A 57,671-nucleotide genomic window follows, 5' to 3' on the forward strand; every position below is an offset into this window, starting at 1 on the left:
AACGTATTCTGAGCGGGTGGAGAAATTGAAAAAGCTTGAAAAATGGATTAAAGAGAATCGAGAAAAGATTAAGGATGCTATTTTCAAAGATTTTAGCAAGCCGCCTGAAGAAGTTGATATGACTGAAATTTTTGCTGTGTTGTCAGATATCAACTATAATGTCAAGCACCTCAAAAAGTGGATGAAGCCACAAAAGGTACATACGCCATTGACGCTTTTGGGCACAAGTTCATACTTGCAACATGAAGCAAAAGGAGTTTGTTTAATTATAGCTCCTTGGAATTACCCTTTCCAATTGGTAGTAAGCCCGCTTATTTCTGCAATTGCGGCAGGTAATACGGCTATATTGAAACCTTCAGAAATAACACCCAACACTTCTAAACTGATTGTGGAGATGTGCAGCGATGTGTTTGATCCTTCGGAAGTAGTTGCATTCGAAGGAGCTGTTGAAGTCTCCAAAGCCTTGCTTGAATTGCCTTTTGATCATATTTTCTTTACAGGAAGTCCGGCAGTCGGAAAAATTGTAATGGCTGCTGCTGCTAAAAATCTAACGTCTGTTACATTAGAGTTGGGAGGTAAATCACCAACGATTATTGATGAAACAGCCAATTTGGAAGATGCTGCGGAGAAGATTGTTTATGGCAAATTTGTGAATAATGGACAAACTTGCATCGCTCCAGATTACTTACTCGTGCATCAAAAAGTTGAGTTTGGACTAATTGATGAGATTCGAAAGGTTATAAACAAGATGTTCGACCATGATGGAAAAGGTATTGATAACTCACCAAATTATGCGCGGATTGTAAACGAGAAGCACTATTTCCGATTGGTAGAATTGATAGATAATGCAGCATCCAGTGGAGCAGAAATCCCAATTGGAGGAAAGTATAAATCAAATGAGCGATTTATTTCGCCTACCATTATTCGAAATATTCCTAAAGACTCAGCGCTATTGGATGAGGAAATCTTCGGTCCAATATTGCCAATTGTCACTTTCACAGATTCTCAGGAATGTGTTGATTTTATTAATGATAGACCCAAACCACTTGCTCAGTACATTTTCTCCAAATCATCAGAAAATCAGAAATTTATCCTGAATAATACAAGTGCGGGAGGAGTGTGCATCAATGATTGTTTGATCCACTTTATGAATCATGAACTGCCATTTGGTGGTGTAAATAATAGTGGGATTGGGAAATCTCATGGCTTGTTTGGTTTTAAAGAGTTTTCCAACGAGAAGGGAATTTTAAAGCAGAGAATTGGCCGTACAGCTGTTAAGCCACTCTATCCACCATACAGCTCAACCTCCCGCAAAATGATTGATTTCCTAATGAAATATTTTTAGTCAATGATTGTTTGGAAACCTTGGCAGGAAGCTTTACTTAAAGAGATTGCAAACACTTTTGTGCCTGCTATAAAAGATAAAGAAGGAGCATTTTGGCAATTCGAAGGTGGAACTATAGCCACTGCTGATTGGGTAGCCATACTTATAAGTAAGCAGTTAAAGGCCGATCAAAATGAATTTTTTCAGTTACTTAAATTGATGAAAAGTCCACTTCTTGGACTGACTTGGAAAGGAGGTTTCAAGAATTTTATTTCATTATCCTCTGATGAAAGAGAGCAATTATTTATAAGCTGGGCCAATAGTAAGCAGGGTAAATTGCGTAAAGGATTTACTTCACTTAAAAAGATTTTCACATTTCTATCCTATGGTCTAAGTAATGAAAATGGTCATCCAGCTTGGGAAATAATTGGTTTTCCAGGTCCAATCTCAAACCCTAATCCTGTACCTAAACCAATATCACTGTACCTCCCGCCAAACGATGACACCATCATAACTCAAGTACTTGTAATAGGAAGTGGAGCAGGTGGAGGAGTGATAGCAGGCGAGTTAAGTAAAGCGGGTTTGGAAGTATTGGTGGTTGAAAAAGGAAGCTATTTCAACGAAGCAGATTTTAGCCAACGAGAAGTCGAAATGGTAAGTAAGCTGTATGAGCAATCTGGCGCATTGAATTCTCGAGATGGAGCAGTCACAGCACTTGCTGGCAGCTGCTTGGGTGGTGGAACAACTGTAAACTGGGCAGGCTCATTTCAAACACCGGATTATATCCGACAGGAATGGACTGAGATTCATGGAAATTCTTTTTTTACAGAACATTCATTTCAAAATAGCCTTGATGAAGTTTCTCAAAGAATTGGTGTGCGCTCCGATTATATTTTTCACAATCCACAAAATGAAGCATTGTATGAAGCTTCAAAATCCTTAGGTCATAAAATTAGGACGATACCCATCAACCAGAAATTTCCAAAGAAGGAGGAAATGTTCAGGCTAGGTTTTGGAAGTTTGGGAGATCAATACGGTGATAAGCAGAGTACATTGAAGACATATTTGAATGATGCTTATGATAATGGAGCTAGGATAATGGCGGATACCGAAATTCAGAAGTTGACAATTGAATTAGGTAAAATAAAGGGAGCAGAAGGAGTTTATACAGATAAGGACGGCTGCAAAAAGAGTATAAAAATTATAGCGGATAGAGTATTTGTATGTGCTGGGGCTATTCATACACCCGCTTTGCTTATTCGAAGTGGGCTCACTCATTTACAAATTGGTCGAAATCTCCATCTTCATCCAACTGTTGCTGTTGCGGCTTATTACAGGCAGGAAATGAATTCGTGGTACGGCCCAATGATGAGTGCCGTAAACGATGAGTTTACAAGAATTTCTGGTAATTATGGTTTCAAACTGGAAACTCCACCCACCCAATTGGGACAATTTGCAATGTCTATTCCATGGACGTCTGGCTATGAGCACAAACGGATGATGTTGAAGGCCAAAAATATTGGAACTTTCATTGTACTGTCACGGGATAAATTTGCTGGCAAAATTGCTGTGGATGTACATGGGAAACCTAGCATTGTTTACAATCTAAAAGAATTTGACCTAAATCATTTGCAAAAAGGAATGATTGAAGCAACAAGGCTTCATTTAACTGCCGGTGCGGAGGAAGTGTATTTTCCACATAATAGTATGAGGACTTTCCTTAAAGAACAAGGCATAAAGCAACTTGATAATTTTGGTAGAGAAATGAATAGTTGGGGATGGCGACCAAACCAATATATGCTATTTACGGCACATCAGATGGGAACTTGCCGAATGGGAGCAGATGATAAAAAGCATCCACTCAAACCCAACGGAGAACTGCGGGAGGTTAAAAATTTGTATGTTGCAGATGCGAGTGCATTCCCTTCAGCAAGTGGAGCAAATCCGATGCTCACTATTATGGGCATTGCGCACCATATAGCCAAAGAGCTAGTCGGATAGATTATAAAGAATCGAGATTTTCTAAATATTTTTCTGCTTGAGTAAACAGAGCTGTTTTGTTGGAATACTTCATCTTGTCCAGTGTATTATATACAAAGCCAATGCGAGGGTTTTTCTCTAGTTTATTTCTATTTACATGGTAAAAATTCCAATAAAGACTGTTGAATGGGCAAGCCTTTTCACCCTCCCGCTTGGTTTTACTGTAATGGCAAGCTTTGCAGTAATTACTCATTTTGTCTAGATAATTACTCGTGGAGACATAGGGCTTGGTTCCAACCAGACCACCATCAGCAAACTGACTCATACCTCGAGTATTGGTGATCTCAACCCATTCAATTGCATCGATATATATTCCCAAATACCATAAATCAAGTTCTGAAGGGTCAATTCCTGCAAGTAAAGCAAAATTCCCGGTTACCATTAATCTTTGGATGTGATGGGCGTAAGCATTTTCCAACGAGCCGTTTATGGTTTTGGATAAGCAATTCATTTTGGTGTTTCCGTCCCAAAACCACGATGGAAGTTTTCGCGAATGCTGGAAATAATTCATTTTAGCATAATCAGGCATTTTGGCCCAATACATACCACGCATATATTCTCGCCAACCTACAATCTGCCTGATGAAACCCTCCACCTGAGAAATAGAAATAGTATCTTGATTTTCTCTCCAATACGCTATCGTTTCTCTTACCACCTCCAGTGGACTGAGCATTTTTACATTGATTGAAAAGGAAAGTCGAGAGTGATTGAGATAGGTGGATCGGGTGTCCATCATATCCTGATAGGTGCCAAATTCCTGAAGGTGATTCTTAAGAAAATAATCAAGTAGTTGAAGCGATTCTTTACGACTTGTAGGCCAAGGAAAATGCTTCTCATCAATATTACCAATACTTGCAATTTTCTCCTTTTTGAGCATTGCAACGATATCACTCACATCTTTGTCAAACAATAGCGGTTCTGGTGCTTGGAAATCCTCCGTCCAGCCGTGTCTGTTATCATGGTCGAAATTCCATTTTCCTCCTTCAGGCCCTTCGTTGACCATTAGTAGATCATATTTTTTGCGCATACTGCGATAAAAACTCTCCATCAAGTAGGTCTTCTTGCCTTTGAAGAAATTGGACAATTCATCACGTGAAGTCAAAAAGTGCTCAGAATCTGCTGCCGTAATAGGAATTGAAAGTTGATCCGCTAGTTTGCTTAGTTCTTGATCTAATCGATACTCATCAGGCAATTGATATTCGAATTTGTTGAAATCCTTTTGCTCCGCAATCCATTTCGCATTAGATGAAATACTTTTCTTATTATTTGGGTCATCCAATTTCACATAAATGACTTGATGACCATTTTCATTAAGTTGCGTTGCAAAAGCCCTCATAGACGAGAAAAATGCTACAACTTTCTGAATATGGTGGCTTACATACTCACTTTCGGAATGTGCTTCGATCATCAAATAAGTAACATCTTCTGATTGCTCAGCAAACCATGAATGTTGGCTATTGAGTTGGTCGCCGAGGATGAGTCGTAGAGTTTTATTTGCCATTTGAATGTTTTAGCAATTAACTCTGCGATAGCTGCAAAGTTTGGAATTAGCTTAATAAATCAACTTCTGATACTACCTTCAACTACATCGAAAAATCCTTGAATCATTTGTTTCGGAGAAGTGCCGGTTTCTTTGGCAAGGATATTTCCTTTTACCGAAATCAATTGAACCACGCCTGAAGCCATAGCCCAGAGCGATTTGGAAATTAAGCTTGGGTCAATATTGGGTTTAATACTTCCATCTTCTATGCCTTCCCTCAGGCATTTTTCAAGCAAATGCACAATATCCAGAACCATCAATGTGGCAATTTTTTGAAACTTCTCAGGGCTTTTGGGCTCAAAAAATGACATGAATTTGTAATAATCAGGCTGTTCTTGTGCAAATGCAAAAAATGTAAGACCCATTGCTCGCACCTTCTGAAAGCCATTTTTGGCGCTCTCAATATCTTTCACAAAACGATTGAGCAAATGATTGTGGCCACGCTTTGCAATTTCTTTGAATAACTCATCTTTGCTGCGATAGTACACATAAAGCGTAGCCTTACTCATGCCTACTTCATGTGCAATCTCGTCCATGGTAGTTTCTAACACGCCTCTTTCCATAAAAATAGATTCAGCCACGTCCAATATTTTCTTTGAGCGCTGGAGTTTATTTTTGGTTCTTTTAGAAATTTCCATGGTATTCGGTCATTAATCAAATTCTACCTTGAGCCTATAAAAAGCCATAAATTGAGTAAATTTAATTTTTAAAAATAGTGAAATTTATTTGCATAGATATTGCATGATAAGTTTAGTTTTTATTTCAAAGATAAAACCTTCCCATATGAACTAATATCGTTCATTTTCAATAGAGAGTATAAGAACAATTATTAAATAGGAAATTTCTTGAACCATTTTTTCGTATTATATATATCATGAAAAAACTTGCCATTATCATTACCTCGGTCATAGCCGTTATTTTTTTATTGCTCATTCTTATTCCAGTTTTATTCAAGGAGCAAATTTTTAATGAAGCAAAGGCACGAATGGAGCAAAACCTAGATGCTCAAGTAAATCTGAATCTAGATCAAATTTCGATCAGTGGGTTACGTGCTTTCCCAAGTCTAAGTGTCGCTATTCGGGATTTAACTATTGTGGGTAAAGGTGAATTTGAAAAGGACACTTTGTATACAGCTAGTAATACGCTTATGCATTTGAATTTATGGAAAATTGTAGTTGACAAAGTTCCGGAGGTTAACCTAATCCGACTTGAGAATCCTAGTATTTCGGTGAAAGTATTGGCGGGAGGAAAAGCCAATTATGATATATATCTGAGTGATGAAAGCGCCGAGACAGATGTTGCCCCAGATGAGACTTCCAATCCACTTGCACTCAAGAAATTTGAAGTGGTGAATGCTAAATTCCGATACGACGATCAAGATTTGAAATTTTCGACCTTCATCGACGGGCTTGATGCTACTGGGGATGGAGATTTTACTGCAGATATTTTCGATGTTCGTACAGAAGCATTAGCCAAAAAAGTGGATATGATGTACGATGGTGTTAGTTATTTATCCCAAAAGGAAATTGCCCTTGATGCCACTTTAGGGATCGATTTGCTTAAGAATTTATATCAATTCAAAGAAAATACGATTCGCATAAATCAATTTGTGTTTAGCACTGATGGTCAATTAGTGCTATTAGAAGAGGGTGTTGATTTCGATATGAGCTTTGCTACAGATCAGAATGAATTTAAAAATCTGCTTTCCTTAGTTCAGGGCATTTATAATGAAGGCTTCGAAGGACTTTCGGCTAATGGTACTTTCGATTTTGATGCGGCAGTCAAAGGTATATATGCCTATGATGATTCAAGAATTCCAAGTTTCAATTTCGATTTAGCGATGGCGGATGGTAATTTCAAATATCCGGATTTACCATCTGCGGTTGAAAAAGTTAATTTGAAAGTTAGTGTTGTCAATACAGATGGAATCTTGGAGAATACTTCTGTTAATATTCCAAATTTCAGTGCGATGCTGGGAAATAACCCTGTAACCGGACGACTGAAAATTGCCAATCTCCGCGATTATGAAATGGATGGTCAGCTCAAGGCGGCACTTCCATTAGAGGAGTTGATGGATTTGTTTCCAATGGAGGGGTATGCTCTCGCAGGCGATTTAGATTTGGATGTGAAAGCCCAAGGAATTTATGACAGCACTCGCAATATAATTCCAACTATCGATGGCTTGTTCAAGCTCGCAAATGGAAGTATCAACACTCCAGACTTGCCAGCACCAATCGAACAGTTGAATTTCACAAGTACTATCCTCAATACCTCCCGCCGTTTGGCCGATACACGTGTGTCAATTGAGCCTTTTTCCTTCACTTTTCAAGGTGAGCCACTTGAAGGCAAACTTTTACTGACAAATCTGGAAGATTATACTTGGGATGCATTTATTAAGGGAAATATAGATTTAGAGCAAATGAGTGCATTTGCCGGCCTGAAAGAAGGGACTGTTCTCAAAGGAAAATTAAAAGGCGAGTTGAGTACCAAAGGCAAATACTCTGACCTAGAAAATGAACGGTATAGTCAATTGCCTACATCTGGCAAAATGGATCTGAAAGCTTTTTCATATGTAGGAGAAGATTTCCCTGAAGGTATAACCATACCTACAGCTGAGCTTGTGTTCAATCCGACCCAACTAAGTTTGAATGACCTTGTAATGACAGCGGGAGGAAGCGACTTTCAAGGCTCAGGTTATCTCACCAATTACCTTTCCTATTTTCTAGGCGACGACAGTATTCTAAAAGGAAGGTTCACCACGCAATCCAATTATGTGAATTTGAATGAGTGGATGACAGCGGAAGATCCCAATGCTCCTGTTCAACCTGAAACCAATTTACAAGCGTTTATCATTCCTGAGAATATAGATATAGAGCTAGTAAGTGGAATCACTAAATTGGATTATGAGAAATTTAATCTTAGGAATATCAAAGGTGTAATCAAGGTGAAAGATGGTGTAGCTCAAATGAATAATGTCGCATTCGAAATGCTTGATGGCAAATTTGCGCTTAATGGTTCTTATGATACTAAGGATAAAGTGCAGCCAGCTTTCGATTTCGATTTTGCTATTAATGATATGCCAATTAAGTCAGCATTTTTGAATTTGGAGACAGTACAAGCTTTTGCACCAATTGCTAGGCACGCAGAGGGATTATTCAATACTTCATTTAAAATTAGTGGTCTTCTTGGCCAAGATTTGATGCCCGTTTTGACAAGTTTGGATGGAGAGGGATTGGTAAAATTGCTAAATGCTAATCTACAAGATGCGCCAATTGTAGATGCCATTTCTAAATTTGCAAAGACGAATCTTAAGAATATGTCTTTCAAAGATTTGATTCTGAAAACGGAGTTCAAAGATGGTAAATTGAGTGTGCAACCTTTTAATGTAGCGTGGGGAGAATATAGCGGGGTGATTTCAGGGAGTACGGGTTTCGATGGTTCACTTGACTATGATATTTCATTGACGATTCCCGCCAATAAGTTTGGCACAACTGCTTCGGGGTTCTTGAGCAATATGATTAATAGACCTGTTAATACAGCTAATGAAATTAAGCTTGAATTGGGCATGACAGGAACTTATTCACAGCCCAAAATCAGCATTGAAAATAGGCTAGATCAAAGTGTTGCTAGTTTCTTAGGGATTGATACTGGAGGAAGAACTGCTGGTCAAATGATGACAGATACGCTTCAATCTGTAAAAGATTCGCTTACCATGGAATTGAAACAGAGGTCGGATAGTTTGAAGAAAGTTGTCCAAGATTCTTTGAAAAAGGAAGCTGATGCAGCAAAATCCAGAGCTTTAAGAGGATTAGGCAATATGTTGCGCAAAGAGTTGGAGCCTCCTAAAAAAGATACGACAACTGTAAAAGCAGATACTACTAAAGTAGTGAAGCCGGACACCACCAAAACGGGTAATTAACCTCTCGCTTTTTACCATCTTTTAGGGCTTTGATGCTTACCTTTGGTTAACTAAATTTTATTGTTTCGATGAGTAAAAGTTGGGTGATAGGCGATGTACATGGTTGTGATAAATCTCTGAAAGCACTTGTAGAAGAACGGATTGTGCCGTCAAGAGGTGATGAGCTTATTTTCTTAGGAGATTATATCGATCGCGGCCCAGGTTCAAGGCAAGTGCTAGATTACATCATTGAGCTTGAGGATACATTTGAAGTGAAGGCTATTATGGGCAATCACGAGATTAGCATGATTGAAGCTTATCATGGTGAATTTAATATGAAATCGAGCTTTTGGAAAAAACCAAAGAATCATAAAAAACTAGCATGGTTTAGCTACGGTGGAGATAAGGCAATGAAAAGTTTTGGCGTAGAAGATATCAAGGACATTCCAAAACATTATATCGATTGGCTAGAAAAGCTTCATTATTATATACTCACACCTTCTTTTGCCATGGTGCATGCAGGATTCAACTTCGAAATTGAGAATCCTCTAGAAGATAAACATTCGATGCTCTGGATAAGAGATTTTAAAGTTGATAAGGACAAGATTAGAAACCGCAAAGTAGTACATGGGCATGTGCCAGTTCATTTAGATTTTATAAAAGAGTGTATTGATAGTTCTGCTTATTCTTTTGTGGATTTGGATAATGGTTGCGTGTATAATGATCGTCCAGGTCAGGGCAATTTGGTAGCGATGGAACTGGGAAGTTTGGAGCTTAAAGTCCAGCGAAATATTGATATGGATTAGTTAATCCCAAATCCCGTTTGGCACAATCTCTAATACATTGCCGAAAGGATCATCAAAATAAAATGACTTCAAGCCATCTTTCCATTCTTGCACATGCGTAATGGCGATATTCAAGTCTTTGATTTTTCGATTCCAGCTTTCATATTCGTCCAGGCTTACTTCAAAAGCCAAGTGTTGAGGTCCGTAAGCAAAGTGAGGTGGTAAATTTTCCTCTGTTTTGGTTACTTCTGGAATAAAGCATAGTAAAACAGAAGTCCCTGCTCTAAAGAATATATGTCTTCCTTCCACCTCGCTTATAAGTGGTAAACCAAGCTGCCCATTATAAAAATGCTTGGCTTTGGCTAAGTCATCTATATAAAGGCAAGTTTCCTTAATTTGAGTAATTTTCATGCTTAAAATCAGCGATTTTAGGCGAAAAAAATGATTTAGGCAATAACTGCGGTAGCAGCTAAAGTTTGTTCTTCGCTTACAAGTTCGAAGTATTTCGCAAACTCAGGTTTTGAAATCAGCTTGGAAGCTTTATTCCGCCCCCATTGTGAGCATACCTCGTACATGCCATTAAAATTTCGGCCTTCGTAAAGACCACCTTTTCTGAAACCATCTAAGCCACTTTGAGAGGCTGGCTCCTCAACACACAAATACTTTATCTTAAATTTCGTCATGACAATTAAATCCTTCTCCCTTATCAAACAGCAATTGGCCTGCAAAGGTTGAAAAATTATGTCAATATATATTAAGCATTAAAGTTTATTTCCGTATTGTCTCCGATGTTTAAACTATTTGCATGTCCTTTTATGAGAGAGTCATTACCTATAATTGACTTTTCAAGTACTGTTGAGTTGAGCTCGCTGAAGGAGCCTATGATGCTGTTTCTCACAATCGAATAATTCACAATACTATTATCACCAATGGCGACATTTGGTCCAATCACAGAGTTTCTGATAATACAATTTGCTCCAATACTTACTGGTGGAATAATGATTGTTTTGGGAAATTTGAGTTTGTTTTTGTCTTTAAATTCTGGTTTGTTCAGCAAGATGGCATTCGCTTTCAATAGAGAAGCCATTTTCCCACAATCGTACCAATTCTCTACATCATAAGAAATAAGTGAGGCACGATTCTCAACCATATACATCAATGCATCAGTCAGATGGTATTCTCCTAATGTACGAAGGTTATTCTTAATGGCATGTTCGATCCCATTCAATAAAAGCGGGAGGTCAGCAATTTTATAAATGCCAACAAGTGCTTGATTAGATTTGGGTATACTTGGTTTTTCAATCAATTTTGAAATAGCACCGTTTTTTTGCAATTCTGCCACTCCAAACAAGCCAGGTTCAGCCACTTTTTTTACACCAATTACATTCCCTTTTTTATTGATAAAATTTTCATAATCCATATTGAGGATTGAGTCTCCAAGAATGATCAGTAACTCTTCATCGTTAATAATTTCGTTCTTTGCCATCCATACTGCATGGCCAATTCCTTCTCTTGGAGATTGATTTACAAATCGGACTTTAATATCGCCATCGCTATAATGTTGCTCTACAAAAGCGATGATTTTCTCACTCAGATAACCAACTACCAAAATAAACTCCCGAATTCCTCCACCTATTAGCCGATCCATTATATGTGCTAATACTGCCTTACCAGCCACAGGCACTAATGATTTCGGCTGAGTATGTGTATGTGGCCTTAGCCTACTACCGATGCCGGCTAGAGGAATTAATGCTTTCATGGTTTTTGTATTTGTTGAATTGGGCTTGGTTTCCAAATCATTAGACCAAATATAGTAAAAGCATACAATCAATTTTGCAATTATACTTTTTCCAAATTGGACACAAAAAAAGCCACCTCTTTCAAGGCAGCTTTTTGATAGATTATTTCGTCATACTATTTATTGTACCAATGATCTCTCATGATTTCTGCTGTAGTTTCGTGAGTTTGTCCTCCCGCAGTCAGAATAACTCTGTATGTGCCTTCAGCAGCAGGTTCGGTCACATAATTGATATCGCCAAATCGAGCATTTATATCTTCTTCAGACATACCAAACTCTTTCATTCTTTCCATTTGAGCCTTCACTTGTGTGATTTCACGTTCAGTTCTCTCACGGCTGATCTGTTGCATTGGCCACATAATCTCGTTAAGACCCTTAGTTTTGGTGCCTGTCATAGAGTATACTTCTCTCGCTCCACGCATAATTTTCACAGTTACATCACCGCTCGGTACTTGGTTGAGGTGGTATCTAATCATAATGCCATTTGGCTCACTTTCACCTTCAAAATTAGTGTGTGGTGAGTGATTTTCACCAGTGCTTACCCAACGTACTTTTGGTTTCGTAGGGAATAGATGCGATGCTTTATTTATGTTTTCAGCAGTTAACTCATGCATCCAAGAAATATCAGCGATAAATGCACCTCTTCCGTGTGTACCAACTACCAAATCGTATTCACGCGGGTGGATTACAAAATCATGAATTGGATTTGTTGGCATATTGCCCTTCATCTTATTCCAAATCTTGCCACCATCAATGGAAACATAAATGGCCATTTCAGTACCGACAAATAATAGATTTGGGTTTCTTGGATCTTCTCTTATTACGTTGATTGGTTCATTTGGAAGATTGGCGCTTATCGAAGTCCAAGTTTTTCCAAAATCAGTCGTTTTGTAAACAAATGGTCTGAAATCATCATTTCTGAAACCTGTGTAAGTTACATAAGCAGTTCCATTGTAATGGTTAGAAGCAATAACTCTGCTCACCCAATAGCCAGGATTACCTGTGATATTACCATTTAGGTTTTCCCAGTTTTCGCCATTATCTAAACTTACCCATACATTACCATCATCAGTACCAGCCCATAATTGGCCTCTACGAATGGGAGATTCATCTATGGAAGTAATTGTACCGTATTGGATATTACCTGTACCTCCGATTTGCTCGGGAGTAGCAGTGCTCAAGTCTGGGCTAGCGTATTCCCAATTTTCTCCTTTTGTAGTTGATCTTAGAAGTCTGTTACCAGCATGATACAATACATTAGGGTCGTGGGGAGATAGCATAATAGGTGAATTCCAATTGTATCTCATCTCACGATCGTTGTGACGGATTGATTGTCTTTCGCCAGTTACTTGATCTACTCTCGAAATTGCGCCAAATTGAGATTCATTGTACAACCAACGGCTGTCTGTAGGATCTACCACATTGTAGAACCCATCGCCACCACCTACAGTTTTCCAATCTTCAAGTCTAATATTTCCACCGCTTCTTTTGGTGCTTGGGCCTTTTACAGAGCCATTATCTTGTAATCCACCATACACATTGTATGGGTATTCCATATCTACATTAATAGCATAGAACTGAGCTAGTGGTTTTTCGTCAGGATGATACCAAGTTTTGCCACCATCGTAAGTTATTCCCATGCCATGATCATAGCCAAGCATCATGTGAAGTGAGTTATTTGGATCGATCCAAAGTGCATGGTTGTCACCACCAAAGTTGAATGGTCGGTACCAGTTCTTTCCACCGTCATCAGTAGCCCACATACGTACACCAAGCACAATTACGTGATCTTCGTCATTAGGATCAACACGTAATTGTTGATAGTAGTAACCTGGACCACCACCAATATCTTCTCCGTCTGGACTTACTTTCGCCCAATTGGAGCCATTATCATTCGATCTCCAAACTTCTACACCTTTTACTCTTCCTTCTGGAGCAATACCTATTGTCAATTGGCGAAGCCTTTCAGAGTCGCTTACACCATCGATATTTACGTTTTCGATATTGGCGTATACCACATTAGGATTGCTTGCAGAATAAGCTAACCCTATTCTACCTAAAAAGCCTGTAGGTAGTCCTCCTTCAAGTTTTGTCCAAGTATCACCACCATTTGTGGTTTTGTAAATGCCGCTACCTGGACCTCCTTCGTTGAACGTCCAAGGAGTACGGATTTTGTCATAAGCTGCGGCTATGATTGTATTTGGGTCGGTAGGATGCATTACGAAATCCACCACACCGATATGCTTGTTATTTTCAAATACCGCAAGAGATTTTTTCCATGTTTTGCCGCCATCAGTAGTTTTGTAAAGGCCTCTTTCCTCATTATCAGAATATAAATGACCTAAAGCTGCAACATACACTACATCTGGGTTGATTGGGTGAACAATAACTCTACCAATATGGCCAGAGTTTGGTAAGCCTACATTAGCCCAAGTTTTACCGGCGTCTGTAGATTTATAAACACCATCCCCCCAATATGTGCTTCTTGAGTTGTTTGCTTCACCACTACCTATCCAAACTTGGTCTGGATGGCTTTGAGAAACTGCAACAGCACCAATAGATACTATATCTTCATTATCGAAAATTGGGTAGAAGGAAATGCCATTATTCTCAGTTTTCCACAATCCACCAGAACCTGTGGCGGTATAAAAAGTAGTTGGATTGCTTTCCACTACGGCAAAGTCTACATATCGACCACCCTGACGAGTAGGGCCGATTTCACGATAATGAGTTTTTCCTAGAATTTCAGAGCCTAATTGCTGTGCCGAAGAAATATGCGGCATAGCAAGCCAGCCTGAAGCAAGTACCATCACGACAGCCATAGTCGAGGTAGTAGCTTGTTTGAGCTTGATAAATATTTTGTTCATAGTTTTTGAGTGAATTAATTCAAAATCAATTTATGCTTATAATTTATGAGTTCCGAATGTATTTCATAGTATTGAATATATCAGGGATAAACGGTCGTTGAGAAATCCGTTTGGGAAACCATTCTTTAAATATTCACTTGTTGGTCATTAGGTTTATGTGTATTTTTCTAATTCCTTAACCCTAATTCAAGCATTATGAAGTTCTCAATTTTATTCAGTTTAATCTTCTGTGTTTTTAGTTGTCAGACTGCGGTCGTTAATGATGACAAGGAAGAAAAGAAGGCTTTGAAAAGGTATGATAGACCCGATGCTTCTATCTTGAGAGGTGTCGAAATTCCGGAAGGAGCTTCATTCTTCTTTTCAAGTGGACTGGTTGCTCCTGTATTAGATGAGTCAGCTGAAGTTAATACAGGAGAAAGGTACGGCGACACCTATATGCAGTCGGTTGGCATTCTTAATAGAATAAAAGAGCTGCTTACTGATGCGGATCTTTCCATGTCAGATGTGGTTTACTTACGAGTATACCTTGTGCCTGATAAAGCTAATAACAATGAGGTAGATTGGAGCGGTTGGTTTAAGGCCTATAGCGAATTTTTTGATAATCCTAAAAATCCAACCAAAGTGGCTCGAACAACAATAGCAATTCACTCCTTGGCAAATCCCGATTTGCTAATTGAGGTAGAAGCAGTGGCAGTTTATCCAGAATGATTTTCCAACTATTATAAACTTAACCTATACCAACACTATGAAAACCCTATTTTCTCTATTGATTGTAATGATCGTATTGGTTTCTTGTCAGTCGAATGATACAGCTGAAATCCCTGAGGTGATTCCTCAAGCTAGTGAGCCCGATTATGAGGTGATGTCACTTTTGGGCGAACCACTCAACCCTCCCGCTGCTCCAGCCGAGGTGGTGAAATCGCGGGAGGATGCACTTGAAGATGCCATCATTTGGCATGGTCGTCGCCTTGGCTATATGAGTCGTTTCAATGAAGCTATTGAAGTATTCACTACGGGTCTTGAAGATTTTCCAAATTCATACAAACTACTTCGCCATAGAGGACATCGCTTTGTTTCCGTTCGTAAATTCGATGAAGCAATCGCTGATTTTGAAAAAGCTAAATCATTAATGCCAGCTGAAATTGAAGTGGAGCCTGATGGAAATCCCAATGCACTTAATATTCCTTTGTCAAACACCCAATTCAATATTCTTTACCACTTAGGTTTGGCATATTACCTCAAAGGAGACTACCAAAATGCAGTGTCTGCCTATATTGACTGCTTGGAATATTGCGAAAATGACGACTCTGTAATTGCAACCAAGGACTGGTTGTATATGACATACCGTAGAATGGGTGCTGATGACAAGGCGGCAGAATTGCTTGAAACAATTACAGAAGATATGAACATCATTGAGAACGATTCATATTATAATAGAATGCTGATGTACAAAGGCTTAATGCAGCCTGAGGAATTGCTTGATATTGAAGCCTCGAACGATCCAGATATGGGAATTTCTCTTGCCACTCAAGGTTATGGTGTTGCCAATTGGTATTTGTACAATGGAGATGAAGCCAAAGCAAAGGAAATATTGAATTTGGTAGTCAATAGCCCAATATGGGCAGCATTTGGTTATATAGCAGCAGAAGTTGACTTAAGTAAAATGCAATAACAAGCGAAGCATTAAGAATAGGGACTGGGCAGTATTTGTTCAGTCCTTTTTTTTCCTGACTTGTCCACTTCTGAGTCTTTCAAAAAAATAGGGATTGATTTACAGCAAGATATCTCATTTTTTAGTTGGTTTGACCGCATTAATAGGGTCACTGCACACAAGAGTTGTAAAAACAAAGGGGACATCTCAGGCTGTCCAGATTTAGCGCTATCAAGACAGTCAACGTATAATTCTTAAGCATATCGGCTCTGGCTCAACTGATGAAGAAATTGCCTCCTTACAAGAGATGACCAGGGTATTTATTACTGATTATACCAAGCAAATGAACCTTTTCAAGGAGTTTCAACCCAATCAAGAGGCCGTATTGGTCAGTCAATGCAGTCCATTTGGGTGTATTATAGCTTTTTTTACGATGTATTCAGAGCCCTTCAACATCAACTTGGCTATGCACTGGAAGTGGATGCCTTGTTGAATGATTGGGTCGTGATGAGAATCTTTGAACCTACCTCTAAACTTCGGTCTATTTCGTTCCGTTGAAAAAAAATCCGTGAAATCGATTAATCCCTGCTTGCAGTATTTTCGCTCGTTATCGAAAGTCGGATTGCAAATCCTTTTTATCAGGGGAGTACGACATTTCAAATGTCGAACAGTTGCGGTGGGAGACCCGCAAGGTTTCGAAACCTTGCGGGTCTTTTTAAAAAATTGGACATATTTTGGGCATTGATCTTTGGGCAAAATTTTGCGATTTTGAGTCAAATTCCGCTCAATGATCATCGTATTTTTTTGGCCTGGCCGCACCCTCCATTTTGGGTGGTTTGCTTCGGCTTTGAACTAATTTGGTGAATCCTTTAGGGATAAAAAAATGAGTGTGCGTTTTATTCGCAATATGCGTTTATTGCACATTTTTCGTGATATTCGTTTTCTTCGTTTTATGTTCCTTTTTACGCAATATTCGCTTTATGCGTTTTCTGCGAGGTTCCGTACAATTAAAGCACAATGGGAAGACAAGGAAAGCACAAGGAAACCCTAAGGTAAACACCCACTAAAATGGGCTAAAATCGAGTGGAAAAAAATTCATATTTTAAATTTACTTATTCAAAATAATAGTATTTGAATATTTCCGAAAAAGTGACTTTCTGCAAAGAGGTTGGTTGATTTGGGCATAATTTGGTCTGAAACTGGGCAAAATGTGCATGGATAATGAGCTGCTTAGGCTTTGGGAATTGAAGGAAATTCAGGACTGTTTTGGGTGGTGATTTTGGTGATTTTTTGGTGGATCCTTTTAACTAACGGAAAATAATAAACGTTGATGAAGGAAAAAGGGTTGACGGTTGAAAAGAAGTTGACGGTTGACGGAGGACGGTTGAGGAATGTCCCTTGTCCATCCCTAAATACCGTTGACCGTTTGGTTCAACAATCATTTATAATTTCCATCGGGCAATTATGAGCCTGAGGTCGATTAGAGCCTTCTTAACCGAGTCCAAAAAGGTGACAGATGCTAGGCTATGGAATAAAATAACCAAAAGGAAATGAAAATCAGATCAGCCGTACCAAAAAACCTAAGCCAAATGATAACAAAAATTATTAGACCGCACTAAAACGGACAAGTCAGGAGAATAGGGACTGGGCAGTATTTGTTCAGTCCTTTTTTGTTTAAAGTAAAGAAATTTGGCCTTTATTAAATCGCTTAAATCGATTAAGAAATGCCTCCCGCTTTTTTCTCAAACTCAAAAAAAATGCTGTACCCAATGTGAGGAGGATACAGCATTTTAAAGTTTAATTTGGCTAAGCCTAGCCTTATTTTTTTACAATTGGCAAACTTATTTGGCTTGGGTATTCTCTAGAATGATGGATTTTGTTTGTGGCCACTTTACCTTTGGTTTCATCATAATTATTGCCCCCAGTATTCATATTACGATCGAAGCGAGGGAAGTTAGAGCTAGATACTTCAATTCGAATGCTATGACCTTTTTCAAAGTAATTGGAAGTAGCCATAGGTGTCATTTTTACTTCATAAACTTTGCCATCTTCCATCCATACTTCTTTATCGTAGCCTTCTCGATATCGAACGCGTTGTATAGTCTCATCCAGATTGAATGCTCTTCCATCTGGGTACACATCGATGATCTTGATAGTTAGATCAGTATCTTTTACATCAGATGATAGGTAAAGACTTGCTTCAATAAAGCCACTGATTTCAATTCCTTCTTCTAATGGGTCAGTAGTATAAACTAGAATATCGTCTCTCAACTCCATTTCTTGCTGATCCCAAGACCCACCTTGAATGGCGTTTCCAGTACAACAAACATTTCCTCCAAAGGAAGGCACAGGGCTCATTGGGTCATAAATAAAGCTATCTGGATTATCTTGGCGGGGGGTAGAGTTTATAAGCTTTCCATCACCTAAACGGCTGTTGGCATTTCCTTCACTACTTAAGAAAAAGGTGGTCATTTCTGCTCCTGCAGGTGGCCAAGTATCAGAGCTTTGCCATTCATTAGAGCCCATTGTAAAATATTGCACTTTGGGCATTTCTTGTCTTTGATTGCTGTCATCGCCTTTGAGCCAATAATCAAACCAAGCGAAAGTCATTTCATTGTATGGCAATCTTGCATCTCCCACGCTTCGCTCACCCACAATGGTATTTTCAGTAGCACGTGTGTAGCCACAATGCAAGGTGGGAGCAATTACCAAATATTGATTGTCTTTGGCTACTTGTGTTTTCGCATTTTCACGGATGTGATTATACATCGCTAAATTGGGTGCTGCTGCCACATCGTACCATGATACGAACCAATAAGAAGGCTTCTCGAATGGCATGTCATCATGATACAAACCTCCTTGATACCATTTGGGATCATTAGGTTTACGGGTTATCATTTCCTCATAAATGCCTTTAGGACCATTTACATTTTGGATAATATCTTGTACGGGTAAATGCTTGAGCCCTTCTGCCCAATCTATACGAGGATAGCGTGGTGCCATATCATAAAACCTTTGTAATCTTTGCAAGTCTTCTTGCATAATGCCTTCAGGCAATCGCGGTGCCATTGGATCGTGCTGTGTGCTATATAACCAAGTGGTAAAAAGCATCTGTCCAGCACCTCCTCGATACCAATTGCCTTGCTCATGGAATTCGCCTATACGTCCTACTCCAGCACCGAAACCTTGAGGTACAAGAGCAGCATGATTGGGGTGATCCATTGAGGCTACAGCCATTTGCCACTCTGCTGTAGAAGAGCAGCCGATGGTGCCTATTTTGCCATTGCTCCAAGTTTGATTTCCCATCCAAGTAAAGGCGTCGTATCCATCAGTCAATGGAGTTCCAAGGATATCCCAATTTCCTTCGGAGAAGAATCTGCCACGTTCATTTTGAACGACATAAGCATAACCTCTTTTCACATATTCCAAGGCTGTTTGCATGGTACGTGTTACCAATTCACCATCTCGGTAGGAGTTAAAGTTGTAAGGTGTTCGAGAAAATACAATTGGAACGGGTTGATCAGTCTTAGGTCTATAAATGTCGGTTGCCAATCGCTCTCCGTCCCGCATTGGCATCATTACTTTTTGGTCGATAATGGCTACTTCTTCTAGTTGCCTTAAGATGTCTTCCGATTGTTGGGCTTGTGATAGCACAGGTAAGAAACTGGCTATACATAGAAATAATAAAGAAATTCTTTTCATGAGCTTGGGGATAAATTGAAAAAAGCTAGAGTAGTTAAGCTGTAAGTTTGCTGTATGGGAAAAATAGCAAAATTTATCCAAATTAAATATAATTATATGTAAAATTCTGATTTTTAATGTATTGTGAAGTTAGGCTTTTAAAAATCTTATTTGAAGGTAATTTACATTGCTAATGCTATTCCCAGAATAATGGCGGACAAGTCAATAAAAAAGGTGCTCGATCGAGCACCTTTTTTATTGGTAAGAATTTTTAAGTCAATTTTATCTCTGACCAGTACGCTGTACTTGTGGCCCAACATTTTGCAAGCCGGAAGCAGAAAGTCTGTCGTTGTAATTTTTCAAATCAGTTTCAATAAAGGTTCTGATTTGAGATTTTACTTGATTCCATTCTTGCTCTAAGTCACCTAGTCTTACTTTTTGGCCAGTTGTTACTGGAGCCGCAGCATTGTTGATAAGGTTTGTCAGATGGATAAAGTGGTTGTCTAACTTGTTTTCATAGTTGATAACATCTTGGAAGGTTTCCTGCTTTGGTTGTATCATTAGCCATTCCATTTCATCAATATCCGAAACCATTGTATTGCTTGCTTCTAATATTGCTTCATATTCTGGGTCATCACCAATTCTTTTAATAATTGATTGAACCTGAGTACGAATGTCGCGAAGGTCATTTACTCTAGCGTAAATCTGAACCAAATTTTCATTAAGTGCTTCGAGGATTCTCTGTTCCTCTAAGTATTGCTCTTGTGTAGCTGTTTCTCTTGGATCAGGTTTTACTTCTACAGTTTGTGTAAGCACTTTGTCGCCATGAGTAAGTTTTACAGTATAAGTGCCAGGAGCAATTCTATAGCCACCACGACCAAAACCGGCAACAAGACCTTCAGGGCCTTCTACAGGTGGAGTTGTTAAGTCCCAATAAACCATGTTAAGGCCTTCTTTACCTTTGATTTTATCGCTAGGTAATTTCGAGTCATGTGCAAAAGTGCGGAGGGTTTTTCCTGATGCATCCAGGAACTCAACCTTCAAAGGAGTTTCTCCATCATGTCCATCCTTCAAAGTATAATATGCCATAACACCATGATATGGATTTTCGCCTAGTCCATTTTTAGTAGCCTCTTTGTTTTTATTGAATGGCGTGCGGAGAGCATCATTTGGTTTGAACAAATGCATATCGGCATTGGCTACTTCACTGCTAAGTTGGTGTAATGGAGTAAGATTATCCAAAACCCAAAATGCTCTACCAGCAGTTGCTATCACAAGATCATCATCATAAACTAACATATCAGTGATTGGTGTCACCGGCAAGTTGTTTTGGAATGGCTGCCAAAGGTCACCACCATTGAATGAAACATACATCCCTGACTCTGTACCCAAATAAAGCAAATCTTTACGCTTCGGATCTTCTCTTACCACTCTTGTGAAATGCTCATCTTTTATGCCATTTACAATTCTCTTCCAAGTCTGACCATTGTTTGTGGTTTTGAAAACATGAGGAGTAAAATCATTCACTTTATAATCATTTACAGCGATGTATGCTGTATTTGGATCGTGTGGTGAAACCTCTACAGCATTTATGAGCATTGTTTTGGTCAAGTTTGGAGGACTTACATTTTTCCAATTTTGGCCGCCATCTGTAGTTACATGAACTTGTCCATCATCTGTGCCAGCCCAAAGTACATCAGCACTATGTGGAGATTCAATAAGGTGAATAATGGTTTGGTAAATTTCACCTCCCGCTCCTTCACGGGTGATTGGTCCGCCACCATAATCTAAATATTGAGGATCATTTCGAGTAAGGTCGGGACTTACTTCTGCCCAAGTCAAGCCTCTATCTGTAGATTTAAGAACCACATTGCCTGCATGGTAAATAACATCAGGGTTAAACTGAGAAACGATAATTGGTGCATTCCAATTGAATCTATATTTCTGATCCAAAGGCTTAGAACCTAAACCGAGAAATGGATAAGCCATTATGTCTTTGGCGGTAGCAGTAGTTCTGTTCCACTCATTAATAATGCCTTGGTAACAACCTGCATAGACAAATTGAGGATTTTTAGGGTTGAATGCAACAAATGCAGACTCACAACCTCCAACTGAGTAAAATGCTCCCCAAGGAATGCCTGGGCCATTATGTGCACTTGGAATTGCAATAGTAGAATTGTCCTGCTGCCCACCGTAAACAGTGTATGGGAAAAGATGATCCACATTTACTCTATATATTTGTGCAGTCGGCTGATTTTGTTGCGTAGACCAAGTTTTGCCTCCATCGAGGGAGATGTTGCCACCACCATCATTAGCGTTTGCCCAAATTTCTGGATGCTCTGGATTGATCCATAGGTCGTGATTATCTCCGTGCGGTGTTTGAATTCTTTCGAAGGATTTACCTCCATCGATGGATTTCATAAATGGCGCATTTAGAACATACACTTTATTTTCATCAACTGGATCGGCAAACACGTGCATGTAATACCAAGATCGGGTTCTTAGGATTCTCTCCTTATTAATATTGGTCCAAGTTTTACCTGCATCATCAGATCTAAATAAACCACCATCTTCTGCTTCCACGATTGCCCAAACTCTTTTATTATTTGCTGGAGAAACAGCTACACCAATTTTGCCCATAAATTTTGGTAGTCCGTTTGTGAGTTTTTCCCATGTATCTCCACCATCTACAGACTTGTAAATAGAGCTATTTTCTCCACCACTGTCTACAATCCAAGGATATCTGCGGTGTTCCCAAAATGCGGCATACAGTACTCTAGGGTTAGTTACATCGAGGCTTAAATCACTTACGCCAGTGTTTTCATCTAAATGAAGTACTAGTTCCCAAGTTTCGCCACCATCCATGGAACGGTAAACACCTCTTTCGTCATTGGCTCCATAAGGACTTCCCTGCGCACCTACATATACTATATTGTGATCTGATGGGTGAACTTGCACGCTTGATATTTGTCTAGTACGATCTAAGCCCATGTGCTTCCAGGTATCACCACCGTCTGTAGATTTGTAAACCCCGTCGCCGTGGACGGTCATTACACCACGAACGGGCGCTTCACCCATGCCAACATATACCACATTAGGATCCGAAGGCGCTACTGCAATAGCACCTACTGAGCTAGAAGTGAATTGGCCATCAGATACATTTTGATAAGAGATGCCAGCGTCTTCTGTTCTCCAAAGTCCACCACCCGTGTACCCAACAAAAAATGTGAGTGGTTTGGATGGGATACCCGTAATAGCTACCGACCTCCCGCCTCTAAAGGGGCCGATATTTCGATAACTCATTTCCTCATATAATGAGGTGTCGTAAATGAGTTGGTTTTGTGATAGGATGTCTTGAGGGAGGCACAAAAGTAAGCCTACCATTAAAACAAGATTTTGCAAAATTTTCATCATAGGTTGTTTAGGTTATCATTTTCATTATTTAAAGATAAGAGGGCAGAATTTAGAAACACATTATTATTTTTCAAAAGCTATTATTTCGATTGGTATATATTTCACAAAATATAATTTTCAATTTGTTGATATTATTGAGCAAAACAAAATTTCGTAAAATTAAAAACGGATGAATTTTAATTATTCGAATATTTGAAAAAAAGGATATAAATTCGTTTTGCTTTGGTGAATACAAAGCCTATTTTTCGATAAGTTTTCAGAAAATTTTGAACAATTAACCTAAACACTAACCCTATGAAGAAAACCTTACTATCCGCCTTGGCGGTGCTGTTAGCTGTAGGAATGGGCTTTGCCCAGCAGCGTACAGTCTCAGGTACAGTGATAGCAGCCGATGGAGAATTTCCATTGCCTGGTGTCAACATTCAAATTAAAGGTACCGTCCAAGGTACTTTTACTGGAGGAGATGGAAAATTTACTTTGGAAGTTCCATCCAATGATGCCGTATTAGTTTTTTCACTAATCGGATATGCCACTCAAGAAGTGGTTGTCGGTACTCGCACAACGATTGATGTTTTGTTGGGAGAAGATATTAGAGAACTTGGCGAAGTAGTCGTAGTTGGGTACGGTGAGCAAGACCGTAAGACTGTTACTTCATCTATATCTTCTGTATCAGCCAAGGACATTGAAAATATACCTACAGCTAGCCCTGATCAATTGATGCAAGGTCGTGCCTCTGGTGTATTAGTACAGTCGCAATCAGGTACTCCTGGTGGTGGTATGTTCGTGAGAGTTCGTGGTTCTACTTCAATTACAGCTGGAAATGATCCATTGTATGTAGTCGATGGTGTGCCAATTCTTTCAGGCAACTTGTCTGGTGTAGGAGTTGGTGGACAAGTTACAAATGCAATGTCTGATATAAATCCAGCAGATATTGCCTCCATTGAAATTTTAAAGGATGCCTCTGCAACTGCAATTTATGGTGCACGTGCAGCAAACGGTGTTGTTCTAATTACTACGAAGCGTGGTGATAATAGTAAGGCTAAAATAAGTATTGGCTCTTATTACGGAACACAAAGTGCATGGAGAACTCCTGACCTAGTAGATGGGCCTACTTTTGAGGAACTTAGAAACGAAGCAGCGGTTAATAATGGGGGAAATCCTATTTATACTAATATAGGCAGTAGACCTTCCACTAATTGGGGCGATTTGGTATTTAGAGACGCTCCAATTAGTAATATGGATGTTTCTGTTAGTGGTGGAGATCCTAAAGTACAATATCTAGTTTCTGCTTCTAGTTTTCAGCAAGAAGGTATTGTTGCACCATCTGCTTTTGATAGAAAGACTGGGCGTTTGAACTTGGATATTCTTGCAACAGACAAATTGAAGTTAGGAACAAGTATGTTGTACTCAAGAAGTACACGTAATAGAGTTCAAAATGATGATAACATTAATGGTGCCCTAGGAGGTACCCACTTCTTTCCACCTAACTTGGCTCCTTATAATGCTGATGGGGACTACACAAAATTCTCAATTTTTGAGAATCCTTTAGCTGTTATCAATGAAAATGATATTACCATGAATACAAACAGGGTATTAGCAACTGTTTATGGTGAATATGAATTCTTCCCTGGATTATCATTGAGAAGTTCATTTAGTGTAGATTACAATAATGTAAAAGAGGATGTATATGTTAATACGTTTTTGAATGCTGGAGCTTCTACAAATGGTTCAGCAACTTCTGTAGTTACTGTAGATGATAACTGGATTCAAGAGAATGTACTTAACTATCAAACTAGAATAAATGGAAGACATGATTTAGGAGTACTACTTGGTACCACCCTTCAGCAGTCAACATTTGAAAGAACAACAGCAGGAGGACAGCAATTCCCATCAAATGATTTCAAAAGAATTGCTTCTGCAGCGGTACAAACTTCATCTTCTGATGGTTCAATGTGGGGTATTGCTTCTTTATTTACAAGAATCAACTACTCTTTGGATAACAAATATTTATTGACAGTAAACGTCCGTCGTGATGGTAGTTCTAGATTTGGTGAAGCTAACCAATGGGGTACATTCCCATCTGTAGCTGCTGGCTGGAGATTGTCCGAAGAGGATTTTTTGCAAAATACTCCAGCGATAAGTGAATTGAAACTTAGAGCAAGTTATGGTATAACAGGTAACCAGAATGGAATTGGTAATTTTCAATCAAGAGGACTATGGGGTGGTGGAGCAAACTATACAGCAGCACCAGGTACACAACCAGCTCAATTAGCAAACCCTGATTTGCGTTGGGAAAAAACTGCTCAGTTTAACATTGGTGTTGATTTAGGCCTATGGAATGATAAGTTAACTATTACAGCAGATTATTATGATAAGCAAACGTCAGATCTGTTATTAGCAGTGCCAATTCCAATTTCAAGTGGATTTAGTAGCATTGTGCAAAACTTTGGTGAAGTGGAGAATAAAGGATTTGAATTGGGAATCAATGCAAACCTAGCTTCTACCGAAGATTTTAACTGGAATCTTCAGTTTAACGTTGCTCAAAATAGAAATATGGTGAAGAAGCTAGCACAGCCAATAGCCGTATATAATAGAGATATTGTTCGTATTGAAGAAGGAGCTCCTTTGTATTCTTTCTGGTTCCATGATCAATTAGGTGTAGACCCTGAAACAGGTGACCCTATTTGGAGAACAATTGATCCTAATGCAGATTTTGATCCTAACGTAGATAGATTTCTAGTAGGAAACGCTTGGCCTGATTTCTTTGGAGGGATCACTAATACATTGAATTATAAAGCATTTGATGTTATGATATTCTTCCAATACTCATTAGGGAATGACCAATTATTTTGGACTAGATTTTTCCAAGAACATGGTGGAACTCGTGATACTAACTTCCTTGCTACTCAGTTAGATCGCTGGCAGCAACCAGGTGATGTGACAATGATACCTCGCATGACTAATGCAAACTATGCAGCTAACTTGAGACCTTCACGCTTTGTTGAAGATGGTTCTTATGTGAGACTGAAAAACCTTTCAATTGGTTATACATTACCAACTGATTTGATTAGCAGAATTGGGATGGGATCTGCAAGAGTTTATTTGAGTGGTCAGAACCTTTTGACTTTCACAAATTATTCAGGTATGGATCCAGAAGTGACTTCAACTGCTTCTACAACACTTACACAAGGTGTTGATTTCTATGCGACTCCGCAGCCAAGAGTTATTATGGGTGGCTTTAATATTACATTTTAATTTTAATCCTAGAACAACATGAAACTAAAAAATATATTTTCTTGGATTGCCCTCTCAAGTGTAATTGCTTTCAGTTGCGATGTACTTGAACAAGAACCAGAGACACAAATTTCTGATCAGGGTGCTTTTACAAATGAGAAAAGTGCAGATGCCGCATTAGCAGGTATGTACCATCAATTGCAAGCAGCTGGATATTATGGACGTAATTTCCAAATTATATCAGATGTAAGCGCAGACATTGGGCAAAGTATTGGGACATGGGATTTTTACCGTGAATTAGATACCTATGCATTAGATGCTTCAAATTTGGAAGTTACAAACTTCTATACTGCTGCTTACCAAGCGGTAAACCAGGCTAATAATCTAATCGCATCAGTTCCAGCAATTGAAATGGCTGAAGCAAAAAAGAGCAATATTACTGGTCAAGCTTATTTTGTTAGGGCTTTAGCGTTTTTTGATCTTAATAGAACTTTCGGTGGTGTGCCTGGAAAGGTGGGAACCAAAAGCGTTGTGTTGCCAACGGAACCTTCAAGAGGAGTAAATGATGGACTGTACCCTACGCGTCCTGATTTAGCAGCAGGTTATACACAAGTAAAAAATGACTTAACTCAGGCATTAAGCTTATTGCCTGAAGCACAAGCCTCTGATGCATTCTCAAGATCAAGAGCTGTAAAATCTACTGCAAGAGCTCTATTATCTAGACTGCACCTGTATCTAGGAGAATGGGATGATGTGATTACTCAGTCAACAGCAGTAATTAATGATTCTAGATATACGCTTATGGCAAATTACGCTGACATTTTTGCAGGTAAACTTACTTCAGAAGCAATTTTTGAAATTGAGTTTAATAATGCCGATCAGAGTGGTATTCGTAACTGGTATTTGCCATCAACTGGTGGACTAGGGGGGCGAGGCGATTTAGCTATGCATACTGATTTTGTAAATGAGATTAGGTCTAATCCGAATGATTCAAGAGGAGCTATGTTTGGTTTTAATTCTGCACAGGGCGTTTATTATCCACTTAAATATCAAAAACCAGGAAATATTGATAATACTCATGTGCTTAGGATCGCTGAAATGTATTTGAATAGAGCTGAAGCTTATGCAAATAAGAATTCTATTGCACTTGCTGTGGCTGATTTAGATATGATTAGAAATAGAGCAGGTTTGGCAGACTATTCTGGCGCCATGACCCAAGAGGCCGTTCTATTAGCTATTGAAAAAGAAAGAGCTTATGAGTTTCATATAGAAGGACACAGGTTCTTTGATTTAGTAAGAACAGGGCGTGCTTTGGTAGTGCTTTCAGCAGTAAATAGAACTAACTCATCTGTCCCAATTGCAATCGGTCAAGCCTTTAAGCAAATTTTACCTATCCCAAGAGTAGATATTATATCTAATACTAACTTGGAGCAAAACGAAGGCTACGGTGACTAACACAAATGAATTGATTATTATTATTTTAAAATTAAAAAGGGAATCCAGTACTGGGTTCCCTTTTTAATTTTTACGTCATAGATACAATTCCTCCTTTTATACTTAGAAAAGTGCCATTGAAATAAAAAATATCCTGTTTGTTTTTCATTCAGGTGAAACAATTATAAATTGATATTCCCTAAAAACTATTATGGGTAACCTCTAACTAAAAACAATTTATTATGAAGAAAACCTTACAACTTTTTTTCTTCGCTTTAATCCTACCGGGATTCCTGTTTGCACAGGAGAGGGTAGTGCGAGGAAAGGTAGTCACAGATGCAGAGGAATTTCCACTGCCAGGAGTAAACATTCAGGTAAAAGGAACTACCACAGGGACTTTTACTGGTGGTGATGGCTCCTTTGAAATAAGAGTTCCAAGCAATGAGGCCGTTTTGGTCTTTTCTATGATTGGGTATTTGCAGCAAGAAGTCACTGTGGGAGCCAGGACTCAAATCGATATTCGATTGGCTGAGGATATTCAAACCTTAGGCGAAGTAGTAGTAGTTGGGTATGGACAACAGGAACGAAAAACCCTTACAAGTTCCATTTCCTCTGTAAGTGCTAAGGATGTGGAAAACATTCCGATTACCAGCCCAGATCAATTAATGCAAGGCCGTGCGGCGGGTGTTACCGTCGGTTCTCAATCTGGTGAGCCAGGAGGAGGGATGTTCGTACGTGTAAGAGGTACTACCTCAATCAATGGTAGTTCCGATCCATTGTACGTAATTGATGGTGTGCCACTACAAGCAAATAACTTAGCTGGTAGTACATTTGGTCAGCCCGTAAACCCTTTAGCGGATATCAACCCTGCTGATATTGCATCTATCGAAATTTTGAAGGATGCATCAGCCACGGCGATATATGGAGCTCGCGCTGCCAATGGTGTGGTTCTAATTACAACGAAAAGAGGTACTGAAGGAAGAGCTACCGTGACAGTTAACTCATTTATTGGTACTTCTAAAGCATGGAGAGATCCAAATTCCATTCGTGTAGATGGGCCTACATTTGAAATGTTGCAAAACGAAGCTGCTAGAAACAATGGCAGACCTGAGCCTTATCCAAATCCTAGCCAAGCTATCGATACCAATTGGTTCGATTACTTGTTCCAAGAAGCCAGCTCATATAACCTTGATGTATCAGTAAGTGGTGGTGACGAAAGAGTTAAATACTTCGTTTCGGGTAACCAAAACTACCAAGAAGGAATTTTGAAGCCTGCCAATTTCGAAAGAACAACAGGCCGTATGAATTTGGAGTTTTTGGCAAGCGACAAACTGAAAGTAGGTATTAATGCTACTTATGGTGTAAACACTAGAAACAGAGCATTGAATGGTAATGCGATTAATGGAGCACTAAGTACAGGTTATTTTTACCCATCTAATTATCCAGTTTACAATGCAGATGGTTCTTATTATCGCCCATTCTGGGAAAATCCAGTAGCTGTAGCTGTTGAAACTGATTATTTGATGCGCACCACGCGTTTTATAGGTAGTACATATGCAGAGTATGAAATTGCGAATGGTTTGATTTTCAGAACTACCTGGTCTATGGATAATAGCTTTGTAGAAGAAGATCAATATTCAAACACTCGTTTAGCGACTGGTGAGGCAAACAATGGTTCTGCTTCTTCCACAATTACTACAGATAATAACTGGATCAACGAAAATGTTTTGACCTACCAAACAAGATTCGGTACTGACCATGATTTGAATGTGCTTTTTGGTAATACTTTACAAGAAAATAGGTTTACTAGAACAAGTGCTTCAGGTACTCAGTTTGCAAATGATTTATTCAAAAACATTGCGTCTGCAGCTGTGAAGAACTCTTCCTCTGTAGGTTCTTCTTGGGGCATTGCTTCTTACTTTACCAGAATTAATTACGGATTCCAAGGAAAGTATTTGCTTACATTGAATATGAGAGCTGATGCATCTTCCCGCTTTGGTGTAGACAATAGATGGGGTTACTTCCCTTCTGTAGCTGCAGCATGGAGAATTTCAGATGAAGCATTTATGCAAGATCTTTCAGCTATTAGCGACATGAAGTTCAGAGTTTCTTATGGTGTTACTGGTAACCAAGCAGGTATTGGTGACTTCCAGTCAAGAGGACTTTGGGGTGGCCAAAGAGGTGGGTTGAACCTTGGTGGTCAAGGTCAGCCAGGGGGGCCTGCAGCTTATGTTGATGATGCAGGTATTACAGCCAATCAATTGGCAAACCCTAATTTGAAATGGGAAACTACTAATCAAATTAACTTAGGTTTAGATTTAGGCTTATTTGAAGATAAGTTGACTGTTAGTTTGGATGTTTATAACAAGCAAACCAAAGACTTACTTTTGGCAGTACCAGTACCAAGAACAACGGGTTACAGCTCATTAGTCCAAAATTTTGGGGAGATTGAAAACAAAGGATTTGAGTTGGGTATTAATGGTACTATTATCCAGAAATCTGATTTCAATTGGAATGCCAGCTTCAATATTTCTCAAAACAAAAACCTTGTTAAGAAAATTGCTTCTCCTTTCACAACTTTTACTCGTGACTATATAAGAGTAGAAGAAGGCGCACCACTTTATTCTTTCTGGGTGCACGTTCAGAATGGCGTTGATCCTGAAACGGGTGATGCAATTTGGGAAACTGGAGGAGATGCAACCTTCAACCCGAATGTCCACAGATATCTGTATGGTGATGCCAACCCGCGTTTTGTTGGTGGTTTAACAAATACCTTGAACTACAAGAATTTCGATATGATGTTATTCTTCCAATTTAGTGAAGGAAACGAAGTGCTGAATTATGGTAGATTCTTCTTTGAGCATGGCGGTACTAGAACTACAGGTTACACATCGCAGCAATTGGATCGCTGGCAGCAACCAGGTGATGTTACTGATGTTCCAAGAATGACTACTGCAAACTATGCTGCTGATTTACGCCCAAGCAGACATGTAGAGGATGGTTCTTATTTAAGATTGAAGAACTTAATGGTAGGGTATGCTATACCAACTGACGTTACCTCCCGCCTTGGCATCGGTATGTCAAGAGCGAGAGTTTACTTCCAAGCTCAGAACTTACTTACTTGGACAAACTATACAGGTTTAGATCCTGAAGTAAGTACAAGTCCAGGAAACTTGGTAGCTGGTGTGGATATCGCAGTTATGCCACAGCCTAGAACATTTACAGGTGGTATTACACTTACATTCTAACCATTAAACTAAAAAGCAATGAAAAATTTAAAATTATATAGCTTGATAGCTTTGGTTACAGTGGTCTTCGGGTGCGAAGTACTAGAACATGAACCACAGCAACAGATTTCAACAGAACTTGCATTTTCGAATGAAAAATCTGCTGAAGCCGTACTTAATGGCCTTTATAATGAGGCTCAATTGGTATACTCTTGGAGGCCATTTATATTTGGCGATCTTGCCTCAGATGCAGTCCAATCTATTGATACTTGGGATGCATTCAACCAAGTAGATACATACACTAACTCTGCTGATAATACAGAAGTAGATGACTTCTACACCCAGATTTATCGTGGTATTGATATGGCAAACCAAATAATTGCCAACGCACCAAATGTGGATATGCCTGCAGCTAAGATTGATGATTTTCTTGGCCAAGCATATACATTCAGAGGTATGTTTTACTTTGAACTTGCAAGATACTGGAGTGGTATTCCAAATGCTTATAATGAAGAAGGTGTGGTAATTCGTACAACTCCTTCAAACGGCATCAATGATGAGAGTTATGCTCCTAGAGCTTCTTTTGAAGCTACTTGGGCGCAAGTACTTTCCGATTTGCAAGAAGGCTACTCAAGACTTCCTGAAACTAGAGGCAATAATACTGATAATCGTCGTAGACTTACAAAGCCTGCTGCTGCAGCAATGCTTTCGAGAACTTACTTCTATCAAGGAAATTGGACTCAAGCGGCAAGTTTTGCTACTGAAGTAATTTCAAATTCTAGATTTACACTAGTTGAACCTTTTTCTATCATTTATAGAACTGAGTTTTCTGATGAATCTATTTTTGAAATGGATTACAACAATATCGATTTCAGTGGAATCCGTGGTTGGTATTATCCACCTAATTTAGGTGGTCGTGGTGGTGTATGTTTCCATCCTGAATACCACACTTATCTTACAAATGAGGCTGGTGACGAGCGTGCAAACCTTATTGCTTCAAGAGTATTTAGTGGACAAACTGTTTATTACAGCACCAAATACGATTTATTGCAAAATGCGAGTAATATTCCTCTTTTGAGAATTGCTGAAATGCACTTGATCCGTGCTGAAGCTCGTGTAAATGGAGCGCCTGGGGGTGCTGCTGGAGCACTTAGTGATTTGAATGCGGTAAGGAACAGAGCTGGATTAGATGACGTAAATCCATCTGGCACTAATGAGATTCTGAGCGCAATTTGGCAAGAAAGAGATAAGGAGTTTGCAATCGAAGGTCAGCGTTGGTTCGACTTGATCAGAACTGGGCGTGCTATGAGCACACTTCAGGATTTGACAAGAACAGCAGGCTCTAGTTTAGTGTCAATTCCTACAGAAGGAAGATTCCTAATGCCTATTCCAAATGCTGATATTTTGGCAAATCCACAGATGACTCAAAACTCTGCTTACAGGTAGTCTGATTAATTAAATTGGGAGAATATAAAGAGGGGTATTTTTACTCCTCTTTATTATTTCCTACCAATCCTAAATGTATGTATTTATGAAAAAAGTATTATATCTAATAATGGGGATGGCACTTGTGGTTTTTAGTGCCAATCCTATTAATGCTCAAGGCATATCAGCTGCTGCTCAGGCAGTGCAATATATTTCCATAGGTGAGGAGGTTTCAGTTACAGAACATCAAGTGAATGCTGGCGGGAGGATGATAAACTATACAGCCACATCTGGCTATATGATCTTAGGTGATGAAGCTGAAAATCCAAAGGGAAAAATCTTCTTTACCTACTATGCTGACAAAGCCAACAAGGATCCGAAAGACAGACCAATTACCTTCATTTACAATGGAGGACCAGGTTCTTCATCGGTTTGGTTGCACATGGGTGGGTTAGGACCACGCAGAATATTGATGACTGATAATGGCGAAGCTATGGAACCACCTTATGAGGTTGTCCCAAGCGAATACACTTGGCTTACTCATTCTGATTTGGTATTTATCGACCCTATGGAAACAGGCTATAGTCGGCCAGTGACAGGCGAGAGCAAAGCGCAATTCACGGGCTTCCAAAACGATATTACTTCTATGGGTGATTTTATCCGTGCTTTCACTTCTAAGTATGAAAGATGGAACTCACCAAAATACTTATCTGGCGAGAGCTATGGTACCACCCGCTCTGCCGGACTTTCTGGTTATCTGCAAGATCGCTACGGGATGTACCTTAATGGAATCATTCTTATTTCTTCAGTATTAGATTTCAGCACTATACTCTTTGATAGAGGGAATGAACTTCCATTTGTAGTTAATTTACCAACTTATGCTGCCACCGCTTGGTATCATAAAAAGCTTGATCCTAGCATCAATGATTTACCTAAATTTTTGGAAGAAGTAAGAGAATTTGCTAAAGGTGAATATACTGTAGCCCTCATGCAAGGTGACCAGATTTCTGATGCTGATAGAAGGAACATCAACAGCAAATTACAAAAATACACAGGGCTAAGTGAAGGCTATATAGACAGAACTAATCTGCGAATCAATATTGGGAAATTTACTAAGGAGCTGAGACGCGAAGAAAAAATGACTGTTGGTCGTTTGGATGGCCGTATCACTGGTTTGGATTACGATTATGTGGGTGAATCCTATGAATATGATCCTAGCTATAACGGAGCTATATATGGGCCATTTTCAATGGCGATTAATGATTACTTGAAGAGAGATTTGAAAGTAGAAATCAATCAAGCCTACGAAATATTGACTGGCCGCCCACGACCTTGGAGCTACGCAAATGTGGAGAACAAATACTTAAATGTAGCCGAAACGTTAAGATCTGCAATGACCAGAAATCAATCTCTTAAGGTGTTGGTTATTAATGGTTATTACGATTTGGCAACTCCATTTGGTGGTACAGAATATACAATTGATCATATGTTTTTAGATAAATCGCTTCGTGGTAATATAGAAATGAAATATTACGAATCTGGCCATATGGTTTACATTCACAAGCCAAGTCTAGAGCAAATGACAATTGATGTAAGAGATTTTTTTGAAAGATCTTCTGGTAATTAAAAATTGTTATTATCTTCGATTTAGAATCACAACAACCAATTAACCTTAAACAAAAAAGTGCCTCCTATAACAGGGAGGCACTTTTGATTTACCTGAATTTGAGTGTATTTACTCGATTATCTGCTCATTAATGTTTTCAAATTTGATGTGAGAATTCTCATCTATCGAAACAAATACTACAGAGTCTTTGGAAATTTTTCCTGATAGAATTTCCTTGCTTAATTCATTGAGAATTAGTTTTTGGATAGTTCTTTTCAAAGGTCTAGCTCCATATTGAGGATCAAAGCCTACAGTTGCTAGGTAATCTTTCACATCACTAGAAGCATCAATTTCAATTCCATTAGCCTCCATTCGGTCTTGTACTTCTTTCCATTGAATGTCCACAATCTGGCGAATGATACTTTTGCTCAATGGCTCAAACATAATGATCTCGTCAATACGATTGAGGAACTCGGGTCTCACAGATTTTTTCAATAATTCGAAAACATCCAATTTACTTTGCTCCATTATCTCCTCTTTGTTGTTTTCATTCAAGTTTTCAAACCTTTCTTGAATCAACTGAGAACCAATATTGGTGGTCATTATGATAATGGTATTTTTGAAGTTGGCAACTCTACCTTTGTTGTCAGTAAGCCTACCATCATCAAGCACTTGCAATAGAATGTTAAACACATCTGGGTGAGCTTTCTCGATCTCGTCGAGCAGAATTACAGAATAGGGCTTACGACGAACAGCTTCCGTCAATTGGCCTCCTTCATCATATCCTACATACCCTGGAGGTGCTCCAATAAGTCTGCTAACCGCATGGCGTTCTTGATATTCACTCATATCAATTCTCACCATTGAGTTTTCATCATTGAATAAATAAGACGCTAACGCTTTAGCTAATTCAGTTTTACCTACACCCGTTGTGCCTAGAAATATAAATGAACCAATTGGCTTTTTTGGGTCTTGCAAGCCAGCTCTGCTTCTGCGAACTGCATCGGAGAGTGCTCCAATTGCTTCTTTTTGTCCTGCTACTCTTTTACCTAATTCTTCTTCTAGCAAAAGCAATTTCTCGCGGTCGCTTTGGAGCATTTTACTTACAGGAATGCCAGTCCATTTGGCTACTACTTGTGCAATATCCTCAGCATCTACCTCTTCTTTGAGCATAGCACCAACGCCTTGCATTTTAGCCATTTTAACCTTCATTTCCTCAAGCTTCTTTTCAGTTTCCACGATTTTGCCATAGCGGATTTCTGCTACTTTGCCATAGTCGCCAGCTCGTTCGGCCTGTTCAGCCTCCAACTTATATTTGTCAAGGTTTTCTTTTTCCTGTTGCAAAGAATGTACTACTGCTTTTTCATTTTCCCATTGTGCCTTTAGTGTATTTCTTTCTTCAGATAGATCAGCAATTTCCTTACTTAGCAAAGCTTCTTTTTCTTTATCTTTTTCTCTTCTGATTGCCTCCCGCTCTATTTCAAGCTGCATTATTTTTCGCTGCAATTCGTCAAGCTCCGAAGGCATGGAGTCCATTTCCATTCTAAGCCTTGCTGCAGCTTCATCCATTAAATCAATAGCCTTATCTGGCAAAAATCTATCAGTAATATATCGCTGCGATAATTCTACGGCGGATATTACTGCATCATCTTTAATCCTAACTCCATGGTGAAGCTCATACTTATCCTTGATCCCACGCAGGATTGAAATAGCATCTTGGGTATCAGGTTCGTCAACAGTCACGGTTTGGAATCTACGCTCTAGGGCCTTATCTTTTTCAATATGCTTTTGATACTCCTTAAGTGTAGTAGCACCAATTGCATGCAATTCGCCACGAGCCAGAGCAGGTTTTAGTAGGTTGGCTGCATCCATAGCGCCTTCACCACCTCCCGCACCTATCAAAGTGTGAATCTCATCGATGAACATAATAATTTGGCCTTCTGCATCTGTTACTTCTTTGATTACGGCTTTCAGACGCTCTTCAAACTCCCCTTTATATTTTGCGCCTGCCACCAACAATCCCATGTCAAGGGAAATAATGGTTTTGGTTTTTAAGTTCTCAGGCACATCTCCATTCACAATTCGTTGAGCTAGGCCTTCAACAATAGCTGTTTTACCAACACCTGGTTCACCAATTAGCATTGGATTGTTTTTGGTTCTTCTTGAAAGGATTTGCAGTACTCTGCGGATTTCCTCATCCCTACCGATTACAGGATCTATTTTACCCTTTTTTGCTAGCTCATTTAGGTTTTTCGAATAGCGCTCTAAGCTTCGGTATTTCGATTCTGCATTCGGATCCGTTACTTTTGAACCGCCGCGCAATTCGGTAATTGCAGCCTTAGTATCTTTGCTATTAAGACCAAGTTCTTTCAGCAATGCAGCGATCTTTTCGCCACCGTCCAATAATGCCAATAATATGTGCTCTACAGCTACATATTCATCTCCAAAATCTTTGAGATAGGCAGTAGCTTTTTGCAAAACTTGCGCACTGCTATTACTTAAATATGGCTGTGCGCCAGTTACTTTTGGATAAGCAGTTATGATTTGTTCTACTCTTTGGCTAAGGGTATTGATGTTTACCGCCAATTTCTTGAAAACGAAGTTGACTACATTTTCATCTGTCTGCATTATCCCTTTGAGCAAATGCCCTGGTTCGATCGCTTGTTGTTGATTTGCCAAGGCAACTTCAGCGGCTTTTTGTATGGCTTCCTGTGCCTTTATGGTGTAATTTTTTAAATCCATTTTCGTGTCATTTATTCTAATTCAAAATTAGCAAAGCTTAATCCAATTGGTAAACGAGAGTTGAATGCGGAAAATTTGGCATATTTATTAATCAAATTGCATCATTTCAAGTCAAAATGACTGAATTCTATTTTAAAACAGCTTAGGTTGTCTTACACATTATTTAATTAATGACTTAAAATGTATCAAAAGGCAGTTTGGATACGTTAGGACAGTACCAGAACCTAATCAGGTATTTTTTTATTAAATTAATTTTTTAAACTTAAAATTTCTATCATGAAGAATTTCAAATTTCAATTAAGCTCCCTATTGATTTTAGCTTTGTTTTTTACTGTGTCATGCACAGACGATGATGATGCGGATCCAGATGGCATTTCTACAGAGCTATTGGTGAAAACATGGACTGTAAATGAAAGTTCAATTACTATTGGAGGTGTTCCCATTTCCAATCTATATGATATTGCTGAAGTTCCAGAGGAAGATAGACCGGATTGGAGTCAATTTCGATTGATATTTAAGGCAGATGGAACCTATGAAGTGCAAAATGTCGATTTGGCAGGAATCGAATCATCAGGCACTTGGGAGATAAGTGGCGCTAATAATAATGAGCTTACCATAAACCCAGAAAATATTACTATGGAAATTAGTAATTTATCTTCTACAAAGTTTGATGTTGATTATACTATAAATACTGCAGGAACAGATTTTGAAAGTTTGGGAACTACTGCCGTAGTAAGTGCTGAAATGCAGGCCGTTAATCAATAAATTGATATTTTGAGATGGGCAATTATTCTATGGCCTTTATGCCTAATCCAGGTCCTGAGGTTATAGACATTTGCCCATTTTTTATTTCAAACCCGCCAGTAGCTACATCACGAATCAAATCTAAGCTGCCATCCAAATCCAAATATTTGGTGTTCTTGAAAGATAAAGCCGTATGTAATGCAGCTGAAATGCTGATAATGCTTTCGTCGTTGCAGCCCCACATAAGAGGCACATTATGCCATTGAGATAGTGTCGCAATTTCACGAGCAGGATCTATCCCCCCACTTTTCATCAATTTGACATTGAATATCCCAGCAGCAGATTTTTTTATGAGTCTGAGTGCATCAGTAGGGCTTTTCAAGCTTTCATCTGCCGCGATTATTTCACGAAGAGCAGGTTGCAATCTTCTCATTCCTTCTATATCATCCGCTTTTAGTGGCTGTTCTATCAACTCCAAATCGAAGGATCTTGTAGCTTGGAAAAAGCGATACAATTCAGCTTCTGAATAGCCCTGATTGGCATCTACTCTAATATTTATTTCATTTTTGTAAACCTCTCTCAATTTAGCCAATCGCTCAATATCTTCCTCTACATTGTGACCAAGTTTTACTTTTAGGTACTTAAATCCCATACCCAAATATTCCTCAGCATCTGCCATTGTTTCGGCTACCGACTTTATCCCAATGGTAATGGACGTAGGCAAGCTTTTGTATTCTTGTCCAAAAAAGCTCACTAAGGGTACATCCAAGAACTTGCCAAAAGCATCGTGCACGGCAATATCGAGAGCAGCTCTACTTCCAGGCAGGGTTTCATACTCCTTTTCGAGCTCTTTTAGTAAGCTCTCAAATTTGCGGATATCCTTACCAATTAGAGTGTTTTCAGCTTTAGCTTTTAGGGTAGTATAGCAATCTTCCAAGCTTTCGCCAACTACTTGGGTGCTTGGATTTGCCGCTCCATAGCCAATTATTCCATTTTCCAGTGTGATCTTAACAATCACATTATCAACTTTATCCACCGATTTAAAGGCAATCATGTACGGCCTATTCGTACCCAAATCTACCTTTTCAATACTGATGTTTGATATTTTCATGTTCTTCGATTAATTGTTGAAAAATAGGAATTAATCTGCTAACTCCTTGCTCAAATGGTAAAACTACTGGAATTTTCAAATGTTGTTCCATGGCAATCGCATAGCTTGTCGCCTCCTCGGGAAGCATACTTTCAGTGTTTACTGTGACTGCAAGTACTTTTACTCCATACATTTCTATTAATTTTATTTCTTCCTCAGGACTAGGAATCAAAGCTGGATAATCTTCCATCCCTTTGAAATGCGTCCTTTTTGGAATCACTTGCAAAATGACGCCATCTGCATCGGCAGAGAGAATCATTTCTGAGCCACATGGGCCGCTTGGGTTTTGCAAAGAAGATTGACCTTCGATAAAAATGATAGAAGGATTAGCTTCAGTATAGCATTGGTGAATGGCATGTTCCAATTCACCAGAAATAAAATCGTTGAGTGTGGAATCGAAGATAAAGCCATATTTGGAGCCCTGCATCCAGCCAGTTTGGCCAGTATATATCATCTCCGCATGTATTCCTTTTTGTTCTAGTGCCTGTACCAAAATGCGGGAGGTTGTTCTTTTACCAGTTGCGCAATCAGTACCCAAAACAGCAATTTTCGGACATTTTACTTCTTTTATTTTTCCACTCCAGAAGTGAAGTTCCTCAAAAGACTTTGGCTTACGAATGTCAACTAATTCGGCATCATTATCTATTGCCAGTTGCACAAATTCTGGAATACTACTTAGCAATTGATGAAGCCCATTTACCACATTGATTCCTGATTTCAGACAATCGCTAATTAGTGATTTCAATGGCTCTGGAATTAGACCACCTTTGTTGGCAATACCCAAAATGCAATATTCTACACTTTCTCTATTTGCCTGTCTGAATTGCGCCAAACTTTCATAAATAGGAATTTCACGCGCCGACGGAATAAGCTGAGCGGCAGTCATTCCAGCAAATTTCTCATCAATTACGGCTATTATATGAAATCTCTCGCTGCCTCTACACAAACCATGAGCAGTTTTGGCGTACGGACTTAGAAATAATCCGCCAGTTAAAATAATCGCACTTTTCATTTCGATAGAGCTAAACTTGTAGAGTAAATGAAATATTGATCAGTCAGTTTTATTCGATTAAATGTAAATAGCCATTGGTGATATTTGCTAGCATCTTTCCATTATTAATTAGACAAAAGTTAGCAAAATCTCCAATTACAAAACGTTGATTTGATTGCTCTTTTTTCAATGGCTTAATTAATAAGGGAAAGTGCATATAGTCTAGGTAATCCGAAATATTTTTTACCTGAATGGCGCCAAAGCCTTGTTTCATTATTTCGATTGCCCTGTCAGTGGGAGGGATGGTATGGAAAATTTCGGGATGAAACTTCTGCTCTGAAATTTGGGCGCTATTTGCATTAAATTCTTCAATGCCTGTAGCATAGCTTAAATCTCCCATTTCTACTATTTTGCCAATTTGTGCTATGGATTTCCCATCCGCAATTGGACTATCCTCCCGCCTGATCCCAATGTCCAATTTGCAGACATTTTTGCCAATTACGACTTGTGCGTTTCTGATGATCAAGTCAAAAATACCTAATGTATTCAATGGTATTGCATCATAATCTGCTATATTTTCTTTTTCATAATCCTCATTCAATATGCTTTGTATTGAGAAAAGGATTAGCGAAAAATAGTATTTCGATAGCTTAGTTTTTTCCCAGTCCTGAGGCACTCCTCCAGCCTCTATCAGAATAGTAGCCGATCCGACTTCTTGGCAATATTCACCAAAGGCTCTTTGCTCATATTCATCTTTCCATTTACCTATATTAAGATTATAGGCAGATTTAAGCCATTTCTCCATCAACACAATCATTTTAACGGCTTTGATTCTATTATCATTTAGCGATCCATTGCTGTCGATTGGAGGTGCGAGTAATGAAATCGCAGCTTGCTTACAAGGATTACCAATGCCATAATAGATTTGCTGATCATGCAGGTTGAATGAAAAATCGGGTTTGATAGTATGCAATGCGCTATGCAAAATGGCAGATTCTGGAGCTGATAGAGTAAGTGCATCTCTGTTTATATCAATCCCAGCTGCATTTTCTCTGATATGGGTCGTGGCTCCATCGGGATTCAAAAGCGGGAGGAAAAAGAGGCTCAATTGATCAGCCCAATTCTTTGGTGTAATGGGGCTGTTCAAAAACTGAAAAAGTTCTAAGAGGGCTTTTGTAGCCGTAGCTTCATTTCCATGCATTTGGCTCCAAAGTAGTATTTTGATTGGCCCAGTGCCATAGCGAATTTGATATATAGGTCTTTCTTCAAGCGAATTTCCAGCTTTTTCTACCCGCCATTTTTCTCCCTGACATTTCGCTAGTATAAATTCATGAACTTCCGAAACTTGAAGCCTTCTCTTCGCGAACTGAGGTAAATGGTACAATTGTTCGTATTCGTTTGAGTCTATCCTTACCATGCTTTTTAGCTATTGGAACCATTTTGCCCTTCTTTGCAGTATCTTTGCATATCAACTGCTATTTCCTCAAAAAATAAGAAAATCCCAAGCTATGCCTTCAATTGAAAAGAAAGATATCCGTAAACTCAATGTGGAGCAATTGCAGCAATTTTTTGTAGAGCATGGCAATAAGGCTTTTAGAGGTAAACAGGTGTATGAGTGGTTGTGGAAAAAATCACTTCGCAATTTTGATGAAATGACAAATATTTCATTAGAAACTAGAGAATTGTTAAAAGAGCATTTCGAGATTAAGCCTACTGAGATTGACCAAATGCAGCGAAGTGTTGATGGTACCATTAAAAATGCTGTAAAATTATATGATGGTTTGGTAGTGGAATCTGTTTTGATCCCGACTGAAAAGCGGATTACAGCCTGTGTTTCATCGCAGGTAGGTTGTAGTCTCGATTGTAAGTTTTGCGCTACAGCAAAGCTCAAGCGAATGCGCAATCTGAATGCAGACGAAATTTATGATCAAGTAGTGCTTATTAGTGAACAAGGGAAGGAGTACTTTCAGCGTCCACTTACTAATATTGTACTAATGGGTATGGGAGAGCCGCTGCTCAACTATGCAAATGTGATGAGTGCAATGGACAAAATAACCTCACCCGAGGGGCTTGGAATGTCGCCTAAGCGAATTACGCTATCTACAGTAGGTGTTTCCAAGATGATCCGTAAGCTGGCCGATGACGATGTGAAATTCAACTTAGCCGTTTCGCTACATTCGGCTATTGATGAAAAGCGATCGTCGATTATGTCGATAAATGATGCAAGTCCTTTGGATGAATTGATGGACTCACTGCAGTATTGGTATGATAGAAGGAAGAGCCGGATTACCTTCGAGTATGTAGTGTGGAAGGGTTTTAATGATTCGGATGAAGATATAAGGGCTTTGGTGAAATACTGCAAGAGAGTGCCGTCAAAAGTGAATCTGATACAATATAATCCCATCGGTGAAGAGCTATTCGAGCAAGCAGATGAGGAACGAGTGTCAGCTTATGAAAGAACGCTTGAAGCAAATGGCATAATTGCTAAAATACGTCGCAGCAGAGGGCAAGATATTGATGCAGCATGTGGACAGTTGGCAAATAAGAACTAATTTGAGAATCGAGCTAAAAGCAAAATCCTCCCGCTTCATTAAGAGACTGGAGGATTTTTATTTTTGGGAGTGTAAAATCGTAATTATTTAACCATTAATCTTTCAGAGTATTTTTTACCAGCAGTTTCGAAACTAACTATGTGTAAGCCTTTGCTAAGGTTTAAGCCGTCCAAAATGTACTCGTTATTATAAAGGTCTCTAGAGTTAATTTCCTTTTGAGCCACCATTGAGCCAGAATTATCAAAAATCTTTACAGTTGAAGTTTGTGCATTTTCTTCAATGTTCATTTGCATAATAACTCTATTCCCATTGCTTGGGTTGCCTACAATTTTGAAAGCCGTAGCTTCAACATCATTTCTTTGTACTCTAATTGCTTGGAATATACTGAATGTGCCATCATAATCTGTCTGGCGAATTCTGTAATAAGAAGTACCATTCAATGGTCTCAAATCTGTGTATTTGTAATCTAATCGACCAGTGAAATCGCCTGCACCTGTTACTTTCGCAATTTCATTGAAGTTGATACCATCAGCAGATCTTTCAATGCTGAAGTAGTCATTGTTTTTTTCCGTAGCAGTAGCCCAATTAATTTCATTCACAGTTCCATTTGCTTTTGCATCAAAGCTTATCAACTCAATTGGTTGGGTTGCATTTGGAATAATTACTATTGGTGTAGGGCTTACAGTTGATGAGCTAGGGTTTTGAGGTTGAAAGTTAGAGCTATAAACTGAAGCAAATACATCTGGCTGTGCATTGTTTACTACAGTATTGATTTCAAGCTTAATTACTGGAACAACGTTATTTGTCCAAATGGTAAATATACCCGTGTTCGAATTGTAATTGGTTTGACCATTATCATAATTCCATCCAGTGATTGTATGGCTTTGGTAGGTAAAACCAGCAGGCAAATCAATTTGAAATTGAGCACCTCTAACTCTTGTATACCATTGGTAATTATTAAAAGTGTAATCTACCGTGAACTTTACATTGTCACCATTTTCAACCACAGTTTCACTCATGCTGATGGAAATTGATTGATCCATCGGTACTGTTGTGTCATTCCAGTTTTGTGTGGTTGGCACATCAGAAGTGAAGTTGTCTATAGCAACTGCAGTTTGGCCATTGTTAGAATTTTTTGATAATGTTAATCTCATTCTGTACCATCCAGAGCTGGTTGGAGTGAACGTAGAACTAGCATTGTTTAAAGTATTCTGGTTTGAAATATATGGGCCAGATGTACTCACAATATTTCCAGTTGTAAAGCTTTCGTACGATACTTCTATTCTAGGCAATGCATTGTTATTATTAACATTATAGCAAACGCAAGAATGTCCAAATGAAGTAGTGTAAGTAGTACCTCCAATATAGTACAAGTATCCTGTGTAAGTTACTATTGGTGAATTGTTCGAAATATTTTGAGACCTAATATGACGGGAAGTCATACTGAAGTTGTTAGAATTGGAAAAGTAAAATGTTCCATCTTCATTGAATCTCCAGCCCGTTTGAGTGAAGTCATTGCCAGATTTGGTGTTAAAGTTTTCTCCCCAAGACTGACCAAATGTTGGTAGGCTAAGGATAAGAGTAAAAAATAATATTGTAAAAATTGTTCTCATTTGATATTGATGTCGAAAAAAGTGTAATAAACGACGTGTTTTTGTTTATGAACGACAATAAGTGTGCAAATGTTGCCTAAATTTTCGAATTAAAAAAATTTACCTACAATTATTTTAGACTTTGACAGCCAGCAGGTTTCGGGGATAGAGAGCTTATTGATCTAGCTAACCATTTTAAATAAAAAAGTCCCGATTTATTACAAATCGGGACTAATTCTGTAGATCAACTAAAGAAGATCAATAATACTGTATTTCGCAGCCTGGAACGCTTTCTTTGAAGCTTGCCACTCTTCTGTCGTTGAGTCTTGTATTGAAGCAGCGCAATATTTTGAGCCCTGTAAGATTCGAGATGGGCTTAAGCGTACGAATGTTGGTATTTGAAATATCGAGATAATTAAGTTTGTATAATCCCGAAAGTGAATTCACTCTCTTAATCTGAGTACCCGAAGCTCTTAATTCCTCTAATAAGGCTAAGGTCTCCAATGCTTCCAAATCTTCGATGGCCGTGTTCTCAATTTCTAAAATGCGTAATTTTTTGAGTGTCGTTATTGACGCAATATTATTTATTGGATTTCTGGAAATACGTAAGATTTCTAAATTCGGCAGATTGGTTACTGCATTAATATTACTCAAACCAATATCTATAGCGTTGAGCTCTTTTATTCTTTTCAGATATGAAAGTGGATCCACGGAACTCACTCTATTTTGAGGCTGAATTTCAATCTTATCTATAGCAAACAGACGGTGCAATTGCTCAGCATTTGGATTGTTGTCCATCGTTAGGTTTTGCTGAAATATTTGCTGCCATTGTGGATCTAGCAACGACCACCATTCCATCAGCTCATCAGTTTTGTATACGAGTAATGCATTAGGTTTTGCGTTCCAAAAAGCTATCGCTATTTCATCTGTAATGCTAGTTTCGTCGGCATACACTTTTTCCAAGCTGGAAAGCGTGTGTAATTCTTTCAAATCTCCGATAGCTGTTGAGTCCACGTAAATCGTATTCAATGCCGATAAACCTGCTACTCCCTCGAGGGAGGTGATTTTCGAATTTCGAACATTTAGTAGACTTAAATTCGTTAACTGGCTCAAAGGCTCCAAGCTCGTAATTTCAGTGTTTGCGATATTTAATTGATGTAAATCACGGAGGTTTCTCAAAGGCTCCAGTGTTACAATCGGGCAATCATTCGCATCTAAGCTTTGAAGAAATATTAATGGCCTAATTGGTTCCAAGCTGTTAATGTCTGACCTCCCGCCTATATTCAAGTTGTTAATATAACCCAGTTCCGCCAACTCTTCTTTAGTCGGGTCATTGGCAGCAATATTTACATATCCTTTAAATATTTCCTTCCAATTATCTGATAATTGATTCCACCACAGCGTGAGGTTTTCTGATTGATAAATTATCAATACACCTTTATTTTCCGATCTAAACTTATTTGCCTCACTAATAGATAATCGAGTATTATCCATGTAAACTCTTCTGAGCATTGGCATTTTCTTCAGCTCCATTAAGGACATCACGGGCGTGTTGTCACAAAATAGCTCTGTGATTTTTGGATGACCTGCCAAAGCCGTTAAATCAGAAATACTAGTGTTTGAAATCATTAATATTTCCAAATTGCTTAGCGATTGGGTGAACCCTAAATCTGAAATATTTGAACCTGCCAAACGTAGATCTTTAAGTGAGCTAAGGTCTTTTAGCAAATTGAAATCTACTATTTGGGTATTGTTAAGGTAAAGCCTTTCTAAGTTTTCGAAACCTGCTATTGGTTTTAAATCTGTAACTAAGGTTCCACTTATATTCAGTTCCTTTAAACTTGAGAAATATTGCAATGGAGATAAATCTGAGAGCATTGTACCTGCCGCATCCAAGGTTTCTAGCTTAGTCAAATTCCGAATCGGCGTTAAATCACTCACAGGAGTTTGGGCAATTCTCAAAGTTTTGAGATTTTCCATCCTACTAAGTGGCTCCAAATTGGTGATATCTGGCCTACCAGATAAGTCTATGGTTTCTAGCCCAGCTGCTCTTTTTAGGCCATTGAAGATGGTACTTATTTGTACCTCAATTTCGCCAATTGGCGTAACCAAGGTAGTGTCGTTAATAAAGTCGATTTGATTTAATTGCAAGGAATCATTCAATGGCACATTTGCGCCAAGGATATTTTTCCATTTGTCATCAAGCCCATTCCACCAGTTAGTCAAATCTTCCCTTTGGCTTAGGCGGGTAGTATATAAGCTTACAATTTTTAAGTCCTTCTGCGCAAGGTCGAGATTCACTTCCATATATCGAGTGATATCTGTGTTCAGAGAGTCTCCCGTATAATTTAAACCTGCCAAATGACGGTTCATGGTCACTCTAAAGTAGGTTTTGCCTTCTTCGTTCAAATAGCTATCAATGGCCTGCACATCAAATGTGAACTTTACACCTTTGAAAAAGAAATCTACATCTTTGAAATAAGCTTGTACATCCTTATTGGTGGGGGTTTCTCGGAAAGCCACCAAATCATCTTCAATCTGTACTTTGCCGTCACGAAATGCTTTTAGAAAAGACTCGTTGATAATTACATCTTTTTCATTTCTCAATGTGGAAGGATCGCCAAGCGTATTGAGACTAAACTCAAGAAATGAAACTAATTGCTTTACGCGTAATTGATATTCTTCTAGCTCTTCAGGAGTTAGGGTTTCCTCTTTTTTGTCCTGCGCCTGTATGTTTGTTACAGCTAATAGGAAAAAAAGCGGGAGGGTATATCGAAACAAAAATTTAATTGTCTTCATAAAAAATGTATTTCATCAATAATTGCTTTTCATCATCATTGATGCGGGCAAGATTCGACATTAACCAACCTCTATTCATGCCAGGTCTGTTAAATCTTGTAATTTCGAAATACCAGTTATCAACTTGGAAAAAGTGAAATTTCACATTATCCACGTTTTTGAAAGTTAGGTTGCCCAGTTTCATTTCATAGAAAAGGAGCATTAGATAATCGGGCTTAAAGTCTCTTTCGGCATAAAGCTCCAATTCTTCATTTACTCTTAATGCTTTGTTCAAGTTCATGAATTCTAATTCATGACTCATTGGGTGGAGGAATTTCATTTCTGTAGTATCCGCCACAAAAAGCTTACTAAATGGCTCAAAGAATACATTTGTAAGCACCCATTTGGAGCCAATAGGTTCCTTCTGGATTTTAAGATATAAGGTTACTTTTTTCTCTTCACCTTTGTGAAGAAAAGTGGTTTCAACTTCGGCAAACCAATTGCCACCATGAAAATCAAGGAAAATTCCAGAATCACCTTGGGTGACATAATTTGAAAATTCCGTCTTTAGCTGATCTGAAATGCCTTTATTTTCTTTATCGAAAAGCATCTGAATGTACCTAACTCTGTCTTCTTTGGCTCGGTAATCCGGGTCGCCGGGAAAATAGCGTTGGCCTTGAGGATTTTCTTCGTTATTGAATCGTCTAAAAAATTGATTCAGCTGTTTGGTTTCAGCATATAAAGCGCTTTCATCGCCTAAAAATTCACTCAAATTTTGGGTATAGCCCTGAATTGGATTCAGGGCTATAAGCAAAATTAGTATCGTCAATTGTCTCATACAGAAGTTTCGGTTACTCTGATATCACCGAGTAACACATCCCAGAACTCAATTTCACGTCCTGCAATTTGCGTGCTTTTACGCTCTACATACACAGTAATATCCTTTTTGGTTGTGTCTCTATATTGTAAGCCATCAGCACCAGTTCCTTCAAAACTCTGATAGATAGTAATGACACCAACATATCTGCCATCAGGCCCAAGTTCTAGATCACTTACATATTCGATATTGTACCACTGGATTGTCACTTTATCATAGTTCAACGCCATTAAGCGCTCAAAATATTTACGGATCGTGTAATACTTGATATCACTTGAGTAAAGTGAAGAAACACCCATTTCGCTGCCAGGAGCAAATAATTCTAAAGCTCTATCAATGATTCTATTTGCTTCTGAAAACTCAGTGTCCGTATTACCAACCCTTGAAATGTAAGTTCCAAGGTCACGTATTTTTTCTAATGCTAGAGAATCAATAGCTCTCTTCCTTTCTGGACTTATATTGTCTTGTGCATTTGCGCTAAAGCCGGCAACTAAAACAAAAAGTAGTATAATTAGTGATTTATAATTTCTCATGACCTTTTTACTTTTTAATAAGAATGATTTCCTTGATTTTTCCATTATCATCGAATACTAATTCATCTATAGCATTCAGATTCTTTTTCTGGTCTTTCAAGTACTCCAAATACTTTCTGATTGTAGTAGGGCGGTCATAATCGACAATGCCTCCAGAGCGATTAATGATAATTAATAATGGTGCATTATCTGAACTGAACATTCCAATTGTCTCATCAATTAAGCTATTAGCTTGATTAATAGAATTGGCTGTAGCAATATATTGGAAATAATTATTGAGTCGTTCACTTGCGGATTTTTCTGCTGGGTCTGTAGCGGGTGGTTGCATTGCGGCTCTATCAGCGGCAATTTTGTCCTCCACTCTGTTGATTAGGTCATTCACCTCAGCATCGTCAAGATTTAACCCTTTTATTCTGTTTAATTCTCTCTCTTTAGCTTCGATGCTCATTCCTCCCGCATCATTTAGGATAGCTTGAAGATCCAGTTTTGCTTGCTCTATTGCTCGAGCTCTTTCAGCCATCTCTCTTTCTCTTGCTTCTCGTGCTGCTTTTTTGGAGCTTTTACAACTCACTGTTCCAAATGCTAAGGAACAAGCTAGCACAATCATTAATAAATTTTTCAACCTATTGGCATTCCGATTTTTGTCGAGCTTGCCTAATTTAGGGTTGCGAATCATAGAATTTTCGCTCATGTCGGCTGTGGTTAAATGTTAAAATTAAAAATTAAATTTCTGTTTCCCTTTATTCTAAATAACTCTAGAACGAAAATTTGATCTTGTTCTGATGTTTATTTATCCAATCTTTGGAGTAATCGAAAATTCGAGGAATTGTATCAAAAAAAATGCCAGCAAAAGAGCTAGCATTTTTATTTTGCTATCGCTGCGATCCAGGCTGCTTAAGCTCTTGGATACCAGCATCAACTTTTGCTTTGTCTACTATTGCTTTTACATCTTGCAACAATTGCTTCGCATCGTAAACAATCCCATCCTTGATAGTATATTTTACTCCACCAACTCTTTCTACTTCATTACTGTCATTTACACGGATATGGCCAGTGCCATATAGAACTTTGAAGTTTCTTAGTGGATTTTCTTCTACCAAAATCATATCAGCGAGTTTACCTGGTTCAATAGTTCCAATTTGATCTTCCATTCCAAGTAATTCAGCTCCATTTAACGTAGCTGAGTTTATCACTTCCAAAGGATGAAAGCCAGCCTCCCGCAATAATTCCAATTCGCGAATGTAAGCGAAACCATAAAGCTGATAAATAAACCCACTATCCGAACCTGCCGTTACTCTTCCTCCACGATTTTTGTATTCATTTACAAAGGCCATCCATAATTGATAGTTTTCTTTCCAAGCTACTTCTTGCTCAGTACCCCAATCAAACCAGTAAGAGCCATGTGCCCTACGGTTCGGAGTGAAATATTGCCATAGTGAAGGTAATGTGTAGTCATCATGCCACTCTGCACGGCGAGCCATCATCAAATCTCTACTCGCTTCATATATATTAAATGTAGGATCGAGCGTGAAATCTAGCTCAAGTAATTCGTTCATTACCTTATTCCAATGTTCAGAACCAGGTTGTGCAGCTTGCTTCCATAGTTTACCCGCCTCGCCAAATCGATCTTGCTCGTTTTGGTAATTATAGTCTAAGCTGTAATTTTGTACGCGCTGATTAGTAAATAATGCCTCTGGCAATCCATACCAGTGTTCCATGGAGCTAAGTCCAGCTCTAGCGGAGTTCAATACATTCCAATCGAAAACATTCATTTGGGCATGGTGCATGGCTGAGCCTAAACCAAGCTTTTTGTTTTCTTCCAATGCAGCTTGCATTATGTCTGCTCGAGCACCAAAGAATTTGATGCCATCAGCGCCATTTTCGGCATTTTTTCTAACCCATGCTCTAGCTTGTTCAGGGGTGGTAATTGGCCCTTCGTGTCCTTGACCAAAACTTGTGTAAGCTAAAATTCGAGGAGCAGTAATTTCATTTTTGGCACTTTTGGCTTTGTGCTCCAAAACCCAATCCAAGCCGTTGCCAGCGGAGGGGTCTCTTACGGTGGTAACACCATGCGCCATCCATAATTTGAATACATATTCAGCTGGCGTTCCTTGGCCTACTCCACCAATGTGAGCATGGGCATCTACTAAGCCAGGCAATACATACATGCCTTCTGCATTTATTTCTTTATCATTCGGGCCGATTTCCGGACCACGATTTGGGTTGGTTGGTACACCGGGATAACCGACTGTATTTACGGAAACAATTTTATTTCCTTCAATTACAATATCAACTGGCCCGGTGGGAGGAGCACCATTTCCATTTATTAGTGTGGCACCTCTAATTACTAATTTGCCGTAAGGCCCATCTCCCTCAGCTCTGTCCGGAGCGGGAGGAATTGATCTTTGGGCAAATGCATTACCTACTATCAGCCCCATTAGTAGGCATAGCATTGTGATTTTATTAGTGAAGTTTTTCATACAGTAGAAGGTTGACTTTATATTTCTTCAATATAAGAAATGCAAGTCTAATTAAATATCACTTTTACCTTCTTGGTGGTATGATTTTAAGATTGGTAAAATCTACTCACTAAATTTCTGCTCTAAGTATTTCCAATGGTGGCCTTCCAATCACGCCACGACTATTCCAATAGCCAATAAACATGGTTAATGAAGTGATCAGCAAATAAGTAATCACTACTGGTAAACTTGCAGGTTGAAATACAGCATCGAAACTATATTTGGCAAGAATAGCCGTAGATGCAAACGCCAGAAGTATTCCGGTAAGCGAAGCCAAGCTACCCAAAATGAAATATTCGAAAAGTGTAATGGTTAGGATTTGCTTTTGACTACTGCCTAAAGTTCTCAATAAGACACTTTCTTTCAATCGCTGAAATTTCGATAGCGTAACTGAGCCCATCAAAACTACCAGGCCTGTGAGTATACTAAATAGTGCCATAAATCGAATGACAAAGGCGATTTTGGATAGAACTTCCTCTACGGTAGCTAATATTTGACCTAAATCCACAATAGATACGGTAGGGAAATTACGCACTACAGCTTGTTGGAATTTGGCTGAAACCATGGGGCTAGGGACTCTGGTTGTGATAATATGAAATTGGGGAGCATTTTCTAATACACCAGCAGGGAAAGTCACAAGGAAGTTTGATGAAACACGATTCCAATCCACTTTTCTGAAACTTGCCACTTGGCAAAGCATAGGCACACCTTGTACGTCAAAAATCAAACTATCACCAATATCCACTTTCATGGAGCCAGCAAAACCTTCTTCTATTGATATCGGAATTGCTCCACCAGGATTAGCACTTCCAATCCATTCGCCTTTTACAATGCTTTCTGTTTCGGAAAGTTCAGCTCGGTAGGAAACTCTGTATTCTCGAGTGAAAATACCGTCTCGCATCCTGATGGTACTATCATCACGAGCCATTTGGCGCGTTATGTCCTTGATCTTTAGCAAACGCATATTTACCACAGGATCCGATTGTAAAACCTCCAATTCACTTTCTTCCATCAATTGCTTAATGCTCTCCAATTGACTACTTTGTATATCGAACATCAGCAAGTTTGGTCTTTCATCTTCGCTGCTAAGTTCAACTTCTGCTACCAACAAATCTTGCACATAGAATACTGTACTAACCAGAGCCGTTCCCAAACCAATAGTGGCCAATAAAACCAAAGTTTGGTTGTGTGGACGATACAGATTGGCCAAACTTTGTCGCCAAACAAAGCCCCAAGAAACTGGGAAAAATTTGCGAACCAACCACATCACTAGCTTTGAAATCAATGCGATGATCCCGATTGCCACCAATAGTGCCAAGGTGAAATACCCGGCTTCTTGCCATTCACCTATTTGGTTGAAGGCAAAAAGGTAAATGAAGCCAATGATCAATCCGTAAACCAACCAATTGAGCCAATCTTTCTCTACTGCCTTGCTGCTAGATTCTGCGCGAATGGTCAATAATGGCGAAGCATTTCTGATTTGAATTAGTGGAGGTAATGCAAATAATATGGAAACAATAAGCCCTGTGATAATACCAAAGAATATACTTGGAAAAGATAGGGAAGTATCGACCGTAATAGGTAAAAAATCTTGTAAAACCAGCGGGAGGAGTTGTTGCACTCCTACGCCAATCAGTGCACCTATAATTGATCCAATTAAGCCCATCAGGCCTATTTGAATTACATATATTAAAAATGCTTGCAAGCCAGATACCCCCAAGCAACGCAAAATGGCTACTGTTGCAATTTTCTCTCTAATGTAAATAAATACCGAACTAGCCACGCCAACGCAACCTAAAAGTAAGGCCACAAAAGCCACCAATCCCAAGAATTTGTTCAGATTACCAAAGGCTCTATTTGTATCTTCTTTTCTCTCTTCTACAGTGTCAGCTCTCAGAACTTTATCACGTAAGGCTTCTTCATTTTCTTCTACCCATTTGTCTGGGTCGGTGCCATCGGCAAGTTGATAATAGCTAGTGTATTCTACTCGGCTACCTCTTTGAATTAGTTGGGTTCCTTCCAGATAATCCCAAGGAATAATCACCGCTGGAGCTACACTTGCCACAATGCCTGATTGCCCTGGAATGCCATCAAGTATGCCTACGATTTCGAAGCTCAATGCACCTACATTTACAGAATCACCAATTTTGGCATCATACTGCATCATTAGGGTTCTATCTACAAGTGCTTTTTGGCCTGTGAAAAATTCCTCCCGAGCTTCCAGTGGCTGAACCGCCAACGGTCCATAAAATGGATAAGAACCTTTCATCGCTCTTATCTGTGTGAGCCTTGCGCCATCATTGCTACTGAAGCTTGCCATAGAGGCAAATACAGCTACTTTTGCCGAATCAATAATGGGCATCGAAATGTAGATCGAGCTGGTATCATCCCGAGCCTCAATAGATAAATCAGCGCCGAGTAATTCTTTTGCCTGATTATTAATTTCCCTTGTTAGATTATCTCCAAATGAATTTATGGCTACAATGGCCGCAATTCCTAATACAATAGATGAGGTGAAAAGAAGAAGTCTAGATCGATTTTTTCGTGTGTCTCGCCATGCCATTTTCCATAGCCAAGACCAATTCACTTTATTATTTTCCATAGCTTTAAATCTCGCCTACAGCTTCCTTAAAGCTCTTTTGTTCTACTATTTTACCGCCTTTTAAGCGAATCATCCTTTGGGTTTTTTTAGCTAAATCTAAGTCGTGAGTTACCAATACTAATGTGGTGCCGACTTCACGGTTGATAGTGAAAAGTAAGTCCTCAATCATATTGCCTGTCTCTTCATCCAAATTACCAGTAGGCTCATCTGCGAATAAAATATCTGGGTTGTTAGAAAATGCTCTCGCTACAGCAACTCTTTGCTGCTCACCACCAGAAAGTTGGGTAGGGTAGTGGTTTTTTCTATCCGCCAAGCCCACTCTGCCGAGCCATTCTACGGCTGATTTGTAAGCATTTTTGTCACCTCTTAACTCCAGCGGAACCATCACATTTTCCAATGCTGTGAGCGTAGGTATAAGCTGAAAATTCTGAAATACAAAACCCACATATTTATTGCGAATAGCTGCTCTTTCATCCTCATTTAAGTTGTCAAGATTAATTCCCTTTAGAATTAATGAGCCTGAACTTGAGCGATCGAGCCCTGCGCATAAGCCGAGAAGTGTAGTTTTGCCACTGCCAGATGGACCCACAATGGCGAGGGTTTCACCTTTTTCTAAACTGAAGTTGACAGCGTCCAAGACAGTCAATTTTCCCGTTGCGGTTGGGTATGTTTTAGTCAGATTTTTTGCTTCTAATATCATATTTTTATCTAAGGAATTCCAAGGCAAAACGATTCAGAGCTTGAAATGGTTTATATATTGCAGTTGATACAATTCAATTCCGAAATTATTAAACAATGATAAAATTACTTAGAAGCTTCACGGGAGCGGTGTTCGTTTTCGTTTTGATGGTAAATGTAGCTTGTGAAAATAAACCAAATGCTGATAATGTAAGCAAACAAGCTGAAAATGAGGATCAGGCCATTTCTCAACAAAATAATGATGATGCGCGGGTTATCGTATTTTTTGGCAACAGTCTCACAGCTGGCTACGGCTTAGAACCTGAAGAAGCTTTCCCAGCAATTATACAAACTTATATCGATTCGTTGGGTTATAACTATAAAGTGGTAAATGCAGGAGTAAGTGGCGAAACAACGGCAAGCGGCAATTCTCGGGTGGATTGGATATTGAAACAGCCCTTAGATGTGTTCGTATTAGAATTAGGTGGGAATGATGGCCTAAGAGGAATCGATCCTGCTGAAACGAAAATTAATTTGCAGTCAATCATAGATAAAGTGAAAGAGGCAAAACCTGAGGCAACAATTGTATTGGCTGGGATGCAAGTTCCTCCAAATATGGGTGCAGAATATTCGGATGCATTTAGAGATTTGTATCCCGATTTGGCTGAAACAAATAACCTCCCGCTTATCGAATTTCTACTGGAAGGCGTTGGTGGAGATCCGGAATTGAACTTGCCAGATGGTATACATCCAACCGCTGAAGGGCACCAAATTGTAGCAGATAACGTTTGGAATACGTTGAAAGATAATATTAAAACAAATAGATAATTATGACTACTAAAAAACAATTAACATCGATCGGTTTAGATACTGACAAAACAAATTTATTAGCAGAGAAACTAAATGATTTACTAGCAAACTACTCCGTATTTTACATGAATGTGAGAGGTTACCACTGGAACATTCGTGGTCAGAAATTTTTTGAGCTTCATGTGAAATTCGAGGAGCTTTATAATGATCTTCAATTGAAAATTGATGAATTAGCAGAAAGAATTCTTACACTTGGTCATAGACCAATTCACTCATATTCAGTGTATATAGAGAAGTCTTCTGTGAAGGAAATAAAAGATGTAGCAGATGGAAATGAATGTGTAAAAGGAATTTTGGCTGCGCTACAAACACTTCTATTGAAGCAAAGAGATCTGCTGGAATTATCTGCTGAGGCAGACGATGAAGGAACAAATGCCCTGATGAGCGATTACATCCGTGAGCAAGAAAAGCTTGTGTGGATGTACAACTCATTTATGGGTTAACACAAAGTATTGAAATGAAAAGAGGCTGTCTCAAAAGTAAAATTTTAGACAGCCTTCTTTTTTTGTAATTTTTCTTTGTGTTGAGGATAGAAATTTAATTTTTCAGACCATTAGCCTTTTTTAGTTTTTTTTCAACCCAAAAAAGTGCTCCGCCGACCTTTAAGCTGCCAGTTTTGCTAGGTTGTGGGCAATAGCCAGCAAGCCCATTTCAACTTCCGTTTTGTCTAGCCCTCTTAGGTTAAATCGTTTGAACTTTCGATTCTGCTTTAGTTGACCAAATACGGCTTCCACATCTGCTGGTCTATTTTTACGTTTTTTGATTCCTTCTTCTGAGAGGAGTAATTCCTTTGCTTGTGCTTTATAGCTGGTAAGTTGCCAATTGACTTCTAATCGCTTATTTCCTTTCGCTTTCTTACAACTAGCAGCAAGTGGGCATCCTTTACAGTTTTGTGCTTGGTAAACGGCGTAGGTTTGTTGATAACCTGTGGAGGTTTTTCTACGCTTGGTACCTATTCTATTCATTTTCTGTCCCATCGGGCAGATGTATAGATCCTTGTTCGGATCGTAGTATAAATTGTGTAGAAGCTCATCCCTATGCGACTTCTTTTTGGCTTGTCTTTGTTCTTTATGGAAGTAAGGATACTTAATATAGGCATGTACGGATTCTTCTTGGGTCGCCAAGTAGTGATAATTTTCTTCACTGCCGTAGCCTGCATCTGCGGTAATGCAGGTAGGCAAAAGGTTGTAACGCTTCTTAAATTCTTCTAAATGAGGAATGAGTGTTGTTGTATCAGTAGGTTTTTGATGTAGGCTGAAGTGGGTAATAAACTGTTGATGGGTACTGATCTGAAGGTTGTAACCAGGCTTTAATTGACCGTTGCCCATGTGGTCTTCCTTCATGCGCATAAAGGTGGCATCCGTATCTGTTTTTGAGTAACTATTGCGCTCACCCAATAACTCCTGTTTCTGTTGATATTCCTGCAATTTTGCAGGCCAGTGTTTCTTGGCATACCCAAGCTTCTGCTTTACCTTCTTATCAACCTTCTTACCTGCGAGTGCTTGATTGATCTTTTCGATGGTCTGGGTAACCTTCTCTGGCTCAAGCTGAGTAAAGTTAGGAGGATCTTCACAAAGCTCCTCTTTGGCAAGCTGCTGAGTATAGGCCCAAAGCTCACCTAACTGCTTACTCATTTTCTCTTTACTGGTCTTAATGGCTTTTCCCCAGACAAAAGTGTATTTATTCGCATTCGCTTCTATTTTAGTCCCATCCGTATAGACCTCCTTTAAATCAAGGTGCCCACTCTCATGAAGCATCATAACCACTTGAGAAAAAACTTCTTTCAGCACATCCTTTAAGCGATCACTCCTAAATCGATTGAGTGTATTGTGATCTGGACGACTCATGCCAGCCAACCACATAAAATGAATATTTTCTTTAGTGGCAGCTTCTAGTTTCCTAGAAGAATATATATTGCTCAAATAGCCATAGACCAAAACCTTTAAAAGCATTTTGGGATGATAGCTACTAGTACCACCTCCTTTATACTTTCTTAAAATAGGCTGAATATCAAGGCGTTCAATAACTTGTTGAACAATGAGAACAGGATGGTTCGACTCGATAAGGTCTTCCAAATTTGGCGGAAGAAGAAGTAGTTGATTGGAATTGTAGTCTTTAAATACTACCTTTTGTCTGTTAGTTTGCACAACTCAAAATACAACTATTTTGAGAAACTACAAAAAAGAAGGCTGCCAAAAGCAGCCTTCAATTTTTAGAAAAAAGACTTTTGAGACAGCCTCTTTTTTATCTTAATCTATCAACAGATTTAACCAGTCGCTCATCGCGTCGGATAAATCTATTTGCCAGCAAATTGCAGACTAGTGCCGCGGCTGTTAGGTAATAGCCAACTACATATTCTCCTTGTGTGTTTGGGTCAATGATCTTTTCGGCTTGCATGGTTACATACAATCCGGAAAGTAAAAAGGCCGCCATAAAAAATGAAGAAAGTGCTCCAAGCTTAATTTGCACAAAGCGCTTTTTGAATCTTGTAATGGAATATGCCGCAGAAGCTGCCGCCGCAATAGCAAGTATTGCCAAATAGATGGTAGTTTTGGACTCCGTTTCTTGACCACCTTCATAAGTGTTCAGCGAAAAGGCCGTGAGTTCCATCGTTTTATTGATTTCTACATCGGATTTCGTCCATATAGGAACGAACAAGGTGCCGAGCATGCAAATGACAACTCCGAGAAGAAACAAGGTTTGAATTCTTTGTATCATGATAAGGACTGAATAAATTGGCCTGCAATTTAACCATTTTTAGTACCTAAAACGAAAATTTAATGAATACCGCATATATAGTTGATATCCTTCGCACTCCTGTTGGCAAGTTTGGTGGAACCCTCAGTTCCGTACGCCCCGACGATTTGGCCGCGCATGTAATTTCGAGTTTGCTAGCTCGCAATCCCAATTTTGATCCAGCTGCAACAGAAGACGTGATATTCGGTGCGGCAAACCAAGCAGGAGAAGATAATCGGGATGTAGCAAGAATGGCCTTGCTACTTGCCAAAATGCCAATTTCAGTTGGTGGAGTAACGGTAAATAGATTGTGTGCTTCCGGCTTACAAGCGATTATGGACGCTACACGGGGAATCAAAGCTGGCGATGGCGATGCATTTGTA

The 57,671-nt window shown here is 39.0% G+C and carries 38 protein-coding genes (2 of these 38 cut by a window edge); 16 read left to right on the top strand and 22 right to left on the bottom strand.

Translation table 11 applies throughout. From position 1 onward, the window contains the following. Together ACOXY8_RS10505 and ACOXY8_RS10510 are read left to right on the top strand one after the other, a co-directional pair. On the top strand, positions 1–1,345 hold the 3' portion of the coding sequence (locus ACOXY8_RS10505) for an aldehyde dehydrogenase family protein (RefSeq protein WP_458331545.1). Its footprint begins 95 nt before the window's first position; 1,345 of the gene's 1,440 nt are visible here — the last part of the coding sequence; the start codon falls outside the window, past its left edge; the stop codon is at positions 1,343–1,345. A 3-nt stretch (positions 1,346–1,348) separates the two neighbouring features. Then, positions 1,349–3,325 carry an FAD-dependent oxidoreductase gene (locus ACOXY8_RS10510; protein WP_458331546.1) on the top strand — a complete coding sequence of 659 codons (1,977 nt, stop codon included), beginning with the start codon at positions 1,349–1,351 and terminating at the stop codon, positions 3,323–3,325. Position 3,326: 1 nt separating this feature from the next. Here ACOXY8_RS10510 and ACOXY8_RS10515 read toward each other — a convergent pair whose 3' ends face one another. Together ACOXY8_RS10515 and ACOXY8_RS10520 are read right to left on the bottom strand one after the other, a co-directional pair. Further along, on the bottom strand, positions 3,327–4,865 hold the full coding sequence (locus ACOXY8_RS10515) for a cryptochrome/photolyase family protein (RefSeq protein WP_458331547.1): 1,539 nt from the start codon (positions 4,863–4,865) through the stop codon (positions 3,327–3,329). Positions 4,866–4,924: 59 nt separating this feature from the next. Continuing rightward, positions 4,925–5,542 (bottom strand): TetR/AcrR family transcriptional regulator, encoded by a 618-nt coding sequence (locus ACOXY8_RS10520; protein WP_458331548.1) that lies wholly within the window; start codon positions 5,540–5,542, stop codon positions 4,925–4,927. Positions 5,543–5,778: 236 nt separating this feature from the next. On the opposite strand from ACOXY8_RS10520, the gene ACOXY8_RS10525 reads away from it, so the two are divergent. Both ACOXY8_RS10525 and ACOXY8_RS10530 read left to right on the top strand, forming a co-directional pair. Further along, positions 5,779–8,823 (top strand): AsmA family protein, encoded by a 3,045-nt coding sequence (locus tag ACOXY8_RS10525; protein ID WP_458331549.1) that lies wholly within the window; start codon positions 5,779–5,781, stop codon positions 8,821–8,823. Between the two features lie 68 nt (positions 8,824–8,891). Continuing rightward, on the top strand, positions 8,892–9,608 hold the full coding sequence (locus ACOXY8_RS10530) for a metallophosphoesterase (protein ID WP_458331550.1): 717 nt from the start codon (positions 8,892–8,894) through the stop codon (positions 9,606–9,608). Here ACOXY8_RS10530 and ACOXY8_RS10535 read toward each other — a convergent pair whose 3' ends face one another. From ACOXY8_RS10535 to ACOXY8_RS10550, 4 genes are all read right to left on the bottom strand, one after another. Next, positions 9,609–9,998: a VOC family protein gene (locus ACOXY8_RS10535; protein ID WP_458331551.1), complete on the bottom strand. Its 390-nt coding sequence runs from the start codon at positions 9,996–9,998 to the stop codon at positions 9,609–9,611. It abuts the gene before it with no gap. 35 nt (positions 9,999–10,033) lie between these two features. Then, entirely contained in the window at positions 10,034–10,270 is a 237-nt protein-coding gene (locus tag ACOXY8_RS10540) for a hypothetical protein (RefSeq protein ID WP_458331552.1), read from the bottom strand. A 71-nt stretch (positions 10,271–10,341) separates the two neighbouring features. Then, positions 10,342–11,346, bottom strand: coding sequence for a sugar phosphate nucleotidyltransferase (locus tag ACOXY8_RS10545; protein WP_458331553.1), 1,005 nt, complete (start codon positions 11,344–11,346; stop codon positions 10,342–10,344). 155 nt (positions 11,347–11,501) lie between these two features. Continuing rightward, positions 11,502–14,252: a WD40/YVTN/BNR-like repeat-containing protein gene (locus tag ACOXY8_RS10550; RefSeq protein WP_458331554.1), complete on the bottom strand. Its 2,751-nt coding sequence runs from the start codon at positions 14,250–14,252 to the stop codon at positions 11,502–11,504. Between the two features lie 195 nt (positions 14,253–14,447). On the opposite strand from ACOXY8_RS10550, the gene ACOXY8_RS10555 reads away from it, so the two are divergent. Further along, entirely contained in the window at positions 14,448–14,960 is a 513-nt protein-coding gene (locus ACOXY8_RS10555) for a RidA family protein (RefSeq protein ID WP_458331555.1), read from the top strand. A 37-nt stretch (positions 14,961–14,997) separates the two neighbouring features. Continuing rightward, positions 14,998–15,924 carry a tetratricopeptide repeat protein gene (locus ACOXY8_RS10560; protein WP_458331556.1) on the top strand — a complete coding sequence of 309 codons (927 nt, stop codon included), beginning with the start codon at positions 14,998–15,000 and terminating at the stop codon, positions 15,922–15,924. 1,797 nt (positions 15,925–17,721) lie between these two features. On the opposite strand, the gene ACOXY8_RS10565 is transcribed toward ACOXY8_RS10560, so the two are convergent. Continuing rightward, the gene (locus ACOXY8_RS10565) at positions 17,722–19,605 is read right to left on the bottom strand and encodes a CocE/NonD family hydrolase (protein WP_458331557.1); all 1,884 of its coding nucleotides are present in this window, start codon (positions 19,603–19,605) and stop codon (positions 17,722–17,724) included. A 261-nt stretch (positions 19,606–19,866) separates the two neighbouring features. Then, entirely contained in the window at positions 19,867–22,968 is a 3,102-nt protein-coding gene (locus tag ACOXY8_RS10570; RefSeq protein WP_458331558.1) for a WD40/YVTN/BNR-like repeat-containing protein, read from the bottom strand. A gap of 324 nt (positions 22,969–23,292) precedes the next feature. Between ACOXY8_RS10570 and ACOXY8_RS10575 the strand changes: the two genes are divergently transcribed. The 5 genes from ACOXY8_RS10575 (at position 23,293) to ACOXY8_RS10595 (ending at position 33,945) form a co-directional block, all read left to right on the top strand. Then, positions 23,293–26,253 (top strand): SusC/RagA family TonB-linked outer membrane protein, encoded by a 2,961-nt coding sequence (locus ACOXY8_RS10575; protein ID WP_458331559.1) that lies wholly within the window; start codon positions 23,293–23,295, stop codon positions 26,251–26,253. A gap of 18 nt (positions 26,254–26,271) precedes the next feature. After that, a complete protein-coding gene (locus ACOXY8_RS10580; RefSeq protein ID WP_458331560.1) occupies positions 26,272–27,687 on the top strand; it encodes a RagB/SusD family nutrient uptake outer membrane protein in 1,416 nt (471 codons plus the stop codon). A gap of 221 nt (positions 27,688–27,908) precedes the next feature. Further along, the gene (locus ACOXY8_RS10585) at positions 27,909–30,914 is read left to right on the top strand and encodes a SusC/RagA family TonB-linked outer membrane protein (protein ID WP_458331561.1); all 3,006 of its coding nucleotides are present in this window, start codon (positions 27,909–27,911) and stop codon (positions 30,912–30,914) included. 18 nt (positions 30,915–30,932) lie between these two features. Then, positions 30,933–32,339 carry a RagB/SusD family nutrient uptake outer membrane protein gene (locus ACOXY8_RS10590; protein WP_458331562.1) on the top strand — a complete coding sequence of 469 codons (1,407 nt, stop codon included), beginning with the start codon at positions 30,933–30,935 and terminating at the stop codon, positions 32,337–32,339. 85 nt (positions 32,340–32,424) lie between these two features. Next, entirely contained in the window at positions 32,425–33,945 is a 1,521-nt protein-coding gene (locus ACOXY8_RS10595) for a S10 family peptidase (RefSeq protein ID WP_458331563.1), read from the top strand. Positions 33,946–34,053: 108 nt separating this feature from the next. Here the strand turns inward: ACOXY8_RS10595 and clpB are convergent, their stop codons facing one another. Continuing rightward, the gene (clpB, locus tag ACOXY8_RS10600) at positions 34,054–36,666 is read right to left on the bottom strand and encodes an ATP-dependent chaperone ClpB (protein ID WP_458331564.1); all 2,613 of its coding nucleotides are present in this window, start codon (positions 36,664–36,666) and stop codon (positions 34,054–34,056) included. 276 nt (positions 36,667–36,942) lie between these two features. On the opposite strand from clpB, the gene ACOXY8_RS10605 reads away from it, so the two are divergent. Continuing rightward, positions 36,943–37,431: a hypothetical protein gene (locus ACOXY8_RS10605; protein WP_458331565.1), complete on the top strand. Its 489-nt coding sequence runs from the start codon at positions 36,943–36,945 to the stop codon at positions 37,429–37,431. 22 nt (positions 37,432–37,453) lie between these two features. Here the strand turns inward: ACOXY8_RS10605 and ACOXY8_RS10610 are convergent, their stop codons facing one another. From ACOXY8_RS10610 to ACOXY8_RS10620, 3 genes are read right to left on the bottom strand one after another with little or no spacing between them, the layout of a single operon-like run. Then, positions 37,454–38,521 (bottom strand): mandelate racemase/muconate lactonizing enzyme family protein, encoded by a 1,068-nt coding sequence (locus tag ACOXY8_RS10610; protein WP_458331566.1) that lies wholly within the window; start codon positions 38,519–38,521, stop codon positions 37,454–37,456. Further along, a complete protein-coding gene (locus ACOXY8_RS10615) occupies positions 38,496–39,572 on the bottom strand; it encodes a DUF1611 domain-containing protein (RefSeq protein ID WP_458331567.1) in 1,077 nt (358 codons plus the stop codon). The genes ACOXY8_RS10610 and ACOXY8_RS10615 overlap by 26 nt, the downstream gene beginning before the upstream one ends. A 49-nt stretch (positions 39,573–39,621) precedes the next feature. Next, on the bottom strand, positions 39,622–40,968 hold the full coding sequence (locus ACOXY8_RS10620) for a M14 family zinc carboxypeptidase (RefSeq protein ID WP_458331568.1): 1,347 nt from the start codon (positions 40,966–40,968) through the stop codon (positions 39,622–39,624). 91 nt (positions 40,969–41,059) lie between these two features. On the opposite strand from ACOXY8_RS10620, the gene rlmN reads away from it, so the two are divergent. Continuing rightward, positions 41,060–42,103, top strand: a complete 1,044-nt coding sequence (gene rlmN / locus ACOXY8_RS10625) for a 23S rRNA (adenine(2503)-C(2))-methyltransferase RlmN (RefSeq protein WP_458331569.1) — start codon at positions 41,060–41,062, stop codon at positions 42,101–42,103. 83 nt (positions 42,104–42,186) lie between these two features. Here rlmN and ACOXY8_RS10630 read toward each other — a convergent pair whose 3' ends face one another. From ACOXY8_RS10630 to ACOXY8_RS10665, 8 genes are all read right to left on the bottom strand, one after another. Continuing rightward, positions 42,187–43,716: a T9SS type A sorting domain-containing protein gene (locus ACOXY8_RS10630; protein ID WP_458331570.1), complete on the bottom strand. Its 1,530-nt coding sequence runs from the start codon at positions 43,714–43,716 to the stop codon at positions 42,187–42,189. A gap of 237 nt (positions 43,717–43,953) precedes the next feature. Next, positions 43,954–46,494 carry a leucine-rich repeat domain-containing protein gene (locus tag ACOXY8_RS10635; protein ID WP_458331571.1) on the bottom strand — a complete coding sequence of 847 codons (2,541 nt, stop codon included), beginning with the start codon at positions 46,492–46,494 and terminating at the stop codon, positions 43,954–43,956. After that, positions 46,481–47,311: a hypothetical protein gene (locus ACOXY8_RS10640; RefSeq protein WP_458331572.1), complete on the bottom strand. Its 831-nt coding sequence runs from the start codon at positions 47,309–47,311 to the stop codon at positions 46,481–46,483. The genes ACOXY8_RS10635 and ACOXY8_RS10640 overlap by 14 nt, the downstream gene beginning before the upstream one ends. After that, complete coding sequence (locus ACOXY8_RS10645; protein ID WP_458331573.1) at positions 47,308–47,883, bottom strand: hypothetical protein; 576 nt, start codon at positions 47,881–47,883, stop codon at positions 47,308–47,310. Before ACOXY8_RS10645 ends, ACOXY8_RS10640 begins: the two co-directional genes overlap by 4 nt. A 7-nt stretch (positions 47,884–47,890) precedes the next feature. Next, positions 47,891–48,574, bottom strand: a complete 684-nt coding sequence (locus ACOXY8_RS10650) for a hypothetical protein (protein ID WP_458331574.1) — start codon at positions 48,572–48,574, stop codon at positions 47,891–47,893. A gap of 181 nt (positions 48,575–48,755) precedes the next feature. Continuing rightward, a complete protein-coding gene (locus tag ACOXY8_RS10655) occupies positions 48,756–50,336 on the bottom strand; it encodes an amidohydrolase family protein (protein WP_458331587.1) in 1,581 nt (526 codons plus the stop codon). A gap of 136 nt (positions 50,337–50,472) precedes the next feature. Then, positions 50,473–53,004 (bottom strand): ABC transporter permease, encoded by a 2,532-nt coding sequence (locus tag ACOXY8_RS10660; RefSeq protein ID WP_458331575.1) that lies wholly within the window; start codon positions 53,002–53,004, stop codon positions 50,473–50,475. 4 nt (positions 53,005–53,008) lie between these two features. Then, the gene (locus tag ACOXY8_RS10665; protein ID WP_458331576.1) at positions 53,009–53,704 is read right to left on the bottom strand and encodes an ABC transporter ATP-binding protein; all 696 of its coding nucleotides are present in this window, start codon (positions 53,702–53,704) and stop codon (positions 53,009–53,011) included. 95 nt (positions 53,705–53,799) lie between these two features. On the opposite strand from ACOXY8_RS10665, the gene ACOXY8_RS10670 reads away from it, so the two are divergent. Next, positions 53,800–54,510, top strand: a complete 711-nt coding sequence (locus tag ACOXY8_RS10670) for an arylesterase (RefSeq protein ID WP_458331577.1) — start codon at positions 53,800–53,802, stop codon at positions 54,508–54,510. A gap of 2 nt (positions 54,511–54,512) precedes the next feature. Continuing rightward, entirely contained in the window at positions 54,513–54,995 is a 483-nt protein-coding gene (locus ACOXY8_RS10675; protein WP_458331578.1) for a Dps family protein, read from the top strand. Positions 54,996–55,154: 159 nt separating this feature from the next. On the opposite strand, the gene ACOXY8_RS10680 is transcribed toward ACOXY8_RS10675, so the two are convergent. Both ACOXY8_RS10680 and ACOXY8_RS10685 read right to left on the bottom strand, forming a co-directional pair. Next, positions 55,155–56,699 (bottom strand): IS1182 family transposase, encoded by a 1,545-nt coding sequence (locus ACOXY8_RS10680; RefSeq protein WP_458331579.1) that lies wholly within the window; start codon positions 56,697–56,699, stop codon positions 55,155–55,157. A gap of 97 nt (positions 56,700–56,796) precedes the next feature. Beyond that, entirely contained in the window at positions 56,797–57,270 is a 474-nt protein-coding gene (locus tag ACOXY8_RS10685; RefSeq protein ID WP_458331580.1) for a DUF4293 domain-containing protein, read from the bottom strand. A gap of 62 nt (positions 57,271–57,332) precedes the next feature. On the opposite strand from ACOXY8_RS10685, the gene ACOXY8_RS10690 reads away from it, so the two are divergent. Then, positions 57,333–57,671, top strand: partial view of a thiolase family protein gene (locus ACOXY8_RS10690; protein ID WP_458331581.1) — the 5' portion only. The gene runs 861 nt beyond the window's last position; only the first 339 of its 1,200 coding nucleotides appear in the window; its start codon is at positions 57,333–57,335; the stop codon falls past the right edge of the window.

This window comes from Peijinzhouia sedimentorum (genome assembly GCF_049340005.1).
In the GTDB taxonomy this organism is placed as follows: domain Bacteria; phylum Bacteroidota; class Bacteroidia; order Cytophagales; family Cyclobacteriaceae; genus CAXBDP01.

Bases quoted from the DNA above. Each gene is read 5' to 3' on its own strand.
- ACOXY8_RS10655 (WP_458331587.1), bottom strand. From the start codon at position 50,336: ATGCTATGCCTACTAATGGGGCTGATAGTAGGTAATGCATTTGCCCAA.
- ACOXY8_RS10520 (WP_458331548.1), bottom strand. From the start codon at position 5,542: ATGGAAATTTCTAAAAGAACCAAAAATAAACTCCAGCGCTCAAAGAAA.
- ACOXY8_RS10545 (WP_458331553.1), bottom strand. From the start codon at position 11,346: ATGAAAGCATTAATTCCTCTAGCCGGCATCGGTAGTAGGCTAAGGCCA.
- ACOXY8_RS10570 (WP_458331558.1), bottom strand. From the start codon at position 22,968: ATGGTAGGCTTACTTTTGTGCCTCCCTCAAGACATCCTATCACAAAAC.
- ACOXY8_RS10565 (WP_458331557.1), bottom strand. From the start codon at position 19,605: ATGAAAAGAATTTCTTTATTATTTCTATGTATAGCCAGTTTCTTACCT.
- ACOXY8_RS10595 (WP_458331563.1), top strand. From the start codon at position 32,425: ATGAAAAAAGTATTATATCTAATAATGGGGATGGCACTTGTGGTTTTT.
- ACOXY8_RS10610 (WP_458331566.1), bottom strand. From the start codon at position 38,521: ATGAAAATATCAAACATCAGTATTGAAAAGGTAGATTTGGGTACGAAT.
- ACOXY8_RS10585 (WP_458331561.1), top strand. From the start codon at position 27,909: ATGAAGAAAACCTTACAACTTTTTTTCTTCGCTTTAATCCTACCGGGA.
- ACOXY8_RS10555 (WP_458331555.1), top strand. From the start codon at position 14,448: ATGAAGTTCTCAATTTTATTCAGTTTAATCTTCTGTGTTTTTAGTTGT.
- ACOXY8_RS10575 (WP_458331559.1), top strand. From the start codon at position 23,293: ATGAAGAAAACCTTACTATCCGCCTTGGCGGTGCTGTTAGCTGTAGGA.
- ACOXY8_RS10630 (WP_458331570.1), bottom strand. From the start codon at position 43,716: ATGAGAACAATTTTTACAATATTATTTTTTACTCTTATCCTTAGCCTA.
- ACOXY8_RS10640 (WP_458331572.1), bottom strand. From the start codon at position 47,311: ATGAGACAATTGACGATACTAATTTTGCTTATAGCCCTGAATCCAATT.
- ACOXY8_RS10560 (WP_458331556.1), top strand. From the start codon at position 14,998: ATGAAAACCCTATTTTCTCTATTGATTGTAATGATCGTATTGGTTTCT.
- ACOXY8_RS10645 (WP_458331573.1), bottom strand. From the start codon at position 47,883: ATGAGAAATTATAAATCACTAATTATACTACTTTTTGTTTTAGTTGCC.
- ACOXY8_RS10550 (WP_458331554.1), bottom strand. From the start codon at position 14,252: ATGAACAAAATATTTATCAAGCTCAAACAAGCTACTACCTCGACTATG.
- ACOXY8_RS10650 (WP_458331574.1), bottom strand. From the start codon at position 48,574: ATGAGCGAAAATTCTATGATTCGCAACCCTAAATTAGGCAAGCTCGAC.
- ACOXY8_RS10515 (WP_458331547.1), bottom strand. From the start codon at position 4,865: ATGGCAAATAAAACTCTACGACTCATCCTCGGCGACCAACTCAATAGC.
- ACOXY8_RS10670 (WP_458331577.1), top strand. From the start codon at position 53,800: ATGATAAAATTACTTAGAAGCTTCACGGGAGCGGTGTTCGTTTTCGTT.
- ACOXY8_RS10580 (WP_458331560.1), top strand. From the start codon at position 26,272: ATGAAACTAAAAAATATATTTTCTTGGATTGCCCTCTCAAGTGTAATT.
- ACOXY8_RS10615 (WP_458331567.1), bottom strand. From the start codon at position 39,572: ATGAAAAGTGCGATTATTTTAACTGGCGGATTATTTCTAAGTCCGTAC.
- ACOXY8_RS10535 (WP_458331551.1), bottom strand. From the start codon at position 9,998: ATGAAAATTACTCAAATTAAGGAAACTTGCCTTTATATAGATGACTTA.
- ACOXY8_RS10675 (WP_458331578.1), top strand. From the start codon at position 54,513: ATGACTACTAAAAAACAATTAACATCGATCGGTTTAGATACTGACAAA.
- ACOXY8_RS10635 (WP_458331571.1), bottom strand. From the start codon at position 46,494: ATGAAGACAATTAAATTTTTGTTTCGATATACCCTCCCGCTTTTTTTC.
- ACOXY8_RS10530 (WP_458331550.1), top strand. From the start codon at position 8,892: ATGAGTAAAAGTTGGGTGATAGGCGATGTACATGGTTGTGATAAATCT.
- clpB (WP_458331564.1), bottom strand. From the start codon at position 36,666: ATGGATTTAAAAAATTACACCATAAAGGCACAGGAAGCCATACAAAAA.
- ACOXY8_RS10660 (WP_458331575.1), bottom strand. From the start codon at position 53,004: ATGGAAAATAATAAAGTGAATTGGTCTTGGCTATGGAAAATGGCATGG.
- ACOXY8_RS10665 (WP_458331576.1), bottom strand. From the start codon at position 53,704: ATGATATTAGAAGCAAAAAATCTGACTAAAACATACCCAACCGCAACG.
- ACOXY8_RS10540 (WP_458331552.1), bottom strand. From the start codon at position 10,270: ATGACGAAATTTAAGATAAAGTATTTGTGTGTTGAGGAGCCAGCCTCT.
- ACOXY8_RS10605 (WP_458331565.1), top strand. From the start codon at position 36,943: ATGAAGAATTTCAAATTTCAATTAAGCTCCCTATTGATTTTAGCTTTG.
- ACOXY8_RS10590 (WP_458331562.1), top strand. From the start codon at position 30,933: ATGAAAAATTTAAAATTATATAGCTTGATAGCTTTGGTTACAGTGGTC.
- ACOXY8_RS10685 (WP_458331580.1), bottom strand. From the start codon at position 57,270: ATGATACAAAGAATTCAAACCTTGTTTCTTCTCGGAGTTGTCATTTGC.
- ACOXY8_RS10510 (WP_458331546.1), top strand. From the start codon at position 1,349: ATGATTGTTTGGAAACCTTGGCAGGAAGCTTTACTTAAAGAGATTGCA.
- ACOXY8_RS10620 (WP_458331568.1), bottom strand. From the start codon at position 40,968: ATGGTAAGGATAGACTCAAACGAATACGAACAATTGTACCATTTACCT.
- rlmN (WP_458331569.1), top strand. From the start codon at position 41,060: ATGCCTTCAATTGAAAAGAAAGATATCCGTAAACTCAATGTGGAGCAA.
- ACOXY8_RS10525 (WP_458331549.1), top strand. From the start codon at position 5,779: ATGAAAAAACTTGCCATTATCATTACCTCGGTCATAGCCGTTATTTTT.